The following is a 57,671-nucleotide window of genomic DNA, read 5'->3' as shown; positions in this document are numbered from 1 at the left end:
CCAATCGTTTGTTGCGCTGAAACTTTGCCGATTCCGGTGTTCCATCGAGCAGTTCTCGATAGGTTCGAACCGCGTCGCAATTGCTGACCACGGCATCGCTGCGAATCGTTTCGCCGCCGGCGGTGATCACTCCCGTCACCCGTCCATGATCGGTGGTGATCCGCATCACATCAACGCCCGTTCGCAACACCACGCCAAGCTCGATCGCCAATTTCGTCAGCGTCTCGGGAACCGCTCGGGTGCCTCCGATGGGATACCAAATCCCCTCGTCCGTTTGCATATGAGCGATCCCGCAAAGCACGGCGGGCGACGCATACGGATTCGAACCGACATACTGGGTAAAGTGGTCCATCATCTGAGCCACACGCCGGTCCGCAACGTGCGACCGCACCACGGACGCCACGCTTTTGCCCATCCGCAACGACAAGACATCCTTCATCACCGATGCCGAGAAGGCGCCGCCGACGTCCATCGTATCGCGGATTCCCCCGATCGACCGCCAGAAATAAAATCGGTCGGACACGCCATGCAACTGCTCGCTCAGTTTGCTGAACCGTCGATACCCGTTCGCATCGGCGGCGGAGCCGGTGAACTTGGCGATCGAGTCGGCCATCGTGTCGACATCGGCGACCAAGTCCAACACCGTCACGCCGGTGTCGTGGTCGCTTGGGGTCGCACCCGAGTCAAAGAAGCAGCGCCACTGTGGATCGAGCTTCACCAAGGTCAAGTAGTCGGTAAGACTGCGTCCGGCTTCGGCAAACACGCGTCGCAAGACACTGGGCAACGTCAAAATCGTCGGCCCCATGTCGAAACGGTAGCCTGCGGCCGATAACACAGCCGCTTTCCCGCCAAGCCAATCGTTCTTTTCAAGAAGCGTGACCGAGTGCCCCCGAGCCGCGAGGACACACGCCGACGCCAAGCCAGCCAATCCGCTGCCGACCACGATCACCTGCTGCGGTGACCTTGCTTGCCGGTCGCCGTCGGCAACCGAATCCCCCGATGCCATTCCTTGAACTCCTTCGCTTGAAGAACCTATCCGAAAAGGGGTCTGACCCTTTGTCGACCGACGTTTTTATTGCTCAAAAACTCGTTGTTTTCCAATGGATTCGCTACCGATACACTCACACCAACAGAGGGTCAGACCCCTTTTCGGATCGGTTCTAAAACAGGTTCCCCAAAATCAACGGACTAACCGCCGAAGGGGTCCGCGCCGTCGCCAGCGAACGGGTCCGCGCCGGGAGCACCAAACGGATCGCTGCCGGGAACCGCGAAGGGATCGTCACCGGCCGGCATGTCAAATCCCGGACTCGGATCCGTATCCATCTCCAATTCTTGCGTCTGTTCGTCTCCCGCTTCCTGTTGCACGGGTTCGTTGGAGGGTGCTTTGTCAAATCCTTCGCGGATTTCAGGAAGATCCGCCCCAATCGCATGCAAACACTGGATCGCCCCACTGCTGCCAACCAAATACAACCGATCCGTCATTTTGTTTCTCAGCAATCGCTCAGGGCGAACGCCCGTCAGCGTCTCAAGTCGCTTGCCCGTTTCCAGATCCAGCACCGCCATCGATCCGCTCATGGTGGTCACGTAGACTTTGTCACCGATCGTCCCCAACATTTCATCGACCCCTTGTGCAGGCATTTCCCATGTCACGCTTCCGTCAGTCTGGCTCAAGGAGTAGAGGCTGCCGTAAGTGGATCGAATCAGCAATTGGTCGTCGGCGATGAGGGCTTCGTCATAAAAGGGTTCGCCAAAGGGAGTCGACCAAAGAACTTGGCCCGATCGCGAGGCGAAGACGCCGTAGACTTGTCCCGCTTCGCTGCCAAAAAAGAAGCGTTCCCCATCGGCCGCTGCCACACGCCCGCTGACGATGCCATCGGTATTGAGCCGGAACAAAACGGATGGCTGACCGGCGGTCTCCATACAGTAGAAGAAACCTTGCCCGGTTCCCCAACCAATCTTCGAGGAACCCGGCGCTTTGGTGGGAAGGGCCAGCGCGCGGCCGGCAACCGTTTCACGGAACGGAACGTCATTGGGATCGGTCAACGAATAGCCCTCGATGCCACCGGTGATCGTGGGAAAGACCGAGACGTTTCCCGAGTGAATGGCACCGAAAATGGGCATATTCACCGTTTGGGTTTCCTCGATGATTTCGCCATTGGTGACGTCGATCTCGATCAAGTTGCCACCGTTGATCACCGTTGCATACGTTTCGCCAACACCAAGAGCCAAGTAGCCCAAGCGACGATCACCGACGCGGACCATCCATTTGGGTTCGCCCGTTTCGGCATCGCGAGATTCCAACGTGCCATCGTTCCCGAGGGTGTACAAGCGAACGCGTGGGACAATACGGGTTTCAATCTTGGCTTCGATCCCACGCCGCGTCAGCCTTCGGATTTCATTGTTGGCAATGCGTTCTGCCTCCTTGCGACCCACCGGTCTGCCATACGAATCGACCCGATCCGTTGGAATCCGCATCAACACATCCGAAAATTTTGCACCCTTCTTTGAATCGACCGTCTTGTCTTCGCTCGTCGAATCCGGCGTTTGCGTGGAATCGGCGCTGCTGGCGGGTGCCGCTGCTTCGGCTTGTGCCTCCCCCGCCGGAGCCGACACCCGGACCACCTCGACAAACTCATCTGGCGAAGTGGAATGGACGTAGATCTGCTGGTCCGCAATCGACTGAGCCCCAGCGGGAGCTTCGAGTTGCCGCCGCCAGGCAATTTCGAGTCCTAGCCGGGCGGCTTCGCGTTCGCTTAAGAACTCATCCGCCAAACCGACCGCGGGGAACGCAAGCGAACCGAACGCCAACGCAATTGCAGTGATTCCGGTCACCACAAGGCCAATCGATCGTTTGGATCGCAATCTTGAATCGGGCAGAGCAGGGTGGCAAAGCGACTTGTGCACAAAAACACCTAGTTTAGAAAACAAGCAGAACGGGGATTTGTTTGAACAGCTTCCTCGCATTCTAATCAATGGCGTTGCCGGATGGCGACTTGGGTAAAATTTACTGACCGATCGCTCGATTCACCCGGGCTACTCATGCCCGACCAGGACGACTACAACGAATTTAAGGGTCGTTCGACAAACGAAATACCAAAAAAGGAAAACGATGACCGGAAAACGTATCTTGATGCTGGTGGGGGACTTCGTCGAAGACTACGAGGCCATGGTACCGCTGCAGATCCTGATGACCTGCGGCCACGACGTCGCCACGGTCTGTCCTGGCAAGTCGGCTGGTGAAACCGTGGCAACCGCAATTCATGATTTCGAGGGGGATCAGACCTACTCCGAAAAGCCAGGCCATCGGTTCGCCATCACGGCCAATTTTGACTTGATTCAGCCCGCGGAATTCGATGCGTTGGTGATTCCTGGGGGGCGAGCGCCCGAATACTTGCGCTTGAACTCGAAAGTACTCGACTTGGTGCGTCACTTCTTCAGCGAGAATAAACCTGTCGCGGCCGTCTGCCACGGTCCCCAAATCTTAGCCGCCGCCGGCGTCCTCGCCGGGCGATCGTGCAGTTGCTATCCGGCGGTCAGCCCCGAGATCTCGCTCAGCGGTGGCACCTACGTGGCTCCCGCCGACACCATGGATTCCGCCCACGTCGACGGTAATTTGGTGACCGCCCCCGCATGGCCAGCGCACCCAGCTTGGATGCGGGCATTTATCGATCTGCTTGACGCCTAAGTCGGATGATTCGTTGGAGTGGTAGGCTTTAGCCGATTGCGTGCTGGATCCTTGCGCGATCCTGGGATCCTGCGTTACCCTGGATAGCGGATCCCATACTTCTTCATCTTTCTCCACAAGGTCGTTTTGTCGATGCCAAGCGCCTCGGCGGTACGACCGCGATGGCCTTGATGCTGGCTCAACATCCTCACGATCACATCGGACTCCGCAGCCGATAACGGCGCAGCCTTGCCCGGTGCGGTCACCGCATTCGTCAACAAATCCATCGGCAAATTGTCCACTTCGATTCGGTCACTGCGACACAACACCACCGCATGTTCAATGATGTTTTGCAGTTCGCGAACGTTGCCGGGATAGGGATAATCAGCCAACCGAGCCATCGCTTCGTCGGAGACCCCTTGCACCTGTTTTTGCTGTTCCAGATTGAACCGGTTCATGAAGTGGTGAATCAACAGCGGGATGTCTTCACTTCGCTCGGCCAGCGTCGGTAATTCGATTCGCACGACATTCAGCCGATAATACAAATCCTCACGGAATTTTCCGGTTGCGATTTGCTCCGCGAGTGTCTTGTTCGTCGCGGCAATCACTCGCACGTCCGTCGATGTGGTTTCGGTCGCTCCCAGCGGCTCGTACTCCCGCTGCTGCAACACACGCAGCAGGCGCACCTGAAGGGCGGTGGAGATGTCACCAATTTCGTCTAAGAACAATGTTCCCTTTTCCGCCAACGCGAATCGCCCCGGCTTGTCCTTGTCCGCTCCGGTAAACGCTCCCTTGCGATAGCCAAACAGTTCCGATTCCAACAGTGCGTCGGGCAACGCGCCGCAATTGACCGCGACAAACCTCTCGTCGGCTCGCCGCGAAAGGCTGTGGATCGCTTTGGCAATCAACTCTTTGCCCGTCCCCGTCGCACCCTGGACGAGCACCGATGTCTCGCTGGCTGCGATGTCCGGCAAAATATCCAAGATGCCCAGCATTGCATGGTTCTTGGTGATGATGTCGTATTGCGAGTAGCGCCCGTCGATCTCGCGACGCAAACTCTCGATCGCAGAAAGATCGCGAAACGTTTCCACTCCACCAAACGGTTTTCCATCCGCATCGCGCAACACCGATGTGCTGATGCTGATCGGCACCTTTTCACCGTCACGGTTCAAAATGTCAATCCGCCGATCGACCCATTGCCGGCCCGACTTCATCGAATCACGAAGCGCACAATTGCTTTGACAGATGTTCGCTTGAAAAACGTCGAAACACTTTTGACCAATCGCTTCGTCCCGAGAAACCCCCGTGATCTCCTCCGCAGCTCGATTGAACGACGTGATCCGCCAATCGCTGTCGACCGTAAACACACCGTCCGCGATCGAATTGAGAATCGTCTCGTTGGGGTCGGAGGTCTCGTTCGGATCAAATTGCCTGGACATCCCCCCATTGTCAGCGGGATTGCGATCCGTTTCCAGACGGGTTGCGCTGCAGACCCGCCTTTTTGGTGCTAGCGCTTCGCTCTCGAACCGTTTTTGACAACGCCCCTCTCCCCGCGAGCGCGGGGAGAGGGGAGCCAGAATCTCGAATGAAGCGGAAATTGCAAATTCACTCCAACTTGCCGCGCAGGCAGAATCCCCATCACTTCACGCCACAGGCAGCGTGTATTGCGTGATCGGATAGATTTCAAGCACTTCAATACCTGCTCGCCCCCCAGCAAGTGGCATTGGCCATTTACCCTCCGCGACTACAATCGGGCCGTCCCCGGGGACCTGCTCTTTGCTCACCCCCTTTTCCCACCTTTGACCCCTGCGAGAACACCCATGAAGATGAGAACCTCCTCCAAGCCAAGTCTGAATCGCCGCCATCTGCTGCAAGCCAGCGTCGCCTGTGCAGCAGGCATGGCGATTGGTCAACGTTTTGCCACAGCCGCAGAATCGGTCGCGGAACCCGGCATCGCGCTCCAGCTCTACTCGATCCGCGATGATTGTGCCAAGGATTTTGACGCCGCACTCGCTTGGTGCGCTGAAACGGGGTTCGATGCGGTTGAGTTCGCTGGTTACCACAGCTACAGCGGCAAGGCGGACGCGTTAAAGAAACGTTTGGATCAGCTGGGGTTGAAGGTCGCTGCGACGCACATCGGCACCGCCACGCTGATAGGCGACGCATTGACCCAGACGATCGATTTTCACCAAGCGATCGGCTGCAAGTACTTGGTCGTGCCCGGTGATGGACGCTTTAGCAAACCCGATGGCAGCAAGGAATTGGCCGAGATCTTCAACGTGGCCGCTGAGAATCTGAAGCCACACGGCATGAAATGCGGCTACCACAACCATACTCACGAGTTCGAGAAAGAGGGTGACAAGACCTATTGGGAGTTGTTTGCCGAGCGAACCGTCAAGGACGTCGTTCTGCAACAAGATGTCGGATGGACGACCGCCGCGCACGTCGATCCCGTCAAGATGATTCGCCAATACCCGGGACGCAGCCAAGTCATCCACTGCAAACCGACGGTGGTTGACGGCCAAGGCAAGGCGATTTTGGGCCAAGACACCGTCAAATGGGAACCGATTTTCGAGGCTTGCCTGGAAGTCGGCGACACCGAGTGGTACACGGTCGAACAAGAACGCTATCCCGACGGCAAATCCCCAATGGAATGCACGGCGCTGTCCCTGGCTGGTCTCAAAAAGATCCTCGGACGCAGCTAATGCGTTGGATTTCAGCGCAGACGATGACGCCCCGTCGAGATTTCACGGGGCGGCATCGACTTCGCGAACGGATTTCCGAAATGCTAGCAAGATCGATTCGCACGGCGGTGACGTGGATCGATGGGGTTGCTATTGCTCTTTGACTGTTGACGGGCTAATCACCTATTGAACTGAGTGCAATTCAATAGGTTCGTTTGATGGTTGATAAGATAATATGGAGTCCAATGGATGCTACGGGTAGAGGAGCCATCACGATCGGTGAAGGCGCAAGTTTCCAAGGCCGAATCGGGTAGCGACTCTTTGGCGTGTTTTTGCTTGGTACAGTTTGCTCGTGCGATTGTACTCGGGTCATTGGCTTATGCGGCATGGCGAAATGGTGCGATGCAATCCGATACGCTACTGCATCTGTCGGTTGCTCTTGGCTTAGCACTCTTCATCAGCCTGATCGCCCAGCCCAAGAACAGTGACGTTACCCCCATACCGCGCGTGCTCTTTTATGTCTCACTGGCGTGGATTCTTTACGCAGCCATTCAGATGATGCCGATTCCGTGGGGCGGTAGCCTGTTTTTTCACGGGCCGATCGATGCGCATGAGACATTTGTTGCTCCCGCCGCGGCAGAGCTTTCGAGTGCGATTAGCCGCTTATCCGATGCTGTGCTTCCCGAGATCGTTCCGCGGGCCACGGTCGCACTCGATGAGTCGCGGCGCGCATTAGTGCCGTTTCTCATTGGCCTCGCCTACGCATTTCTTACTTGGCGGTTGTTCCAAACGTCGCAAAGCCGTCGCGTGCTCCTGTGGGCCTTGGTCGCAAATTGCACGCTACTTTCGATGTGGGGAATCCTTCAACGGGCAGGCGGCAGCGTTGACATCCTACCCGGCATGGAACACCAAGTATCTAGTTTGCCTTTTTCAAGTTTTGTCTACAAGAATGCGGGGGCTGCTGCGATTTTGCCAGGAGCAGCGGCTGCGGTTCTACTCCTTGCGTTAAAGAGAGTCACGACGCGTTCTCACTACCGATACACACGATCGGAATCTTGGCTGACTCCTTATCGAGTAACCCTCATTTTGTGCTTTACCGTCATCGTGACAGGAATTGGCGTCTCCCTCTCTCGCGGAGCCTGGGCAGCCGCTTTGGTCTCTTGTGTGATTATTGCGATGGCTCATCGCCCATCCGTTTCCAAAAAGATGATCTCGATAGCAGTTGCAGTACCCGTTTGTTTTTTGACCATAAGCTGGATTGCTCAGGACGTGAACGATTCGGTCCAACAACGAGTGAGCGACTTGTCCTTGGACGTGATTTCGACAGATTCTCGTTGGGAGCATTGGAAGGACGGGTTACAGACGGCGAAGGCTCACTTTCCGAGCGGATCAGGTCTTGGAACCTATGGCTACGCAACGCTGCCATTTCAAGATCAGACTCACCCAACATGGTACCGCGAGGCTCATAACCAATTTTTAGAGATCGTGACCGAATCTGGAATCATTGGCCTCTCGCTATTAGCGATCTTGATGTTTTGGTTTGTGAAAACCTGTTTCGGAGCATTACGCAGTGAGCGATCAGGCAATACCGTTGCGTGGGCTTTATTCGGCATCGCGATCTTTTGTTTCGCGACCGTCCAGAGCCTTGCTGACTTTGTGCTGACGATCCCATCCAATCTCTTTCTTTACGCGATTTTGGTCAGTGTCGTTGCCGGGGAATTGATGAGCCATCGCGCGGCAAGCAGCCACTCTCTCGTGAAACGACCCCACGAGCATTCAACGTCGACCACCGGATTTGCTCAGTTCAAATCCCACCTGATTCGCTGGCGAGGACGATATTCATGGACGATCGCGAGCGCGGCATGTTTGATGTGGGCAGTGCTAATCGGTACGGATCAAGTGTTGACCCGCAGCGTGACTGATGAAACCAAAATCACAGAACTTGAAGACTCGGCACGCCCGGAGTCAACCGAGGACGTATTGCAACGACTCGACCAAGCCATCGCTGCAAACCCGTATAGCGCCCTGCTGTACGAGCGGCGAGCGGCGTGGCGCATTCTGCAGTATCGCTGCAACTTGGTGGATGAAGCGACACAGCGTGACCAGCCAATCGATTGGAATGCAACGGAACCGCTCAATATCCTCAATTTCATTGCAGCAGTTCCCGAGGCCTATCGGGCAGCCTTGTTAAACGAATTCGTTTCGGTTAAGCGATTGCGTGAACCTTTGGTTGCAACGATGAAGGACTTACGACAATCACTTGAACTCAATCCGCTGCGTCCCACGATACATTTTCGAGCGACAACGATCGCTTCGATCACCGGCATGCAAATGAATTCATGGCTGGATCGTTCGGCTCGTCTATCGAACAATGATGTGGACAAACTATTTCGCAACGGATTCGTCGCCTACATCGAACGTGACGACGTACGGATGGTGGACCAATGGACTCGGTCCCTGTCCATCGATCACCGCCACCTTGAAACAATTTTTAAACTTGCACAAACGCGACTTACGCCTATCCAGATCGCACAGGAACTCGCACTACCGACACGACCCGATTTATTGATACGTCTGGCACAACCGACCATGTCGCTGGATGGCACAGACGGTCCATCAGCAGATCCCGACTCATTGATCGATCCCGATTTGGCTCATCAGCTGATTGACCAATTGAATCACGCGTCAGAGGTTCCGGACGACTTGCGCTACTCGGTACTCGCTCAATTCTCTGAAGCACTTTCCGATAAACCGAGCGCGGCGAACTATTGGAAAAAGGCCGTCGCAGCAAAACCTCGACTCGCAAAATATCGCATTCGCTACACAGAAACACTGCTGTCGCTTGGACGGTACCAAGAAGCCGTTGACCAAGCCATCCTGGGGCGCAAGCTGCACCCTCAAGAGAATCGATTTGACCGCTTGACCGATGCAGCTCGAATGGGCATCACGAAACAGCAATAAGCTGATCATTCTGAGAAACGCTAAAGAAGTCACAAAGCGGACAACTATCCCAAGCAAGAAAATCTAAGGAAGGCAATAGCGCCTGAGCGGATCGGTCGAAACCTAACCTGAGTCAATCCACTGCCGTTTTCTCGTGCAGAATTGAAACTCACCTTCCCGATCGATCGCCGTTTTCTTGCTGAGTTCTCTATGCGTCCCCAATCTTCCGAACAGGCTGTCGGCAATCAGTCCATTGAACTCGATTTCATTGGATTATTTCGGAGGCGATGGCACCATCTTTTGATCGGCATTTGTGTCGGCATCGCGATCGGGCTCCTGTATTTCTACTCGACGACTCCCATGTATGAGTCGCGCATTGAAATACTCGTGGGCCAGCGATCAAGCGAAATGGCGAATAGTGGGACAATGAGTAATGCTCAAGCAAGTGGCGATACGATCCACGAAGACTTGCTCGCTACCCACATGCGTTTGTTTCTAAGTCGTAAGAACATCGCTAACGCGATTGAGACTGCCAACCTAAAGAAAATTGCTTCGATCGGTACGGTTCTCGCAGATGGTGGCAGTCCAATTGATTATATCGTCGAGCAAATGGAAGTAGGACGTGGCGGTGAGGGATCGGCCGAAAACGCCATGGTACTATCGGCCACCTACCGCGACCCCAACCCGGATGATGCGGCTACGATCCTGGCAGCCGTCTTCGCTTCCTACGAAGACTACGTCGAATCGCACTCAAAAAACACCAGTCGAGAAGCTGCAAACCTCATCGAAAAGGCACAAAATGATAATAAGAAAGAACTGGAATTAGCGGATATCGAATACCGCGAGTTCATAAAGAACGTGCCCGTGCTGCTTGAAGGAGATCAGGTTCGTGACCTTCACAAAAACCGACTTGACCAGTTGGAGAAAGAACTGGCCGAAGTGCGTTCGTCGCTAGCCGAAGCGAAATCACGGTTGATTGTCATCAGCTCCTATGCGGATCAAAGCAAGGAGTCGGGTGTTGACGATCTTGATAAGCTCGCACTGCTTAGTCAAAAGGAAGTCACACGACTGAAACTGTTTCTTGACATGACTCGTGGCGAAACCCAATCCGTTGCGTTTCAAGCAGATCAACCGCTGCGGGCCGAAGCGGCAAGAGCTCAGTACAACCGACTGCTCGACCTGTTACAGAAAGAACGCACCATGGTCGATGTCTACGGTGCAAACCATCCACTGGTTGAATCAACCCGGCAAGAGATCCAGGTCATCAAGCAGTTCATTGAACAGAATGCGCCCGCAGAAACTCAGGCTAACGAGAACAAACTCGACCCGAAAGGCATGTTGAGTACCTATACCCGACTACTCACGAATGATGTTGCGGAATACGAAATCCGAGAAAAGGTATTGGTTGAAACAAGCGACCAGGAGTTAATAGAAGCTAAGAAAGTGGAAAACGCATTTCTCGAGGGCAGCGCAAAGAAGGCGATACTCGTTCGCGCCCAAGCTCGCTACGACGAGGTCATTCGCCGATTGCAGGAACTGAATTTGGCCGGTTCTTACGCTGGGTTTTCCACCGACCTGCTCGCGAGCCCCGAGGCCGCAACCGTCCCATCGTGGCCCAGCTTACCGATCGCGATAGTTGTCGGCGCGATGTTGGGACTGTTCCTCGGTAGTGCATCGGCGTTAACGTCAGAAATACTCGATACGACTTTTCGTGACGTTGAGGATCTTGAGCGTGCACTCAATGCACCCGCAATCGCCCACGTGCCAAAATTCGATTTTCGCAAACTGCCAATGCCCGCACCAGGCGAGACGCCGCTGGCACCGTCGTTGGTAACCGAGCATTGCCCACGTTCGGCGGAAGCTGAGGTATACCGCGTGGCCCGAACTTCGCTGATGATCAAGTCTCGTGGACAAGGCACACAGGTTTTGATGATGTCCAGCCCGCACCCGGGCGATGGTAAATCAACCACGATCGCAAACCTGGCAATTTCGTTCGCCCAGACGGGCAAACGCGTCCTTCTCATCGACTCGGACTTACGGCGCCCCGTTGTAGCAGGGTTGTTCGGATTGGAAGGTCAACCCGGACTAGCGGATGTCTTGAATGGCCAATGCAGTTTGGCCCAATCGGTCACTCACAGCTCGGTCGAGAATCTGGACATCATGCCACACGGCACTGAAACATCGGTACCGGCTGAACTGCTTCAGTCGAACAAGATGAGTCTGTTAATTCAAGCGGCTCGCAAGGAATACGACATCGTCCTCATCGACGCACCACCTGTGTTGGCTGTTGCGGATCCCGCAATTGTCGCGCCTCTCGTGGACGGAGTCATCCTGACCGTTCGTGTTTGCAAAAACGGACGTAGAGCGGTCGAACGCGCAGGTCGGATATTGCGAGAAATTAATATCCAACCGCTCGCAATCGTCGTGAATGGTGTCAGCAATAACGCAAAAGCAACTTATGGCTACGGCGACTACCGCCAAGAAGAGTACGGGTACATAGGACAATATCACCGCCAATATGCAGCCCAAGAGCTGCCGGTATCCGAAATCATTCCTAAACAAAAACTGACGCATCGAGTCAACGCTCCTGTCTAGCAACGCTCAAAGGATCAGGCTGTCTTTTTCTGGGCGAAAGGTGTCGAGCAAAACAGAGAGTCACCGAAAATGCGGCAAGATCTGCCGCATCAGCAGATGAGCACCAATCCGCAAGTTTAGAGAAGGCGCAGTCAAGTTTGATTGTTTAGAAGGGCACCCCACATAAAAGTACGACAATTCAGTGATACAAAGACCTCCCCCAACGATTGACGTTACTGAGCAACGGAAACGGTTGTCTCTTTCGTCCGGTGTCTCGACTCTCGAGCCATCGCTTGCTGAAGACGCTGACCCCGATCTTGAATCGATTGTTGCCGAGCATACCGCAATCCAGCCCAGTCGCATGCTGCGTGCGGCGTACACATTCCAGTCCTTGCTGACGGGGACTCCGGTCTTTCTTGTGGACATTAGCACAAGTACTTTCTGCCTAATCTTCGCCTGCTTCCTAGCCAACTGGCATCAAGGACACCCCTTTAACCCAGGGATATGGAATCAAATACCGGTATTCTTGCTACTTCAGTCTGTTTTGTTCTCGCTGCATCAGCTCTACCCCGGCGCCGGGCTTAGTCCTGTAACCGAAATTCGTGGCTTGGTCCGATCAACGTTTATCAATCTCATTTGCCTCTCTTCCATCAATATCGTCTTGGGACAATTGCCGAGAATCGAGTTTTCTATTTTTGTCTTCGCGGGACTTTGTATTATCGTACTGATCCCAATGTGTCGCACCCTTACCCGCCGAATCCTTGCCCCGACCAAGTGGTGGGGAATGCGATTATTGTTGGTTGGCACGCAACAGGACTGCACACGCGCAATGCAGTTACTTAAGCGACGCGGTGTACCTGGATACAAGCCGATTGGTTTCACTTCGGAGTTGCACGAAAACGAGAATGGCGAGAGCATTGCCTATGGTCCGCTTGGACACAACGACGACGCCGCCCTGATTGGGAGGCAGACGCTCGCGCCCGTGGCTTGCCTGGTCTCACCCCGACAAACGTATGCATATCCAGATCGACTTCTTTTTCAGTTCCCTCGAATTGTTTGGTTGAATACGTTACCAGTCGATGATGCAACGGTTGACACCAGCGGATTACCGGGAGTCGTGACCCATGGTCAAACGACACCCTTCCTGCGATTTACCCCACGCCTGGTCAAACGAATCATTGACTTGACCATTTGCATTCCAATGCTTGTGGTGTTGGCAATCCCCATGACGTTGATCGCTCTAGCGATTCGGATTCTCTCACCCGGCCCCATTTTCTATGGTAGTGTCCGTGCTGGGCAACACGGAAAAACATTCCGCATGTGGAAGTTTCGCTCAATGATTCCGGATGCCGACAAGGTTTTACAGCAACGACTCGAGACCGATCCAATTGCCAAAGCAAAATGGATCGTGGATCACAAATTGAAAAATGACCCCCGAATCATTCCCGGCATCGGTTCGATCATGCGGCGATGGAGTCTGGACGAATTGCCACAGCTATGGAACGTACTGACGGGGGAGATGAGCTTAGTCGGGCCTCGCCCGGTTCCGGCCGAGGAAATTGTCCGCTACAAATCGAGCTACTATGAATACACCCAAATGTGGCCAGGAATTACTGGTTTGTGGCAAGTTTCTGGACGCAATGACACCTCGTTTACCACTCGGATTTTCCTTGTTCATCACTATGCCGTCAATTGGTCTCCATGGCTAGACGCCTGGATCCTCTTGCGAACGCCCGCAGCCGTACTCAGCAAACGAGGAGCCTATTGAGATGAATGTCGCACTCGCACATCATTGGTTGGCAAGCTACCGGGGAGGCGAAAAGGTATTAGAGCAGATCGCATCACTTTTTCCTCAGAGCGATATCTATACGCTGGTTCGCAACCTTCAGGTACATATCCCCGGTCTCGCCGGTCATCCTATCCACGAGAGCCCCTTAAACCTTCTTCCCTATGCATCACGCGCTCATCGTCACCTGCTTCCACTGCATCCCCTTGCGATCAAAATGCTTCGTGTGCACGATCACGTGGACGCATTGATCAGTAGTGACGCATCAATGATCAAAGGACTCTCGATACCAAAAAACGCGACGCATATTTGCTATTGCCATTCACCCCCTCGGTATCTTTGGGAACTCGGTGCGGAATACAAGAGAACATCCTTCGCAGCACGATTTGCATTGGACCGAGTTGCACCGATGCTGCGTCGATTCGATTGGGAGGCGGCACAACGTGTCACCCATTTCATTGCGAATTCGCAGTTTGTGGCCGACCGAATTCGCAAGTACTACGATCGCGACGCAGAAGTCATCCATCCTCCGGTCGCCGTTGACGACTTTTGTCCTACTCGAGAGCGAGAATCGTTTAGCTTAGTGATCTCGGAATTGGTCTCCTACAAGCGAATCGACATTGCCATCAAGGCATTTAACGAACTCGGCCAGCGTTTGGTTGTCATTGGAGATGGCCCTGAACGGAAAAAGCTGGAGACGCTTGCGAAACCGAACATCCAATTCCTGGGACGTCAGCCTTTTCCGGTGCTGAAGGAACACTTTGAAACTGCCGCCGCGTTTATCTTTCCAGGAATCGAAGACTTTGGCATTACACCCGTTGAAGCGCAAGCCGCGGGATGCCCTGTCGTCGCGTATCGAGCAGGCGGCGCATTGGAAACGGTGCTTGAAGGTCGCACCGGTGTTTTCTTTGATACCCAGAATCCTGAATCGCTGATGTCGACGCTCGAAGAATTACGTCCTGAAACAATCGCCGCACGTGACTGTCGAGAAAATGCGGAGACGTTTTCAGCCCAGATCTTTCGACAGCGATTGGCAAAATCGCTTGCAAAATTCAACTTGTCGGTGGCACCCCAAGCGGTCAGTAGCGATGAATGCGAAAAACCGACGTGGACGACGCCAATCGCCATTGGTTCTACAAGCGGAGCACAATGAAATTGTCTTTGCTATCCGTATTCGCAGTTGTAACGATCATTTGTCTTTTTGGATTCCCAAAGGCGGGTATCTATCTAGGTGATGTTCCGATCACGTTCGGCTACTTACTGTTAGGATTCTCTGCAACAATCCAACTGGTCCGCATTGCGATCTCGGGACGCAGATCCATTCGAGCGGACGAGGCCGGATTGGGAATTCTGTTCTTCTTGCTTGCGACAGTTGAACTCGCTGCCTTCGCAAAGTATGGGTATCATTCGAAGGGTGCCCTCGTTTCGATTGTTGCCAGCACGATCGTCGTACCCATTTTTGCCATACTCAGTGTCAATTTCTTCGTTGACATTTTAGGAACGCCACTATTCTTCCGTCTGTTACGGATTTCATTGGTCATCGTCTTTACCTTTGGCGTCATCTCGTTCTTTGTCTACAACACAACGGGAATCATCATCGGAGTCCCTTTCCTGACAACGACGGGTGGGGACATCTCGCTTGTAGCTGAGCGTCATAATCTTCGTGGCACGTTTATCAAGATGTTCTCGACCTACAACAACGGGAACATTCTTGGCGTCAACTTGTTGATCTGGGGGCCGATCGCAGCGATTGGTGCTGCAGCTTCACGATTCCAGTTCCGATCGATCTGCATCCTTTCTCTTTCACGAAGTGTTTGGATCGGTTTGGCAGCCTACGAATTGGTCAATTCCATCGTCCAGCGAAGGGCCAAAAACATCTTTTATGCAGGAGCATTTCTGCTGGTGCTGTTTACCATTGCTGTTGGCGTTTCCTGGATGATGGGCAGAGAACCGATTGCTTTCTTGTTGGATGCGAATCTAGGTGGACGTGTTTCGAATTTCGAAGACAACCTGCACGGCATGAAGACACAAAAGCTCGCCTGGACCAGCGAAAGCCTCTATGCAGCCGCCTATTTAACATTTGGTTGGTGCGGATCGCTGTTGATTACTTTGATATGGGCCATTCCGATTCTTCGCGGCGGTCGAAGCCCGATTCAAGTGCAAAGCCGAATCGCACTTACCATCTACATGTTGATCGCGGCATCCGAGGCAGCGTTCAACCTAATCCCCACTCAGGCTCTCTATTGGATGATTGCCGGTATTGCGATGGGAGCGACCGGGACGACATCAGAGACGTCATCCCAATCCGAAGACAGCCCATTGACAGCGGACAACCGAGTGGAAGGGTCAGCTCAAGACCAGGTCGAGTATCTTGGCCAAGGAAGACGATCTGCCTAGCGTTCAAAATCACGAAGAAGCATTCCTTGATCCAATCTTCGACAGGCAATCGTGATACAGATTGAGATGCTCACGGACGACTCGCTCTCTCGTGAATTCAGCAGCAACACGTTGCTTTCCATTTACGACCAATTGCTGGGTCCGTTCGGGTTCCGCAACGACCGCACGCAGTGCGGCAACGAAGGCCGCACCATTTCCACTCGGAGCAACCCGTCCCTCCATTCCATCACGGACAACTTCCGTACAACCATTGACGTCACTGATCACGACCGCCAATCCCATTGCCATGGCTTCGACCGGTGCAATCGGAAGTCCTTCCCAGAGGCTGGCCAACAGAAACGTTCCTGATTGCGCCATCAGTTTTAGGCCATTGGGTCGCGATTGAGTCCCGTGGAAAACCACGTTCTGAATGCCTTCTCGCTCGGCGCGCTGACGAACTTCGAACTCCATGTCGCCGCCTCCAATGAAATGAAAGACAAAGCCGTCTTGGGCTAAATCATTTGCGATATCCAAGACCAAGTGAGGATTTTTCGGGTAAGTCAAACGGCCGAGTACCGCTACTTGCTTTCGGTTCTGGTCTTCATTTGCAGAAACTGGCTGGTGACGTGGCATGTCAGACAATCGAATCCCATTCCGTATGACTTGGCTTGCGGAGCCGTCTCGGATGAATCCGAAATGCATCGCAACCTCCTTGTCACTTTGACTGACGTGGACCGTCTTGAATACCGACCGGCTGATACGACGCTCCGCTCGCTTTGCGAGAAAACGCAGAGGGAATCGCTTTGGCCGAAAATGGTAGCCACGGACGGTATAGATGGTTCGATCCAACTGGCCGCGGTCAGCCCCTCGCACCCACGCCAATGCGGCACGACCGCCATGAACATGAATGATGTCAGGATCGGCGTTATGGACGGCCGATCGGAGCTCGCGGACGATCCGAGTGTCCAACCGACTGCGAAAAAAATCGAGGCCGTCATGGGCTTTGGCCCCCAATCGCCTCGCCTCGTCAATCGCGTGCGATGCGGCTTGGCTGCACAGCATCACGGCGACCTGGTTGGCGATTAGATCTTCGGCCAAAGCAAGCACGTTGGTCGTGCCACCGCCGGGAGCGCCGTCTGCGACGATCTGCATGACCTTCATCGATCGCCTCTATCGGTTTGCATCTTGCCGGATCAACAGTTCGAATCACTCTCTTCAGCCACAGGGTCCACGATTTGGTCGACAAACCGGTCCCACGTGAATTGACGTCCATGTTGGCGAATCATTTCACCATCGAAAACAAGACTTCCGCTAAGAATTCGATCGAGTGCATCCGTCAACAAGTCCACATCAGCTGTTGGTAACAACACGCCGGAAACCTTGTCGGAAACAGCCTCTCCCGCACCTCCATTGTCAACACCAATACTTAGCACCCCCCGCGATGCAGCTTCCACAAACGAAATGCCGAAACCCTCAACCGTTTGATTCTCCAACAACCGATTCGGCATCACGTAAGCATTCAACAAATCGTAGTGGCTGACCAGCTCCGCTTCTGGAATACGTCCAGCCAGGATCACGCGATCCGCCAACTTGTATCGCGAGATCATTGCTTCGAGATGATCATACTGTGGGCCGACGCCACCAATCAAATAGCGAAGATTTGGATATTGAGGTGCGAGTCGTTGGACGGCATCAATGACAAGATCGTTCCCTTTTCGTTCATCGAGTCGACTGATCGTACCGACGATGAAATCGGTTGAAGCGAATCCGTATCGCTCACGAAGCCTTGCAATTTGACTGGGTTCACGGGGTTCGGAAAAGAACTTTTCGCCGACCCCACAGTACGCGATGTAGCTGCTCTTCCCATATTTCGAATGCAACTCATGATCGACGTACTTCGTGATGGTAAAGATTCGAGCTGCCCCATCCAGCGACTTTCGCAGCAGCCTATCGGTGAGTCGATTCTTCGAATAACGAATCAGCTCGGATCCATAAAGCAGGATGTCGTAGTTGATTGAACCGAGTTTTGTCATCAGGGGGAGCGGAAGTGCGTTCATGGGATCCACGACCAAAATGCGGTCGAAACACTGCTGGCGAATCCATCGACCAGCGGAGATCGGCCAGACCGATGTCAGGTAGGCCTTGCCGAGTAGCGTGGACTTCGGTTTCGAGTAGTACTTGATCTCGGCTTTCTCATCACCATAGTCGTTGACGCCGGTTCGATTGCGATTGGTGAGAACGGTTACTTGATGCCCGCGATCCGTCAGCCCGTCGGCCAACGCACCGGAAATCCTCGCAATGCCACCGATGGTCGGTCGGTGTTCGTCACTCATGATCAAATATTTCATGTCGATCCTACTTTACTGGTACGGAGTGCATTCGATCTCGAGCTCTTAGTGAAAAGAGTAAGCACCCTGTGGCCAACAGCATTGCTAGCAGTGTCTCACACCCGAGACTGGTCCAGATCGCTCCGTGCCAAGAATACAAAGGGATCACGATCAGTCCCACCACAATGTAGACGACGAGAACGACGATTTGCATGATCGTACGGAATGATTGGTGGTTGGTCGCGGTCAGAAAGTTGCCCAAGGTATAGTGGACCGCCTGAACGACGGGCAAGAGGAATCCGATTCGAAGCACGGCAACGGAGCCTTGAAAATCATCACCAAACAGAAGCGTCGCCCAAGGCGCGAACATGTAGATGAGTCCGGCCAAGCCAGCAGCCAAGACGAGGTTGATCAACAGGATCGAACGTGTAAATCGGGCACAATCGCCGCGACTGCACTCTGCGAGCTCAATTTGGCGCGGAAACGTGGCTTCCAAGATGGCCCGAATCGGTGTGAAGGATAAGGACAAGATTTTGTACCCGGCGGCATAGGTTCCCACGACCGAGGCAGTGGACCAGCGAGCCAAGAACAGCTTATCCATATCGGTGTAGACCGCTTTGCAGAAAACACCCGTTGCGAACGAACACGCGAGCTGGAAATCAGACTTCAAGCGTGCATAGGAAATCGGGGCGTTCGACGAACGGCGTGACAGTGAACGGAAGTAGCAAATCAGCAGCAACGACAGGCAAAGATCGAGCAAGATAATCAGCGTCACAAGCGATGTGTGACCGGTCAAGAACAGGCACAACGCGATCAGTGCTTTGGTCGCAGCGATTGAAATATTGATCAAGGAGGTTCGGCCGATTTCTCGGCGGGCTTGATGAACGCGAGCGATCACCATGCAGCAGCGGACCAGCACCAGTTCACTGATCGCGAGTCCGAACATCAAATACCAATCAAGCCATCGACTTGCATCGAGCATCCCTGAAACCGAGGCAAGGCAGACGGCAAGCCCGATGCCCATTCCGGTCGTGACGGCTAATGCATTTGAAGCCCACAATCCTGTGCTGTCACGGTCTTGGCTGACTCGAACCAAGGCAACTTCGGCGTATCCGATTCCTGCGATGGGCGAGATCACGTTGATCGCGGCGAGCGCCGCAGCGAATTGACCAAATCGCTCGGCCCCCAACATGCGAGTGAGGATCAGAAAATACCCCATCTGAAAGGCAAGCTGGGCCACGTAGCCAAAGGCCAGCGTGGCCGATGCCGTGAGGTGACCGCGAGACTGTTGGAGCTTGCGGACGAAATGATCGCGTCCAACGTGAAAGACTGACGTACGAGGCGGTAACTTCGGTCGACGCTGGGTCACTTGGTCGCTTCGATACGCATGTCACGGCCTGGATAATGAGTCTCCGTACGATGAGTGACCCTGACGGATGAAAACCCAATCGCCCGCAATTCCCGCTTCAGCTCTCGGGCGGACCAAACGTATCGATGAGTTTCAAAGTCAATGCGGTCCCATTGATTTCCGTAAAACTGGTTCTTCGCGACCTCTCTGCGTTTCTTAATCGGGTGAAAGAGCCAAAGAACGCAACGTGCAAAATCAGCAACCTCGATCACTAATCGGCCGCCAGGTTTGAGCATGCGATGCCAATCGGTCATCATATCAACGCACGCCCACCGCGTGAAATGATCGATCGTGTGATACGTTTGAATCTCATCCACCGTCGCGGCGTCTAATCCCAACGCGGTCATGTCCGCAAAGACATCCGCATTGCATCCATCCCTGGATGAATCCTCGATCTCGGGGTCATGCGGATGAAGATCCACATTGATGAATCCGGCTAGGCGAACGCCACCGCAACCAAGATGCAAACGCACAGGATTACCAGACATTCCTGCCACTGTTTTCTCTAGCTCGGTCGTATCGATCGCTTGCATTGGTTCCGTCCGGTTTCTTGATGGACCTGCCTCGACGCAGGTACCCGACTTGTCATCCGGTTGGACTATACGCGACATGACTTTCGTTAAGAAAGCCCAGTTCTTTACCTCATCCACAGAATTTGTGGGCAAGTCATTCGATGCTCGAGTGCCGAGGCCAAGTTCGATGACCCACAGATTCTGCGGAAGAGCCAATTTCCCGAAGAACCGAAAACATATTGCGGCGCAGACGGCAACCTCATCAGGCAACCTGCTGGTCTCTCGAAAACGTCTGATAGTCAAGCAGGGAAACGCCAGGAAGGCGTTTTTGATACGAGCTCATGAGTCATCCGGGCGATCGGTCACGAGCGATCGCCTCGACTCTAATAAGAATAATGTAGAGGGACCGAAATCGAGGGCGACACTTCGGTTTCCGAAACCCAACGATTGGATTGAACGTTGCGAGGCGTTCGAGAAATGGCCAGAGGTAACCCCGGGCCACGAGGCGCCGTAGCACTCTGCTGCCGGGGCGACCGTTCGCGGTCAACGACGTAGAACTCCATCCAGTGCCCCTTCACAACCGTCGTCAAGCGAATCGCGTGACCCGGCATCCGTTCGCTTTCCAAACGAGTCGCCAAACAGTCACGACAGGTAGCGAGCGCCAATTGGACCCCGTAATAACAGGACGAACGGGCCTCCACGATGGTCAGCGGATCTTCCCAACCCACAACAAGGTCCCGGAACCGACCTTGGGTTGCTTTTCCAACGGCCGCTTCTAATTGATTGAGCCAGCGGTTTCGCTGACTCCAATCATCACAACATTGAAAGGGAATTTGGTCCGAAAGCATCAATTCCGTCCTTGATCATCGAATTCTTACCCGAGACGACGCGCGTCTGCTATCCGAATCAATCATCTCAAAAAGATGCAAGCAGACAAGCTCTCCCCCCAATCGGGTTCAATCGCAGAAAAGGGAATAAACCGATGGGACGTCCGCAAGCGTCCTACTTCTTACGATGGCGAATCTTCGCACGCATTCGTCGTTTTTTTCGCCCGATTTTTCGCCGACCTTTGCCAGTTCGCTTCGTACCCACCTAGTTCGTTCTCCAAATAGAATTTTTTTCAGCCGGCCGCTGACCACAAGGGCTGCAACGTGAGGCTATGACGAATTTGAAAGTAATTTTGCTGTAATTTCCCCTGGAATGTAGCAGACGAAGTGAAACTCACCAAGCCCTTCACAAAAGCGGGGAACCCTTCCCAACAGGTCGCGACACTTAAAAAAAGCTGGGGTCGTTGTCGTGGCTGTAGACCGCCAATACCGTTTCAAACGTTTCGGCCTTGATTTTGAATTCGGGCTGCGAATCAGTATATCGGTTGCAGTGATCAACGAGCACTCGGTACAGAAAACGGAACAAATGTCGAGGGACCCGCAGCGACTGGAATGCCGACAACAAACGCTGATAGCTGACGTCCTCCTCAAACAAATCCTTCGGCTCCGGCGATCGGCCTTCCGACGCACAGGCCATCATTCGAGCCCGCGCCAAGTCGTAAAGTGCCTCGCCCGTCCACTGGAACGCCGGAATCACATTCTGTTTGTCCAAACGAGCTCGTTCGTGGAATTCCCGCGTTTCACGCTCGATTTCACGATGCAACTCCTGCGGAAGCATCATTTTGAATCCCATCCCAGGATGCTTCAACAGTTTGTTATCGAGCAGTGGCCAAACAAATTTCTGCATTCGCTCGGGCTTGCCACCGGTCATATGTGGCTCGTCGACCCGATCCATCAACACGATGATGCCCGCATAGCCGAGCCGACGCAGAATCCCTTGGAACTTGTTCAATAACTCGTAGCGGTCATCCGTTCGGTCATATCGCGGCAACGGTTGGCTCGCCAACTCCGACGGCGGGATTTCCTGCAGCGTCCGTCGCATCGAGCTGGTTTCACGCTTTCCCACTCGCATATGCTTGTGAATCCCGATCGCCGCGAATTGACACTTGACCAGACGAAGCAAATAGGGTGCCCATCCGATCAACAGCAGAATCGGCAACAGCCACAACAGCGCCAAACTGCGAGTCTCGCCTTCCGCCACAGGCCGCGAAAAAATCCAGCCGACGAACAGCACACTCAGCACCGACCAACCGATCGCCGCGAAGAGCGGTACCTTGGTGACCCAATTGTTGAAGTGCAATTGTTTTCGTAATGAGTCCCATCGCGACGAAAAGGTCGAATCGGTCGATTGGTCGTAGCAGGCCGCCAGCAGCAACAGATCACGCGCGGCGGTTCGATCGAGGAATCGCACCGATGCGTCCTCGAGCCGATCCTTCTTGCCCTTCGAATCCGTTTGCAAAATCCGATCGACCAAGTCGGTGACGCCGATACAAAGAATCGAATCCACGTGATCCCACAACCGCCAGGCATCCAGAACTTTCTCGGGCTTCTTGCTAATCCGGCGTGGCAATCGCTCGCTAAAATGGTCCAAGAAGGGGTTGAAATCGTCGTAGTGGATCACATAGACGCGGTCATCGACGTGATCGCGGTTGTATTGAGTCAAATGGCGATCAATCTGCAACCGCATGGCGGTTTTACCCGACCCTTTGGGCCCAAAAATGATTGATGTCGACGGCTCGCTCGGGTCTCCGTAGACCTTGTCCCAAATCGGATGGTAAGCGTTGCGGATACAATGCTCTTTAAATACCGGATCGGTCTGAGCGTCTTCCTCGGCAAAGGGGTTGCGAAGGATTCCATGGTGTTCGAGAAAGCTTTGGATATTCATGCGTTTGCTTCAAAGGGAGCGAACCCTTTCTTCATCCCGCGCTGACAAAGAAATTGAACAGGCTTGCAAAACTACTTGTGGATACTCTTGATCATCGCGATGAAGGCATCACGATTTTGCTTGATCGTTTCCGCTGGGCCAACCATTTTGACAAAGTACTTTTTTCCGTCGGGATGGACGACAATGGCTCCGAGCATCGCATGGTTTGTTCGCTCAACCACCTTGCCACCCGAGAACGGCCCACCCCCCATGCGTTCTTGAAACTGGCCGCTCAATTCCGCCACATGCACCTGCCACTTGCCGAGATTCATTGCCTCGACCTTTTGGTCTTCGGCAGCGCCGCCGGAAAATTGCCCCTTCCAACGCTCGAGATTGGCGTCGACATCCCCACCCGCTGCCATAAAGGTCAGCCGAGCCGTTAAGGATTCGTCCGAATCGGCAACGTCGCGGTTTGGCTTGACCGCAAACTCGTGCTCGATGATGCGTGATTTGGCAGGCGTGGACTTAAACTCCGCTGGAACGATGATTTCGGCTTCGCCAAAAACGCTTACCTTGGTCGGCTTTGCGGCGGAAGCATCCTCAGCAAAGGCCGCAGCTGCGAAGAGGAGACAGCCGCCGAGTGCGACGGAAAAAGCGAGCAACCAGGATTTGATCGAGCGAATGGCCATATTGGGACTCCAGAACCAGAAAAGATGCTTCACAAACGTACTTTAGTGCATTGCTTGCGCAACGGGTATCGGGCTCGAGATGAGCTGGCATGGGGGCCGTGAAAAAATCGAGCGTTAGCGGCTCATGACCCAGACGAGCAATCCGACCAGTGTGACGGCGAGGATCGACAACACGGTAATCCCGCAGACTCGGCGAAAGGACCGTGTTCGCCGCCGAGATCCAACCTTTGCATCCCCGCTCAGTGTTGCAGCAGCAGCCTCGCCCGAAGAAACCGGCTCCTCCCAGCTTTCGTTGACGCTTGCCTCCACCCGATCACTCGGCCGCGTCTTGACGGGGTTCCCCAACGAGGATCTCTTTCCGGGGGACGCTGCGGCTCCGGGGGGCGCTGCGGCTCCGGGGGGCGCTGCGGCTCCGGGGGGCGCTGCGGCTCCGGGGGGCACTGCGGCTGCCGTGGGCAATCGCGATCCCGCTGGCGACCGACCATTCCCTTGAGGCAAAACCTCGGCGGCCTCGCGCCACTGCGCCCAACCGTCTCGCCAAACCAACGAGGTGGCTGCGACGCGTCCCTCGCCAATCCACTGCTGAAAGACCTCTTCGCTGGCGGGTCCATACTGCCCACCGCTCGGTGGACGGACATACCAAGTCGACGTTCCATCAAAAACCGCAGCCGTCATTTCCGCTGCGTCCCGACTCCCTCGCTTCGCTTCTTGATCCTCGGCGGCCGGCTGTGAAAGCCCTTGCCCGGCGTTGTCGTACGGTGGGTCGACCTGCGACGGGTCCTCGACGGGCGATGGGTCCTCGACGGGCAATGACTTGGCACTGTCTTGGGCAGGAATGCGAAAACGCGACGAACAGGCTGGGCAAACTCCACGTTTCCCCGCCAATTCTTGCTTAATATTCAGTTTCTTGTCACAGACGTGACAGGCGAACCGAATGCCCATAGATTACCAAGCCTCTGTCCAAACCAACTCCAATGCACGCCCCACGCTGTGGGCACCGGCCCTTGATCATAACGAATTTGGAAACGAGCGTCAGACAGGTTACGGATGAATCATCCACCACACGCGATGTAAGATCAACGGCTCGTTGAGCTCGGCTTGTTGCATTTCGTCAACCGTATCGGCGACCTTCTCGGGGACCTCTTCCCAGGACGCCAGATAAGCGAGGTGTCGAACTTTCTCGTCGATCGAATCCACCGAATCGAGCCAAGCCACTGGCGGCTCTTCGGCCGTCGTCGGAAACAGTTCAACGGCTAGAGGCCGCGTCGGACGCCCGAGCGGCGACGAATCACGCCGCTGAGGATTGTCAGCGATGGCTTGGGCCAACAAGTCAGACTGTTGCCCCACCGAGTCCAAACTCACTCCGGTCGAACGCCTTGCAAACGCCACTTTCTTCGAAAGGGGCAACGAAGCGTGTAGCGACGAAGCCGCCGCGAACGCATCGATCAAGTTGTTCGCGGCGTCGATCTCTCGTTGTCGTGCCGTCGCAACGAGCTCACGCTGAAGCACCTGCGGCACCGTCAACCCGGCCGACGGCGACGTGACGATGAGCGACAAGGTTCGCCCGATATCGAAGTCCGAGGCGATCAAGTCCTCAACCAACTGCCGCTGCAAAACCAACAGCTCGTCGGTTTGCGGCGCCGTGGACAGGTCAGCAACCGACCCAAACAGGGCTCGACCATGCACCATCCGCCAGATGGAATTCACCGTGCCTCGGGCAAGTGCAGGGGAATCGACCAACTGCAATCCCCATTGACGGACATTGGTCGCGGCAGCGACTTGTGCAGGTTCCGCTTGCGGGCCGTCTAGCCATGCTGCGGGAACACCCACCGATGCTATCCGTCGCCGTCGATCGAAGGAATCGTAAAAGACCGGCTTGTCCGACACCGGCTCCGCCGACACCGACTGAATCGATCGACCTTTCCCTCGCGTGATACTACGATCGATGAGTCCCGAGAAGGACCAATAATCGTCCTGCTTTCCCTGGCGTTCAAGCAAAGAATCATGGCACCGAATACAACGCGTGTCGACATTCATGGTCACCGACGCTAAACGGCGAGCCATGTCGTGATTCCCGCCCCGACCATTGGCACGGTACCATGCCAACGAACGATCGCTCTGACCGCCAACCCAATCGGCCATCAACGCGTCAAACGAACCGGCAGAACCAAAACATCGCGACAAGCCATCGATCAATCGAAGTTGTTCCGGCGGGCTCAGTTTATCAAATCCACCTTCGGTCACCACGGTCAAGTATCGCCGCGACACCTCGCGGGCCGTGATCGGATTGGCCAAAAAAGACTCAAAGGCTTTCGCAGACCCAAGTGCCAATTCGGGAACATCCATTGCCAACACCTCCGACAATCGCTGCGACGTTTCACGCAGACTCGCCGGAGCTGTCGGCTCGACACCCACCGACGCCCAGTAACGCCGCAAATCCGTATCGACTCGCGAGGAGACCAACATGATCGGCGAAGCTGCTCGTTGCGAGCCAACCGATCGAGACCGATCGACGCTTTGTCGTGAATCGTCGCGTACCCGATCTGGCGAGGGTTCGCTGATGCCGTGAAGTCGTTCGAGATCGGGTTGGGCATTCCCCTCATGAACGAGGCCCTCTTGAACAAGCGGCATGCCACCGGCAGGCTCGGGGGTCATCTCCGTCGCCGCTCCCTCCGCAACCGCATCCACCACGGCCAACGCTTGCTCGGCCAGATCGCTCGACTGGGCCAGATCGCTCGACTGGGCCAGATCGCTCGACTGGGCCAGATCGCTCGACTGGGCCAGATCGCTCGACTGGGCCAGATCGCTCGACTGGGCCAGATCGCTTGGCTCGGCCAGATCGCTTGCCACCTGCACACCCGCTGCGCTGGACGAGTGATCGGCCAGCGTTCCTGTTCCATCCCCCCCTTCAACCACTAGCGGGGGGGCGAAGCCTTCCTCACGAAGCTCCTCATCACCGCGAAACAGAACCGCAATCCGATTGAGGTTGCCTGGAAGGTCACGGGCTAGCCAGATCAACGCCATGACCGATGCGGCAACCGCGGCTGCCCCGGCGAGACCGACGACCAAAGTTCGCCAATCACTTCGACGTCGTCGTCGCCCCTTGACCGCCACATGAGCACCACCGAGGGGGTTCGCGTCCGAAAGTGGCGGTTGAGACGCAACGGGGTCGCGCTGAGATGGCGACTCGTGATGCCACCGGGTCAAGATCTGGCGAGACAAATCGGGGGGGACTTTGCCATGGATTTCCGAGAGAAACGCCTCGAGCGCTTGTTCGTCGATAGGGTTTTTGTCTGGTTTCATGGTACGTCTTTCTCGTCTTGCAATCTTTGCTCGACACACTCGCGAAGCTGCTGCTTCGCCCGCTGCATCAGATTTCGTGCCCCGTGATCTGTAATTTCCAGCGCATTGGCAATCTCAATCCGGCTCGACTCATTTTGATAACGCATTCGTAGTGCCAATTGTGCTCGCTCGGTCAACAATTCCAAGCAAAATCGAAGCGAATCGACCGCGACGTCACCGTTGAGGTCTTTGCCAGCCCAGCGGTCCCAAACATAATCCGCGTCAGACAAGTCGGGAACCGAGTGCATTCGGCCCAGCTTTCGATGCCGGGAAACCAGCAAATTATGGGCAGTCCGGCGCAAATAGCCCGACGTGGCCGCATCGTTGTGCTCAATAAAATTATCGCGGCGGAGCACCCTGAGGAATGTCTCTTGAGTCAAATCATCCGCCGTCGATGCGTCGCACCCAAGCATACGCAGGTATCGCCAAACCCCTCGCTGGTGGCGGCGAATCAACTCCTCGGCCGTGTGTTCTGCGTCATTTCGACGCAGCAGAGCGGCATTCGGTTCCGTCGCCTCTGCGGCAGCTTGATCGGAGGGAGCACGACCAGCGCCGGCCCCACCTTCTCGATCCGCTGCCCCCCCCAAACCAGAACCGGGAACCCTCACCGGCTGGGCTACCAAGTCGCGATCCGATCCATGCGATTTCGACACAAACAACCCACTGGCTTCATGGCTGGGCAAGAAGGTGAGGAAACCTGCTAGCCGACCAATTCCCGAATGATCTTCCCACCGCCGGCAATTTTCATCGGCCGGCCGTTCTTACTGGTGAACGTCGTTTCGGTCGAAATCCCAAGCCCCTTGATCACGGTGGTCATCAAGTCCTCACTACTGAACGGCTCGGTTTCGACTGCCGACCCGTCACGGCTCGTTTCACCGACCGCCAAACCGCCCTTGATGTCTGCTCCGCCGACAACGCAAGACCAAGCGCGAGCAAAATGATCGCGTCCCGCTTGGGCGTTGATGTTGGGGGTCCGACCAAACTCCCCCATCCAGATTACCACAGTATCCTGCAACAAACCACGTTGGTCCAGATCTTCGATCAATGCGCTCATCGCTTTGTCCAAAATCGGCAGCTTGTTATCTCTCAGCGTTGCGTGGATTCCGGCGTGGTTGTCCCACCCACCGAGGTCGACCTCGATGAACGGCACTCCCGCTTCCACCAATCGGCGGGCCAACAAGCACCCCTGTCCGAATCCGCCGGTTCCATAGCGTTCCTTGACCTCGTCCGGCTCCTCATCCACCTTGAATGCCTTCATCTGGTCACTGGTCATCAAATCAAACGTTTTCCGCAGCACTTTGGCATGCTCCGCCGCCGGCAAATCCCGCGTCCTGCTGGTAAACCCCTGTTCGATCAGGTTCAGCGCGGCCATCCGTTGCAGCAAACGAGAATCGTCCAGGTTCATCTCCAAGTTCCGAATCCGCCCGTTGCTGGTGACCGAAAAGGGCGCCCAAGCCATCCCCAAGAAGCCTGGGCCCGTGCTAGCGCCACCGATCGAAACGAATGGCGGGATCTGAAGCTCGGGTCTCTGGCTGGTCAATTCGTGCGAGATCACCGCCCCGTAGCTGGGGTGCTCAATGTTAGGGTTGGGGACGAAGCCGGTGTGCATGTAATAGCGACCGCGGTTATGGTCGGCCTCACGAGTCGACATGCTGCGAACAACCGACATGTGCTTCATCTGCTGGGCCATCAAAGGCAAGTGTTCACAGATCTGCATCCCGCCGGTCGTCGAGATCGGCTGAAACGGCCCCCCCGTCGGAGCCCCTGGCTTCAAATCCCATAAATCGATCGTTGCGGGTCCGCCCCCCATCCACAGCATGATCGCCGAACGACGCTTCTTTTTGAGTTCCTCCGCGTGGGCGTAAATCGATGATCCCATCGACAACGACGCCGCATAGGCCGCCGAGGAACCAGCCAAGTGACTCATGAAATGACGACGCGTCATGCCCGAGGGAGTTTGCCAGAAACGGTTCATGTTGGTTTTACCTTTGTGTCAGCTGAGACAAGCACGGTTGCATTTGGGTCAATGCTGCATGATGAATTCATTGCTATTGAGGAGCGCCCACCAGATGTCTTGAAGCATCTCTTTTTCATTGTTGCTGCGAGCGCTGTACAACTTCGTGGCGACATTCACTTCGCTTCGCGTCGGCCGCCGAGCCACCGCGACCCTAAACAACGACGTCAACCGATCTCGCGGCGAACGCCCTGTCTTGGACAACCGATCCAAAAAACTGCCCGTCTTGATGCTTGTCGCGTTGTTTGTCAGATCACCGTTGAACAACATCAAGGCTTGAGGAATCGAACCGTTAAACGTTGTCGCCTCGTCCCCCTCATCGGTGCCAAATGCAACGACAAATTGCTTCATCCATTCTCGTCGTTGCTGCTGCTGCTCTTCATAGCTGCCCACCGCCCCCGCACCCGTGGCGGTCACCAACGATTGATACAACTGCTCCGCACTCATTTGTCGTAAGTAGAACCTCGAGAACTTTGGCATCTCCCCCATCGATGGATCATCAATCTCGTTCGCTTCACTGAGCACCGCCGACAATTGGTAGGGCCGACTGAGAGTGATCCACGTGATCAATTGCTTCAAATCGTAACTATGTTTGCGCAGCTCGAGGCCGAGATCCTCCAACAGGTCCGGATGGGACGCAGGGTTGTGCGGGCCAAGGTCATCGATCGGTTTGGTGAACCCCAACCCCAAAAAATGGGCCCACATGCGATTGACGATCATCTTATCCAAGAACTCGCTTTGCATCATCAAATGCCCCAGCTCCGTCCGGCGGTTGCTGTCGCTCAAGTAACCACTCTTGCCAATCTCCGTGCCATCAGTAAACACAGGATAAGCCACTCGCGTCAGCCCGTTGCGTAGCTCATAAAACACCAACGCATCGGCCGGATCATCAGCCTCGCCCGCAAAATCCTCGTTGACCAATTCGGCGTGGTCGATGTCGCGAGTCCCATCGACAAACCGCCGTAGCGATCGGGTCTGCCGAAAGAACGAATTGAACTCCCAAAACTTCTGCTGTTTCCATTGGTTGAAGGGGTGGTTGTGACATTGAGTGCATTGGACTTGTTGACCTAAGAAAATCCGCGACGTACTGCTCGTCGCCAATACCGCTTTCTCATCATTCACCTTGTCGGCCAAAAAATTAACCGCTCCGTTGAAGTTGCTTGTTCCCGGCTCGGTGGCTCCCTCCGCCGTCACCAACTCAAAAACCATTTGGTTGTAGGGCTTGTTGATCGCAAACGAATCCCGCAAGTACTTTTGCATGCCATCACGACTGGTCAGCGATCGACGATCCGTACCGCCGCTGCGACCGATCAGAATGTTGGTCCAGATCGTTCCCCAATGACCCGCGTATTCTTCGGTATAGCGGTCCTCATAGAGCAACCTCTCCACTAACTTGCCACGCTTCTGCGCGCCACGCGTGTCCAGGAACGCTTCCATTTCATCGAGCGTCGGGATGCGGCCAAGGATGTCCAAATAGACGCGTCGACACCAAAGCGCATCATCCACCTCTGCGGCAGGACGAATCTCGTAGTCGCGCCATCCCTGCTCGATCGCATCGTTGATCCTCGCCACCTGCTCGGGAACCGCGTCGACTGCGAGCACCCCCTGCGCCCCCTCCAAAACGATGAAGGAGCTGCATACGAGCAGGTAAATGCGCAGCGCGAGGCTCATAAGCATGGATCTCGACAAAATTCCGAGGGCGATTCAGACAAGTCGCAGTGGGCGAAGCAGACAATGCTGCTAGAAATAGAACGCGAGGGTGCGACAATTTGTACCCAGCAACCTACGCTCCATTCTATTTGTCTCGGCCACACCACACACACTGGAATTCCAGCGGAAGGACCAGCGAACCCAAAAAAACGATGAAAAGGTAGCAATCAAGCCGATTCGGTGGACCGGGCATCAACCGAATGCCTGAGTGGATCTGCCGTCAAGTGCCAGAGAGCCCGGTGCCAGCGTTCTTCGCTACCACAACTCCGACTCGACCAGGTCCCATTTCCCGGTATCGGTTTCCGACTCCCACAAGCTGCACATAGGTTCACGCTGCAGTGCACTTTGAATGATCGACGCAATCGGTTCGGGGGCGACAATGGCCACCACCTCATCGCGGCTTTTCTTGGCAACCTTTCGGACCGATTTGAGCACCCGAAGTCGAGCATCCCGAATCGACTCGCCTCCTGGAGGACACAGATCGTCAGGCGATTCTTGACCGGTCCGGTAAACGCGTGGCTGGTTCTTGCGCATCTCTTCGATCAGCTTTCCATGCCACAATCCGTGGTCGATGTTCTTAAACGCATCGATCACCTTGATTCGCACATCGCGCCCCTTTGCCAACCGCTCGGCCGTTTCGCGAGCCGATTCGCAGGGAGCGACGAAGATGGTTTTCAGTCGAAAATCGGCTAACTCGGCCGCCATGATGTCAACTTGCACACGACCTCGATCGCTCATCGGCATGTCCAACGAACCCTTGATTCGCTGTTCATCATCAAAAGGGGTCGCACCGGGACGAATCACCAGCACACGCGACATCACAGGCATGCGTAACATCACTTGACCCTCGCTTGTGGAGTTGCATCCGCCGACCGAACGGCTTGATCGAGTTCACCCAATGCAGCGGAATAATCGTCTCGACCGATAAGCGCCGAACCCACGACGAACAAATCGCAACCGGCCTGTCGCGCCGGACCAATCGTTTCGGCATTGATGCCACCGTCGATCTGCAGCAACAGTCCAGGATGGTTGTCGCGCAGCAACGTCAATTTGTCTAACGACACCGAATCAAATGGCTGGCCACCGAAACCCGCTTTCACACTCATCACCAAAACCATGTCAACAAAGGACAAACAGCCATCCAGATCCGACAACGGCGTCTCAGGGTCAAGTGCCACACCGACACCCACCCCCAATTTCCGAAATTCCTTTGCGGTGTACGTCGCATCCTCGACCGCCTCGACGTGGAACGTCAACAGATCCGCCCCCGCGTCAACCATCGCTGGCGCATAGCGCAGGGGGTCGCTAATCATCAAGTGAACGTCCAGAGGCAACTCGGTGTGCCGGCGCAACCCCGCAACGATCGGCATGCCGAAGGTTAAATTGGGGACGAAATGACCATCCATCACATCGACGTGGAGAGCCCGAGCACCCGCGCTGGTCAATCGCGCCAGCTCGGATTTCATATCGCCAAAATCGCACGACAACACGCTCGGCAAAATCGCCGGTGTCATTTTTCTGATCAGATCGAGCTTCGCTCGGGTCATCCCTTGTTCTCACATCGAGTCAAACATACCGATCGCCGCACGCTGTTGTGGCGATCCCCGTGTGCATCCATCCGCGAACGCAACCGTCATGTTGAATTGATCCCAACAGGTTGATCGCCTCCACCACGTTCTGTCAATTCGCAATTCTTGCCCCCCACCACCCGTTCGGCGGGCTATGTCCCGAACGGCGCGTGAAACTCTCGCAATTCTTCAACCGAGAAACTCGATAAAGGGAAACAAAGCACCATAGAAAGTTTCACAAAACCGCTGCCTCTATCGCTTGGACGCCCCCCCAAATGACGATCCCGTGGCAATCCGAGACCAGACCCGAGAAAATGCTAGCAACGGGGGTTGAGCCGTCGCGGCACCATCATTTGGGCATGTGATGCTTTCGAATCCAGTCGGCAGCATCATCCAACGTGATACTTAGATCGCGGACGGTGTATCCAAGTTCCGCGATCGCGCGGTTACTGCTGTGAAAATGGAACATGCTACTCATCCGGACGCCCGCGCTGTTCAGGTCCCTTTCGACCTGACTCCATCGAGTCCACAAGTCACCCGCTTTTCCTGCAACCCAAAGCGCCGCTGGCCCCGTCCGTATGACCGGACCGCGTCGTCCCATCCGCTCGGCCATTTGTTTCCAAAGTTCGAAATAGGTGACGTTATGACCGCCGAGAATGAACGCGCGTCCGTTGTCGCCACCTCGTTCGATTGCCGCAATCGTTCCCGCCGCGACATCACGAACATCACAAGCACAACAACCGCCTCGCGGTGCAAAGGGTCGCCAAACGCGGCTCACCTCAACGATCATCCGCCCGCTACTTGGTTTCCAATCCCATGGCCCAAGCATGAACCCAGGGTGCACAATCGCCGCCCGCAAGCCGCGCTGAACCCCTTTAGCCACTTCGTCGACACCGGCACGTTTGCTGACGACGTAGCTACAGGGCACCTGCTGAGTTGCTCGAGTGATGGGGGTTGTTTCGTCGGACGGCTGGTCCCGCGAACCAATCGCAACCGCATCAACCGTTCCGACATGAACCATCTTTCTGTCATGCGCTAAACAGGCCTCGACGATCTTTCGCGTACCGTCGCGATTGACGCGCATCGATTCATCCATCCGAGTCCATCCGAGATGGATGATGCCTGCAGCATGGATCACGGCATCGGCCACGGAAACCGCTCGCTCGATCCCATCGGCATCAAACAAGTCACCGTTGATTCGCTCTGTAGCGAGGCCATCGAAGACGCCCTTGTCGACCTTGCTGCGCACGATCGTGAGGGTGTGATGCCCCGCCTGTTCAAGTTGGCGCAGAATCGCGTTGCCGAGTAAACCGGTACCGCCAGTAACAAAGACACGCATAACAAAAGGCTCATCCGACGGAAGCGCGCGGAACCCAGGCTCGAGGTTTTTTGGAGGTATGGCTCCGGTGTCCAATGATCTCTTAGAAAAGAGTGCCCGACGGACGGTCGTCCGCCTGGAACCGGTAGCACCCTTGGCGCACCGTCGACCGGGATATCCCTTGTCAAGTTGCACCTCTGCAGAGCTCGACTCCGTTTCTCCCGGCAACTGCACTATAACAAGTGAAAATAGCTCCTGCCAGCAATGATGGGACACCGGAGAGATGCCTCGAAAACCTCCTGCGCACGCTTCCGCCGGATGAGCCAATCGGGCTCATCCGACGGAAGCGCGCGGAACCCAGACTCGAGGTTTTTTGGAGGTATGGCTCCGGTGTCCAATGATGTCTTAGAAAAGAGTCCCCGACGGACGGTCGTCCGCCGGGAACCGGTAGCACCCTTGGCGCACCATCGACCGGGATATCCCTTGTCAAGTTGCACCTCTGCAGAGCTCCACTCCGTTTCTCCCGGAAACTGCACGATAACCAGTGAAAATAGCTCCTGCCAGCAATGATGGGACACCGGAGAGATGCCTCGAAAACCTCCTGCGCACGCTTCCGCCGGATGAGCCTGAAATCGCACCGGAAACGTCGGCGGTCGCCACCCCAGCGCAGGTCTAACCAAACATCATCAATCGCTGCACACGATGGTTGTTGCTGTCGAGCACATGGATGCGGTCACGCGAATCGACGACGACTGCCCATGGATCGTAAAGCTGGCCGGGTTGAAAACCGGGTCCTCCCCAAAAAGCGATCCATTTGCCGTCGGCACTGAGTCGCTGGAGCCGCTGGTTGCCGTATTCGCAAACGATGATTGTTCCGTCAGCCGCAAAGGCCAAGTCGTACGGATAGTGGAACTCACCACGCCCGCTCCCTTCACGGCCAATCACGTCAATCAATTCGGGGGTCTGCTTGGAAATGTCAAACCGCTGAATTCGGTGGTTGCCGGCGTCGGCCACCCAGATGATATCACCCTGAATCGCCAAGCTTTGCGGGCGGACAAATTGTTCCGGCTCGCTTCCAGAGCTCCCCCATTGCGCCAAAAAGGCTCCGTCGGGGTCAAACTTTTGGATCCGGTCGGAGTCGCCGTATTCACCGATGTAAAAGCAGCCACGAGCGTCACAAACCACATCGGTCACAAATGCGAACTGGCCCGCTGCGAATCCAGGCGTTCCACCAATTTGTTCGCCTTCGTGCAAAGCACCATCAAGCGAATAGCTCAGCATTCGGTAGTAATGCGTGTCGGCAACGAGCAAACGGTCCGGCCGACCGTCGGCGGCTCGACGAATCGTCATCCCCGTGGGCCGCCCGTTTTCGGTCTGTGGCGTCTTCCAATTCCTCAAGAAGTTTCCGTCGCCATCAAACACTTGGATCCGGCCGGTGGTATCGACAATAAACAAATGATCGTCCGCGTCGATTGCCATGGCGCGCGGCTTGATAAATCGCCCATCGCTGAATCCGTATCGCCCCCAAACCGACTCGGGCTCGGAACGATTCCGAGCCGCAAGGCATCCGGAAAGAAGCGTGGTTGACAACGCCACGGACCCGCCGATCCATTGCCGCCGCGACAGCGGGGTGTACAAAATTGTCATTTTGGCCGACTTGTGAAACGCTTCAAAAAAACCGTACAATTGGGGGATCTGGGAGCAACTGAATTCATGCTGAAAACCTTAGACCTTCAAACGGCCGACGATTCACGAGATATCGTGCATCGTACCGTGCAAGCGTTGGTTGAAGGCCAAGTCGTCGGCGTTCCCACGGAGACGACTTATGCATTGGCAGCGAATGCCTTGTCCGAGTCTGCGGTGTCTCGATTATACGAGATCACGAGCGCAAGTGAGAAGCTCTGCACGATGGAGGTTTCGATTCGCAGTCGTGAAGCGGCTGGTGATTTCATCAGCTCGGGTTCCAGCACCGCACGGCGGTTGATCTACCGTTGTTGGCCGGGGCCGATGACGCTCTGTGTGAAGGATGAGCCGTCGTGTTCCGCATTGTCCCAGCTACCACCGTCCGTACGCAGCTTGGTTGTCGGTGAGAACCAAAGCGTTGGGTATCGCGTCGTGGACCATGATATTTTGGACCATATTCATCGTTATTTGTCCGCTCCGCTGGTTTTGGCGACCTGTGGGGGGGCAACCGGCGACGACATCGCTTCGGATGCCGATTTTTTGGCCCAGCACTTCCGCGAATCGATGCCACTGCTGCTCGATGACGGCCCAACTCGCTATGGTGGTGTCACGACGGTTGTCCACGTCGACGGCAACCGATGGAAATTGTTACGAGAAGGCGTGATCGAGCGTGCAGCCATGAACCAATTCGTTAAGCCGGTGATCGCGTTGGTTTGCACGGGAAACACGTGCCGCAGCCCAATGGCCGAAACTTTGCTAAGAGAGCAGTTGCGGAAACACACGGGATGCGAAGACGCTGTCCGTGTTCTATCGGCTGGCGTGGCGGCAGGATGCGGAGCGGGTGCCAGCCCCCAAGCGGTTGCCGTGATGGGCAAACGAGGGCTTGACTTGACCGGACACAGCAGCCGACCGCTTGACGAGTCCGTCATGCATGTCGCGGATTTGGTGTTGACGATGACGCGAGGCCATCGCGCGGCGATCCTTGCGGCTTGGCCCGACATGCACGACCGCGTGTTCACGCTCCGTCGCGACGGAGGTGACATCGCCGATCCGGTCGGGATGGCGGTGGAGGTCTATCAAGCTTGTGCGGACCAGATCGATTGCGAACTCGAAAAATGGATGGATTCGCTTGAGGATGACTTTTTTCCTCGCAACGAATCGAACCGGTAAGGATAAAGGGTGACATAATGCTGAAAGTTTGCATCGCAAGTGACCACCGAGGTGTGCATATCAAAGGTCGGCTCGTCCAAGCGTTAGCGGCGGCGGGTTACGACGTGACCGACGAGGGAACCAATAGCGAAGGCGCGGTGGATTACCCCGACTACGCTAAGCGAGTTGCCAAGAAGGTCAGCAGCGGCGAAGCGGACCGTGGAATTTTGATCTGCGGCACCGGCATCGGCATGGCCATCACCGCCAACAAATTCGCGGGCGTGCGAGCGGCGTCGTGTTATGGCGAAGTGATGGTCGAGATGAGTCGTCGACACAACGACGTCAACGTACTTTGTCTGCCGGGAGATATGATTGGGGATCGTCCGATCGACGACTTGGTTTTGCTTTGGATGCGAACCGATTTTGACGGCGGCCGACATGGAAATCGTGTCAGTAAGATTTGCGAAATTGAGAAGGCGAACTTAATTTCCGACGAAACGACGCAGCGAACCGGGTCGCAGCACGGATGATGTGGTCGACGTTGATTGGGCATGCGCAAATCGAACGCTGGTTTGCCACTGCAATCGCAAAGGGACGCCTCGGCGGTAGCTTTCTGTTTGTCGGACAACCCGGCATTGGAAAACGGACTGCCGCCAACCTGCTCGCTCAAACCTTGCTGTGTGAAACGAAGGATCCCGCGCAGATGTCGCCCTGTGGACACTGCCAAGCCTGTGTCCAAAACGTCGCGGGCTCGCATCCGGATGTGACGCGTGTCGGAAAACCCAGCGACAAAACCATGATCCCGCTCGAGTTGTTGATCGGACCGCCGGACGCTCGAATGCAGGCAGGTTTTTGTCGCGAGGTGCGAATGAAGCCGATGCAGGGATCACGGCGAATCGGCATCATCGAGGACGCGGACTTTCTAAACGAAGAAGGCGCCAATTGCCTGTTAAAGACGCTCGAAGAACCGCCGGCCAATGCCGTAATCCTGCTGATCGGGACCAGCGAGCAACGGCAATTGCCGACGATACGCTCGCGTTGCCAAGTGATTCGTTTCCAGCCGTTGAATTCCACCGATTCGGCTAAACTGCTTCGCAACGTGCATGGCGTGGAGGCATCCGATGACCAAATCAGCGAAGCGGTCGAGGTGGCCGGTGGCGATATGCATGTCGCTTTGCGTTTGCTTCGCGGCGAAGCGGATCAACTTCGCGATGCGCTGCGTTCGCAATTCGAAGCTCCCCATCCGGATCCCGTCCGGATCGGACGAATCCTCAATACGCATGTTGAACAAGCGGGAAAGGATGCTGCGGCACGACGCGCTGCGATGCGTGACATGTTCTCCTTTGCGGTCCAGTTTTTCCGCCGGCAAGTACGCCAGGTTGCCGGCGATCGCGTCACGGTGTCGCGTGCCCTGAAGCGTCTCGATCGATCCGTTCGCGCACTTCGCGAAGTCGACCGAAGCGCTAACCAAGCGACGCTGATCGAATGCTACGCTGCCGACATCGCTTCAGCGACCACCGCTGACCGCGGCGAGATTGGCTAGCGGAGCGGGAAATCTTCGATCTCGCCGTACAACGGCATGTAACGATAGTAGACTTCTAGGATCATTGCCGCCATTGCGGTCGAGTAGACGCGACCGCCAACATCGCCGTACTTGTCCTCAAAATGCCAGCTACCTCGTTCGTGCCCGCTGACGGCCTGCATCCGGACCAAATGATCACGCAACCGCGTCTGCCATGGGTCCCAAAGGTGGTGCCGAGCATGGTGCAGTGCCAGCGTCCCGTAGTAGTTGTGGTAGAGATTGTTCACCGTCGGTCCACGTTTCGCGAGTTTGTTCAAAGCCTCTTCCATCGCCGGTTCGTAGGGTGAATGGCCGAGATACAACATCAGCGTCAAACCAATGGCAGTCGTGGTGGGCTCGGGAGTCGGCTTGCGATAGCCAAACTCCATTTTGCCAGGCGGTGCCATCGAAAGGGCAAAACGGTGAGCGGCCGGTAAGGTCTCGTAGGGAAGTTGGATCTTATTACGGCGAGCCGCAACAAGTGACAAGACTTGCCAAGTCGTGATCGTTGTGTCACCCGGTTGCCCAGGAGCATACCCCCACGACCCACGCGGATGTTGTGCGCGTGTCGTGAACAAACTGCCCAGCGTGGTGATTTCTCTTAAGTCCGAATCCCCTTGTTCGCGTCCTTCGCGGCACGACATCGACAGCGCCTCGGCGACGGCCAAAAGTGCAATTCCGTGACCGTACATGCTGCCTTGTTGCCAATCCAATCCCGCCTCGGACTGTGCCCCGGCCGACCGCAGATAGTAGAGGCCATCGCGGACCACCGTGTCATACTTGCCTTCGTCTTGCGTGTAACCCGCGCCGAGAAACGCCAGCAGTGCCAGACCGGTCGCTCCGGTGGCGGGGGCCGGAGTGTCGCCCACTTCTCGGCTATTGCGACACCGCCCGCCGCATGGATCGAGTTCCAAATTGAACGACCACGATCCGTCTCGGCGTTGGTGGTTGGCCAGCCATGCAAGCGCCATTTCAACGGCCGCTTCACTTTCAGCCGTCGCGCCATACCTTTGCCCTAACCGCTCGCGGCCCTCGGGCGTGCGCCCCCCGAGTCCACCACCGGTTGGCAACTGCAGCGATGCCGACCGACTGGAATTCGCTGTGGATTGAATCGATCGAAGGCCTTCCGCATCCGGCGCCGACTCAGCCTCGGACAGGTGCTCAAGAGGCGAACGGACCGTCGTTGGCTTGTCCGCCGCAATCACCACATTCTCAGGCCGCTCGGCAAGCGACAAGGCCACGGAAACGTCGGTGGCCAGCTCGGCCGGTCGCTGTTGCAAGACGACCATCGGCTCTGCCGGAGCTCGCGTGGCATGAATCCTCAACGAACGGGACGAGGCAACCCGCAACGTCAACAGGGCCAACATGATCAACAGCCCCGTATGAACAATCGTGCTGAACAAAAATGCCATCAGCGTCGAGTCACGATCTCGTGAGGATCGGACCGGTTTTTCAGGTCGAGGCGATGATTCCGATGGCAACGATTCGGTGACGCTCGCCTCCGAGCGGCGGCGCCGCGACGATTCGGAAGCGTCGGATCCAGAACCATCCGCCACCGCGATCCATGGCGACACAGCGGTTTTTGAATCAGTCGTGCCGGTCATCTCGGTTTCGCTGGCCATCGTGAAAGGATCTTCCCTCTCGAATATAGCTCGCGACTACCGGGACCATCCCACGAATCTTTCGCCCATTTGGGTGCCCTAGAATTCGGCAATCTGGTAGGCGCGAGAACGGAACAAGAAATCGATCAAATTTCCCTCGTGGGGCTGTAACCAGTTGAGGCGGTTGGTGGGGATGGGACCAACATTCAGCCGATCAATTTCCGTGCAACTGCCTGCCGCGTCGATCCAGGGTTGATCACGCGTCAGAACGGTTCCCACCAACGTCGGTCCAATCCGCCGCAACATCTCGGATTGAGGACAGGCGACCACGGAAACGAATGGGAACATGTATTCTTTGGAGGCAACTTGGCGATCTGGCGAATCCGCATGAACCACCATCGGACGTAGATACGCACAGTGATCTCGCTCGATGAGCTTTTCGCCAAACTCGGCGGTCAGATCGGTGACTCCGGATTCGGCCAAGTCTTGTTGCACCATGGCGTACGTTCCGGTCGCCATGGCGGGAACGGTGAACGCAGCCAATTGAGCCTCGGGATCGCTCGGAGGACGAACATCGACGGGCCCGATGCGTCGAGCGATTGCCTCACCGATTTCCTTCGTGTGCCGGCTCGCCCAAATTCCTGAGCAATTGATGCAGCTCCGGCCCGAGTTGCTAAGCACGCTCTCGACCATCAGGTCCAGATAGTTTTCCCAATCATCGACAACATCATCACCGAGCAGGATTTTTGAAAATCCAGGACCATGCGCTTGGACGTTGGGGTTGCCCGCATGCTGCGCGACCGTTTGCGCACTACCGAAAATCATGCTGCGCGACGTTTTTGCCATGATTGCACCGCCGACATCATGATCTCCGGGGTACAATGAAAACGCTTCGGCGGGAATGCCTGCTTCGATAAAAGCGGAAACCATCCGGTAGGGCGTCCACGGTTCTTGCGAACCCGGCTTGAGGACCAAGCCGATCTGCAGCGGCACCGCTGGAAGCCAGAGCGTATGCACACCCGGCGAATTGTTGGGCAACACCGCCCCCAGGACTGGCGTTTGTGCTTGGTAGCTAACGATCACGCCTCGCCCTTCTTCGCCGTAGCCTTTCGAAAAGATCGAAAGCTCCAATCCTCGCGTCAAACAATCGAGAATCTGATCAATATTGCTTAAAACAAAGCTGTTTTTGGCCATGTTGGACCGGCACATGTGCTCGGGCAACCCAGTGCTGGCAGACTGCTGATGTACAAAGTCGTCGACCCCCTGGACCGAGTCGCCGACTTTCAAATCGCCTTTCTCGAACAGCTCGGCCGCATGTTTACAGCGACGAATCAGCTCGCTGGGGGAAAGCTGTAGCAACGCTTGCCGAGCTTTTTCGGCGTGCCGGATGTCTCGACCAACAATGCCGCCGCCAACCGTACCGATTCGTGCAATGGGTTGACCGGTATCAAAGTGGACGACGTCTTTGAAGTCCAACGATTCGTAGGGCTTGCCCCAACGCAATGGGCTAAGTGTGATCATGAGGTTCGAACGCTTGAAGTGAGGAAACGAGGAAAGGACCATATTTTGGAACGATTGGGAAACCAAGTGTACAAGGTTTGAGAAGCCGGAAACGTACTGTCCAGCGGTCTGTCACACCTTCATTTGAGGGTTGCCGCGAATTGGTAGAGCGGACTTCCAGTCCGTTTTTTTAAGACCGGCAGGACGGACTGGAAGTCCGTCCTACCCCGCTTCTTAGCTGAGACAAACCACACTAATAAACCCCAACCGTCGTGGCACTGGCGAGTTCATGGAACGGCCGCACGCCGCTGACCCCATCCCAAGGGTACAGATCAAACGGTGCTTCTCGTTCGCCCTCATCCCGCTCCATGAATCCTGGGACAAAGAACTCGTCGGTCAACGTGTACAACTTGACTCGACCGGTTTCTCCGTAAGCAACGACCGAATTGTAGTCATCAAACTGAACGACTTCGGTTGCCGCACGAGGCTGCGGTGCATAGTAGGAGATTTTGTAACCGTCCTCCGCACGGATCGGTTTGCTGCATGCGAGCCCCATCAACGTGTTGCCATAAGTTGGTGTCATGTAGACCCCACTCTCCTCGGGCGATCCTCCAAACAACTCCTCGACACAGAAACGTGTCCACTGGGGTGTGAACTCCGTCCCGCCCGAGAAGATTCCGGTGATGCCAACTTCCGCAATACTGGTGCCACGCTCTTCGAGCGCCTCACCAAGTGATTCGAGCAACTTTGGTGTCGCGAAGACACATTTAACGTCATGGCCGGCTGTCAGAATCGTGACCGCCTGTTCAATGCAATGCTTCTTGTATTCCTCCAAGTGCTCCATCCATCCCTTCTTGATCAACTTGACCACCCAGCGAGGGTCCAAATCGATGCAGAAACAAATGCCGTCCCGATGCTGAGCCAAATGCTCCACCGCCAACCGCAATCGCCTGGGACCACTCGGCCCCAACATCAACCAATTCGAACCCTTTGGAAAGTAAGCTTCTGGGAGCGTCTCACTGAAAAGCTCGTAATCCTTCCAGTGATCTTCGATCACCATTCGGCTCTTTGGAATTCCCGTCGTCCCACCCGTTTCAAAAACATAGACGGGCTTGCCCGCGTGGCCCTTGGGGACCCAGCGCCGAATCGGACCGCCTCGCAACCATTCGTCCTCAAACAGGGGAAACTTTTTCAAATCCGCGAAGGATTTGACCTCCGTGAGCGGATCAAAATTCAATTCTTGCTTTTTCTCTAGCCAAAACGGGCTTCCGGTATCATCGCTGAAGTGCCAATGCACTGTACGCAAGGTGTGTTCGTTCAAAACGTCGAGTGCCTCAGCGGCCTGCTTTGCTACAAGTTCGTCCATTGGGGTATCCATGAGGGGCGTTGGAATCGAGTCGGGGCGGTGCGAACGGCCAAGCAACGGTGAGGAGGAATCCAGCTTCGGAAGATCCATCAGGCTCGACCATCAACCTGACCAGCATAGTATCATCATTCGTAAAGAGCGAAATCGGGTAATGGCTGGTTGATCGAATTCGATCGGACAACGCATGCGGATAACCGTTGCCGTTGGGACTAGCGGCCCCCAGGGTGCGCCGCTGCGCGTCGACCCTGGGCTCTGGAATTTATTTACCGAACGTCCCTTTCAACAAAAAACAGACTACGCACGTTGGAGTCGTAGGCTTTAGCCGATTCAGCAAGGATCCAGCACGCAATCGGCTAAAGCCTACCACTCCAACGAATCATCCGGGCTAAGCTTTTGGAAAAAGCACAGCGTCCGCTCACGACTCCACTCGCCGTTGATTCGGACACAACGAAAAAAGCCACCGCATATATCGGTGGCTTTCTCTTCTTTTTTATCGTTCCGCGGGCATCAAATGCCGCGGATTACCGTGTCGGACACGTTGCTCTAAGGCGAAGCAGGTGTTGCAGGGGTCGGGGGAATGATGATCGTAGGATTGTCATCATTATTCGTCGTTGCAGCGATGATTCCTCCGATTGCGGCCAAACCAATCAAGCCACCCATGTCTCCACCACCGAAACCGCCACCGCCACCACCGTAGCCGCCGCCACCGCCGTAGCCGCCGCCGCCGCCACCGTACGCGCCACCAGCCAGCGGATCACCGAAACCACCTGCGTAAGGATCGATACCAACGACACCTTCTTGGCATCCGCAGCCGTCCATGATCACTTCGCCGCCGCAGCAACCGTCGGCGACCACCGGGGCCTGCTCGATAACCACCTCTTCAACGCACTGGACCACTTCTGGCATCGGAGCGACTTGCATTTCGAAGCAAGTGCAGCAGTTTTTGCGGCGATGCTTGAACAAGCCAATCAGCTGCTTTCCGTTTTCGGAGGAAGGATTCGATTCGGCATCTGTCAAATCCGCTTCGCTGACCAATTCAAAACCAGCCAAGCCAACGCCACCGGAACCAATGGCCATCAGGGCATACTCGCCAGCAGGGATACTGGAAACCCGGAAATTTCCTTCTTGGTCGGTCACGGTGCGAGCGATCATCTCACCGTCCTTGACGATAAAGATGTTCGTCAAATTCGCTCCAGCCAAGTCGTTGTCTTGAGTACCGGCCAAGTGGATCACACCCTTCAACCCACCTTCGCTTTGCAAGACGCGGAAATGCTGATCGCTACAAACTCGCTTTGCGATTTCGCCATACTGAGCGTCGGGAAGTCGTGATACTGACTCACTCGCGGTTGGGGGCAAGTAGCGAATCATCGCGGTCTTGACCATGGTGTAATCCACGTTCGCAGCCGCGATTTCAACTTCGCTTGGAAATTCCGATGCGCCATCCGATGCCGCGTTGATGACGTGCATGGCACAACAAGCGAACACGTTCTCGGCTTTCGCGGTCAAAGAGTAAACGCCAGGCAAGACGTTTTCGATTCGAAATTCACCCAACTCATTCGTTTGGCCGTGAATCGCTTTTCCATCGCCGCTAAGCAATGCGATCTTCGCATTCGCGATCGCTTTCGCCTCGCCGTTGACCGAGGGAAGAATCACTCGACCTACCAGCGTATCCGCATCGCTTGGGCAGACCCATTGGCTGAGGGTCAAGGGAGTGAGCGTTCCCGCGGGTTGCACAGTATTCGAATCTGCCGCGCGAGCTGAAGAGAAGGAAACTGCGAAAAGCATGAATCCTGCTACTAAAAGTCTCATTGTTGTAACCTTGTTGTGTAATAAATTCTGTTCGAGACGTGTCTTACCAGTTGGCCGGTGACCTACAAACCGTCGTCCCCAGGCCAGGAAGTGAAAGTTCGGACATTTCAACTCAGGGGACTTGGGTAAGTTTGCAATTGCAATATTAAGTGACGACGATCCAAAACTCAAGCGTCTAAACCATAAATTTGGTGTGATCGTCATCTTAAGAGGGCATTAGGCATGTCTGCCCCCCACGGGACAGGGTCCGCCGCAAGTCGCCAAGGACCGTTTTTCCCGGTTTTTCACATGAAATTCCCGAGTCAAACCCATCGGTTTCAGAACGCAGCTTATGCCACGGTTGTACTCTGTTTTCCTGACAGTTTCCCCTTGTTTGCTGACAGTTTCCGCTGGATTCCCCTCCGTGGAGCTCCGTTTCGGGAAGTTCCGATCAGGCCGTTGCCAATTTTGACCCGAATTGTTAGCCTTTTCCGTTCCGAATCTCGGAGAGGTCCTCGGATTCCGGCGATACGCTGTGAAGACGGGATTGCGCTTCTCCCTCCCTGGTTGCCTTTCACTCTTTCCCCCCTTTTTTGCCGGCTATTGCCAACGTGATTGCCCCGAATCGTGCTTCCCAGCTGCCTGACGACCAGCGAATCGTGATCACCGGCGTCGGCTTGACGGCGCCGAATGGCAACGATTGGGCTTCCTACCGAGACGCGTTGCTTAATCGGCAAAGTGGCGTCCAACCTTATGAGATCCGCTACTTCGGGAAGACGTTAGCGGGGATCTGTGACTTCGACGCCAAACGCTATCAGTCCAAGAAGGACATCCGCCGCGGTACGCGGGCCGGAAGTGTCGGCGTCTATGCGGCCAACGAAGCAATCGCCCACAGCGGACTGGATTGGCAGAATGTCGATCGGTCTCGCGTGGGGATTTACGTCGGCGTGACCGAACATGGGAACGTCGAAACGGAAAATGAGATCTACATCATCAAAGGGTTCGACTACGACACCAGTTGTTGGTCGCATCACCACAACCCTCGCACCGTCGCGAACAATCCCGCAGGCGAAATCGCCTTGAACCTGGGGGTTACCGGGCCACATTATACCATCGGTGCTGCATGTGCCGCAGGGAACGCAGGGCTGATCCAAGGGGCTCAGATGCTTCGCCTTGACGAATGCGACGTAGCGATCGCGGGCGGAACAAGCGAGAGCATTCATACATTCGGGATCTTCGCGAGCTTCAATAGCCAGAACGCGCTCGCGACCCATGAAGATCCGACACGTGCGTCGCGGCCGTTCGACATGCAGCGAAGCGGCATCGTGGTGGCCGAAGGAGGCTGTTTGTACACGCTCGAACGACTCCGTGACGCCAAAGCACGTGGTGCCGAAATCTACGGCGAGCTGGTCGGGTACGCAATCAATACCGACGCAACGGATTTTGTGTTGCCGAATCCAGAGCGACAATCGCAATGCGTCCGCATGGCGCTCAAGCGAGCCGGTTTGGAGCCCGATCAAATCGATGTGGTCAGCACCCATGCGACGGGTACCAGTAGTGGCGACACGCAGGAATGCAAGGCGCTACGTGACGTGTTCGGCGGATCGACGTCGGTTCGGATCAACAATACAAAAAGCTACATTGGACACGCGATGGGCGCAGCCGGAGCGCTTGAATTGGCGGGGAACCTGCCGTCGTTCAAGGATCGTGTCGTCCACCCCACGATCAACGTCGACGAACTGGATCCCGATTGCGCCCTCGACGGCTTGGTGCTGAATGAGCCCCAACAGGTATCGCAAGTCGACTACATCCTTAACAATTCGTTTGGCATGTTGGGGATCAATTCGGTCGTGATCATCGGCCGTCTTTAAGCCCTCTTTTTTCTGAACTCGACGATTGAGATGTGCGGAACAAACGACCGCCGAAATCGTTTCCTTTTGATACCTTGAGTTAACTGAGCAAATGACGCCTGCTGAAATTCGTGAAGAGATTATCGACATCCTCGAAGACATCTCGCCCGATGAAGATATGGAAAACCTTGATGACGAAAAATCCTTTCGTGACCAACTGGAACTCGACAGCATGGATTTCTTGGACATTGTGATGGAGCTGCGGAAGCGACACCGCGTCCAGATCCCCGAGGAAGACTACGGAAATCTCGCCAGTATGAATTCGACAGTTTCCTACCTGGAACCTAAGATGAAGGACATCGTGAAATCCTAGCGGCATTCTTAGGTCAACCTTTTGTACGACACCATCATCATTGGCGCAGGAATGAGTGGGTTGGCCGCAGGCATCCGGCTGGCCCATTTTGACCAACGGGTCTGTGTTCTCGAACGCCACTACACGATTGGCGGACTCAATTCGTTCTACCGACTCGGTGGACGCGATTATGATGTCGGTTTGCATGCGATGACCAACTTCGCCACCAAAGGGACCAAGAAGGGACCACTGGCGAAGTTGATTCGGCAACTCCGTTTCCGTTGGGAAGATTTCAAGTTAGCCGAGCAAAATGGGTCGTCCATTCGTTTTCCAGACGTCTCGCTCGATTTCGACAACGACTTTTCGCTGCTTCAGCAAGAGGTCGCCGAAAAGTTTCCCGACCAAATCGACGGCTTCCAAAGTCTCTGTGCTGCGTTGTTGGATTACAGCGACATGGACGGCAACGACCCCAGCTTCATGCACTCGGCTCGTGAAGTCATGGCGACGCACCTGACCGATCCCTTGCTCATCGAGATGTTGCTGTGCCCGTTGATGTGGTATGGAAACGCGAGAGAAAACGACATGGACTTTGGTCAATTTTCGATCATGTTCCGTGCCTGCTATCTGGAAGGCTTTGGACGCCCCTTCAAAGGGGTGCGTATCATCCTGAAGAACCTGGTGCGAAAATTTCGCGGCCTCGGTGGCGAACTCAAACTGCGAAGTGGCGTTTCCCGAATTCATGTAGAAGCGGGGCGCGCGGTCGGCGTGGTCCTCGACGATGGAACGGAGATCCAAGGCAAACGTGTGCTTTCCTCGGCCGGCAATCTCGAGACGCTTCGGCTGTGTGATGACATCAGCGAAGTCGATGTGGCCCGAGCCGGGAAGTTGTCCTTCATTGAGTCGATTTCGGTCCTCGACAAGATGCCCAAAGAGATTGGGTTTGACCAGACGATCGTGTTCTACAACGACAGCAAAACATTTCATTGGCAACGCCCCGAAAATTCACTCTGCGATGCACGAACGGGCGTCATTTGTTCGCCCAACAACTACGCCTTTGATGCCGAAGAAGGGGAACTGCCCGATGGCGTCGTACGAATCACGACGCTCGCGAACCATGATCGGTGGTGCGGTTTACCCGAGTCGAGGTACGAAGCCGAAAAAGTGATCCAGTACGATGCAGCGGTCGAATCGGCCGTTCGCTTCATGCCCGATTTTCGCCGACATGTGATCGATACCGACGTCTTTACGCCGAAGACCATTCGCCGCTTTACTTGGCACGACAACGGAGCGGTCTACGGAGCGCCCGACAAACAACTCGATGGCACCACGCACTTGCCGAACCTCTTTCTGTGTGGAACCGATCAAGGGTTCGTCGGCATCGTCGGTGCCATTCTCAGCGGAATCAGCATGGCGAACCGACACTGCTTGCAACCCTGAGGGGCCCCCGCATTGCGTGTCATCCCGACGCCGTCGGTACCAAGGCGTCAGTTGCCAAAAACACCAGAATCGTCATCCGATTCCTCGGATTCAATGCGACTGCGTGCCAAGGTCATGAAAATGCTGCGTTCGAGCGACTCGGCCGTGGCATGTCCCTTCGGCAAGTAATCGTTTGCTCCCGCTTCGATGCACCGAGCACAGTACTCGGGGTCGGTGATTCCGGTCATCACGACGAGCGGGGTGGTGGAGCAGAACAGGCGGAAGCGTTTAATCGTCTCCACACCAGCACTATCGGGGAGGTTCAAATCCAGCAAAACCAAGTCAACCTTGGCGCTGTCGTTACCGTTCTGCATGATGCGATGACAGTCGCCAAGCGTGGTCGCTTCGGCGATCCGTAGCGATCGATTGACTCGGCCGAGCATGCGTCTTGCCGCGGCCCGATCGTCGTGATTGTCCTCGACGATCAACACATGGATCGCTCCTTTCCCTTGCTCCTGCCCACCGAGTAGCGATTCTAAAGCAGGAATTACAGACGTCATCGATTCGATTCGATGATCAGGATGATGATCACACAACAGGTCAATCAGCTTTGCCACCTCCTCGCGAACCCCCAACTTTCGCGAACTGAGGAACCGTCGTTTGGAAACAAGGTTCGTGATCTGCTGCCCCACCGTTTTACCAATGACTCGCGTCTGACCGGTGAGCAAAAAGAACAAAGTCGCACCCAGGGAATAAATGTCCGCACGCTCATCGACGTCGTTCTCGTGCAACGCTTGTTCGGGCGACATGAACTCGATGGTTCCGACAAGGTGGTGAGGATTCGTCCTGTATTCTCTGTCTTGATCATCGAGCCCCATGTTTCGGGCCAAACCTAAGTCCGTGATTTTCACAACCCCGTCCGCAGTCACAAGAATGTTACCTGGCTTGACATCACGATGGATCAACCCCTTGGCGTGAGCGTGTTGTAACCCGCGTGCAATCTGAACCGCGTAGTTCAGCGCCGTCGACTCCGGCAGGGGACCATTTCGTTTTACGATTTGGTGTAAATCGCTTCCTGATACATATTCCATCTCGATATAGAACCGAGATCGTATGCGTCCCGAATCGTACGCGACGACAATGTTCTTGTGTGCAAGTTGCTTGGCAATCTCCGTCTCACGCTGTGCGCGACAAATCGCTTTCTCGTTGGCTGCCATCAGCTTCAACGCGACCGTCTCGCCACGCTCCATGTTCATTGCACGGTAGACGGTACTCATGCCACCGCGGCCAATCATCTCCGCGAGCGAGTATTTATCGAAACGAAGCTGATCCTCGCGTCCCCAGTGCAGATGCATTGCTTGGAACTCGGTCAACAAGCCTGCATTGACCACACGTTCCATGGACACGGAGGTATCGGATCGCTTGGTGATAAAGCGCTGCACGCGATCGATCTGCTTTGGCAAAAAAGCCTTACTGTGTTTCATCCGCTCGAGCAAATCTCGCCCAGCAATTTCCGAGACTCGTAGATGCCCGAGGGGATCGCGATCACTATCGACGCTGATCGTTGCCGCCGCGTCGTCTTCGAACGGCAAAGGCAGTTCCCCCATTAAATGCGAGGGATGTAGGTCCACGTTAACGTATTCCTGATACTCTCGTCGCCACACCAACATGGCACCGGTGATGACCGCCATTTGATCCAATCCCTCGATCAGCGTCGCGGAATTCTGTAGCATCAAGGTCGAAACCGACCCCATCACGACCGCCAAGGCGACCAGCTTTGCCATCAACGGTGAAAGAAAACGGGACGCTCCCCAAAGCGACAACAACACGAACGCAGCACCCGCGGTCGTACCGGAAAACCACTGAATCACCACCGCCGCCACGACTGCCGTCGTGACGACCAAGCAGATCAACCATCGATAGATGCGTTCTCGAGACAAAGAACTGGCCGCTTGTGGACGGGGTTCCAATTAGTACGTCAGAGGGCCCTGCCTCAAATTCTAACGCCTCGCGGCCCATGATCCAAGCGTTTGGTAGCGTGAATCGCGAGATTGTAGTGGATTCTGGATGATCGGGACGATCTCCCCTTGTCCTGGCGTGAAAATGATACAATCGCCGTGTGCCACTTTTCCCATCCCTTCTCATCATGCCGCAAACGCCAAACATGCCAGATGCGAAACGGAATTCGTCCCCGGCGTCGGTCCAACCGCTGCTGCGAAGTCGGTTGTTACCTCGCATCTCGTTTCGGTTCGTCTTTGCCTTGACGACCTTTGCTGCGATCGTCGCCTCAGTCGCGCGGGTCGCTGGTGATGGCGGCGCCTTGGCGAAAGCGACGATCGTTGCACTGATCTATCCCGCAGTTTGTTTGTGCACTTCGGTCGTGTTGTTCTTGTTTGCTTGGGCCATTACGACACTTTGGTTCAAAGCCGATGACCAGGACACCTTGCACGGTAACCCCTTTGCCGAAGGCCAATTGCCGCCACAAATCTTGCCGCCGCGGGAGAAGGGCGTATGAAACGACGACCATCTGGGGCAGCTGCCGCGACCTTTCTTGCCGCGTGGAGCATCGTTTTGATGGGGGCCCCGCAGGTTGCCGCTCAGTCGGTACCCGACGATTCGCTGCTCGCGCCGATTCAACCCGTAACGCTGATTCCGACGACCAAGACCAATCGGGTTGGTTTCACCGCGACGATTGCCGCCGGCCGCATTCAAGTCGCCGGTTCCGTGCCCGTCAAAATCGTGGTTCGTTCAACCAGTACGTTTACGGCCGATCGCCAATTGGTGTTCCGCTTCACATCGGACCCTCTGGGGCAATCGCCGCCGAGCAATGGGTTGCGAGTGGATGTGCCGGTGGAGCTTTCTCAGGGCACGCGAATGACCTCGGTGACGCGGTACCTTCCGAAGTGGTCGGTGGGATTGGACTACAGGGTGACCGTTCGCGAGCAAGGGCAAGTGCTAGCCGGTTGTGAAGCGAGTGTTTCGGGACCAGCGGTTCGCAATTCACAAGTGATCACCACGAAATGGCTTGACGCCGAGTACGAGTTCAACTGGGTCTTGGTTTTGGATTCCGAACGGGTTGACGTAGCGAAGCTTCCCGACATTCGCGCGCTGCTCCACGTGCGCCGCGATACTTTTTTTGTCAACGAAACCCGTGCCCCGCGAGAGGAGTTGACGTATTGGAAGTTGTTGCTTGAAAGCGAGGCATTTCGTGGAGCGTTTTCTGTAGCCGGACAGTCCGAATTGCCGACCGACTGGCGTGGGTATCAGGCCTTGGACGTCATCATTCTCAGCCAAGCTTCCTTACAGGCTACTAAACGAAACGGGCGTTACAGCGCAATCCGCGACTGGGTGCTCGCGGGTGGATCGATCGTGCTTTACGACGCCGATTCGCTGCAAACGTTCGTCGATTCGTTGCAGCTAGTATCGGAACCCAGCGAGTGGATTGCCAGCGCGAAACGTGAGGTGATCAACGACCGGATAAGGCAAATCAAGGGGCTGCGGACAGACGTGGCACGACAAAGATCGGAATTGAGCAAGTACATCGCCAACGACCCGAACATGGATCCGACGATTGCCTTTGGCTTGTACACGGGCATGTCAGCGCCGAATCAACCGAACGATCGAAGTCCCGAAGAACAGATCGCTTGGCTCGATGCCCAGCTCGCCAAGCTGACGGAAATCTTGAATCGAACCGGCAAACAGTGGGACGAATCGATGTGGGTCCGCCCTCTTGGCACGGGCTTTGCCATCGGCTTTCCAAGCTCGGACTCAGCGCCGTTCCCGGGAGTCATGCAATGGAAAATTGTCGACCAGCTGCTTGATTTTCGATCTTCACCGATGCTGCGTCGAGGCGCCGACCCGATCCTTGGTGACAATCGGTTTCGCCGTTGGATGATTCCGGGAGTCGCCCAGCCGCCGGTCTACACGTTCATCGGTCTGTTGACCTTGTTCGTCATCCTTGTCGGCCCGGTTGCCTATCGCAGCACGTCCCGCCGAGGGCGAAGCTATTTGATGTTCTTGATTGCGCCGGTGCTTGCCATTGTTACCACCGTTGCAATGTTTGCCTACGGCATCGTGGCGGATGGCTTTGATACGATCGCCCGAGTGCGTCAGTTGACGTGGATTGATGGAGCGACGGGAGACGCCAGCGAACGGGTTCAGGCGACCTACTTTGCTGGGGTTCGACCGGCCGACGGAATGACCTTCCCTGCGTCGGCAGAAGTTGTCCGTTATCCCGATGGATTGTCAGGTGATTGGGAGGATTTGAACAAGCGGCCCCCCGAAACGTTGGGGACGGTAACGATCACCAACGAAGCACAGGTGTTCGACAAAGCGTTTTTACCATCGCGGCAACAACGCCAATTTGTCACGCACCGCCCGCGCGCCGCGGTGGGCAGTTTGCAGTTAACCCTCGAAGCGGCCGACACCGATGTTCAGGTGGGCTTTGTGCGAAATGATTCGATCTATGAACTTCGCCGCTTGGTGGTGCGTGGCAATGATGGAAAATACTGGACCAGTGAACGGGTTGCAGCCGGATCCTCGCGAACACCGGTCTACCCCCTTGCATCCAAAGATGCATCCGAAGCGATCGCGAAGATGTACAACGAGTTCCGAGCCATCGGGGAAGATAGTCGCCGCCGCTCTTCTCGATCGTACCGTAAGTCCACGCGAGATCTGATCAAGGTCGTGAACGAAGGCTTGTCGTCGCAAACCCGTTCGACATCGTTTGTCAACGAAGGGTCGTTCGAGCAATGGCTAGGGCGGGCACTGCAAATCGAGGGGCAATTGCCGCATTCCCATTTTGTCGCGATGAGCGACGTGACCCAGGATGCCGTTGCGGTTGAATCGGCGCGAGTCGTCGACAGCGTGCACTACGTTTTCGGGACACTTCCATGAGCGGCGACTGTATCGAACTGAGACGTCTGCATCGTTTCTTTGGGAAAACCAAAGCGGTCGATGACATTTCCTTTTCGGTGCCGCGAGGCCATGTGTTTGGCTACATCGGACCCAACGGCGCTGGCAAAACAACCTCGATGCGAATTTTGGCGACATTGGACCTGCCCAGTTACGGGGACGCCTACATCGATGGTTTTTCGGTCGTGAACGATCCCGAGTTGGTCCGCCGCCGGTTGGGGTTCATGCCCGATGCGTTTGGGACCTATCGCGACGTCAATTGCAGCGAGTACCTCGACTTCTTTGCTCGTGCGAATGGCTTGGTCGGACGCCAACGAACTCAACGCCTCGCGTGGGTGCTTGATTTCACCGGGACTCGAGGCTTGGCCGACAAACCGATCCGCGGACTCAGCAAAGGGATGAAGCAGCGGCTCTGCCTCGGCCGCGCGTTGATTCACGACCCCGCCGTGATGATTCTCGACGAGCCGGCTGCGGGGTTGGACCCGCGAGCCCGAATCGACCTGCGTAAAATGATCCGTGAACTTGCCGATGGCGGCAAAACGATTCTCATCAGCAGCCATATTTTGACCGAACTCGCAGAGATGTGTGACTCGGTCGGCATCATCGAACAAGGGCATTTATTGGCCACCGGCAGTGTCGACGGGATCCAACGTCAACGGGCGCAACAGCGTGAATTGACGATCCGTTTCCTGGACCGCATCGACCAAGCGGCTGCCCAATTGCAAACTCGACCGGGCGTCGGCAAGCCGATCATGGACGGTCATTGGCTGCGATTCGAATTCGAGGGCGAGGCGGAGGAACAGGCCGACCTGGTCGCATGGATTGTCGGTCAAGGATTCCGAGTCACCGAAGTCGTGTCGCACAAGAAAAGTCTCGAGGACGTCTTCCTCCAAGTCACCGAGGGGCTGGTCCAATGAGCGAAGCAGTCCATATGCCGGCACCGGCTCAAGACGCAGGGCCCCGCGCTGCATCGACGTGGTGGCAGCGAATCGATCAGTGGTCCGAACGCGCGGGCGATCACCTCAATCCGATCTTGGTCAAAGAGACTCGGCAAGCACTCAAGAGCCGGCAATTCGTCGTCACCTTTTCGGTCTTGCTGTTTGCCGCGTTGGCTTGGACGGTGGCCGGAAGCTTATCGCAAATGCCCCAAATCTATACCACACCCTCGGCAAGCCGGCTGCTGATCGGCTACTACATCGTGCTGGCCATTCCGATGTTGCTAGTCGTTCCCTTGGCCGCGTACCGATCGCTTGAAGGGGAAATTGATGACGGAACGTTGGAGCTATTGTCGATCACCGCACTCAGCCCATGGCAGATTGTGCTGGGGAAGTTGGCTAGCGCCTCGTTGCAAATGATGTTGTACTTTGTGGCCCTGTTCCCCTGCATGGCCTATGCCTACACGCTTCGCGGCGTCGATTTGCCTACGACGTTGTTGATTGTCGCCATCTTGGTGGTGTCGGCTCTGGTGTTGACCGTGGTCGCTCTGTTTCTCGCACCGCTGGCGAGAAGCCGGACCGGGCGAATCATCACGCTGCTGTTGTTGGTGGGCATCTTGGTGATCGCCGAATATGGCATCGGCGCGATGGTGATTGGCATGATCGTCTACGGAATTCCTTTTGCGATGCCGCTGGTGTTTTTCTTGGTGATGACGACGTTGCTCGTTTCGCTTTCGCTCAGCCACCTATTGCTTGCGGCAACCGCAGCCCAATTGACGCCTGAAAGTGAGAACCGATCCACCCACCTGCGGATTTCGATGATGGTTGTCACGATGACTTTGATCGGCATCGCCACCTACGCGACCGAATCGATGCCAAGAAACGACGCCTCGACCGTGTTGAGCCTGGTCGGTGCTGCACTGCTGGTTTTCTGGGTCGTTTGTGGCAGCCTGATGGTGGCGGAGTCCTCCGTGACGACACCGCGGATTCGTCGCGAGTTGCCGCAGAGCTTTTTCGCGCGCGTGATGTTGACCTGGGTCACCCCAGGCCCCGCGACGGGCTTGGTCTTTGCAACCGTGAACATCCTCGTCGTCACGGCATTTACCCTATTTACGATCCGCAACACTCTGTCGCCAACGTGGTCGTTCGCCGGCGGGCAATTGCAAGCGCTGACTCGGCTTTCCGTCTTGTTGGCAGCCTACTTGATCGGCTTTTTGATCGCGGTCCGCTGGCTGATTGCGGTCGTACGCATTCGAAACAACCCAAGAGTTGAGATTGGCGTTGCAGGTTTGATTGCCGTGCTGGTGCTGTCCTCGCTGATCCCCTATTCGATCGGCATGCATCTGAACGATTACCGACCCTTTGCCTACTCCCGATGGCAAATCACCAATTGGGTCTGGACCTTAGGTGAAGCGGCCCCGAGCGGCGCTGTCGACTGGACGGAGATCGGCATCGTTGTCGCCGCCGTGGTCATCGCCTTGATCGGATGCCTGTTGACCATGCCCCGAATCGTCTTGCCTCGTCGCACGGCGACCCCCGAAAAGGTCCAACAAGAACTTGAGACAGCCTAGCCCGCTGGCAAGACTTCGTCGGATAACGGATGTCGCGCCGGCGGGGCGGAACTTCATGCAGACGGACCAACACCCCTCGGCTCGCTATTTGCCAATACAGAACCGGCTAAACACGCGGTCCAAAATGTCGTCGGTGTAAACGGCTCCTGTCACTTCGCCGACACAATCGGCTGCGATCCGCATCTCCGCAGCAACCCATTCATGCCCCTCACGGCGGCTCACCAAGTCGATCGCGGCGGCAACCGCCTGTTCTGCCTGCAACAACGATTGGCCGCACCGTGCCGCAGTCCCGATCACGGAACCTGATTCCTCCGCATCGTAGGATTCCAAGAACTCAACGACGCGACTCTTGAGCACTTCGAGGCCTTCGCCCGTGACAACACTCGTGTAAATCCAGTCGCCGCAAGCCTTTGCGGGATCCACCAAATCGGCCTTGGTCGCAACCCATAGATCCAATGCATGTCGCTTCCCTCGAACGGCATGCGAGCGAAGAGACTCACGCATCGATTCCAACTCAGCGATCGATCGACACTGCGAAGCATCCACGCACCACAATCGCACATCGGCCGACTCTGCAGCCTGGACCGCGTGATGCTGTGATGCCAACGAAATGGCCGCTAACTCATCCTCATGACGCTGAAGCTCCACGCTTCCCGCTGCTGCGGACTCGTTTCCCGCTGCTGCGGACTCGATTCCCGCGGTGTCCACCAATCGAATCGGATGACTCCCAAAGTGGGTTTCGACAACGATCGCGTCTCGCGTGGTCCCCGCAACATCGGCCACGATCGCAACCGCCTGTTTCGAGAGTGCGTTGATCAAACGGCTCTTGCCCGCGTTCGGATTGCCGCGAAGCACAAGGGTCGGTCGCGAATCACTGCGGATACGGCTGCCCATCCGTTGACGCGTCGCTGCGAGCTGATGCCGACAATCGGACAGACGTTCAAGCAACCTTCGGTCGCTAATGAACTCGATGTCCTCGTCAACGAAATCGAGCCCTGCTTCCACATCGGCGATCAAGTTGAGGATCGTGGCACGGGTTTTCTCGAGTGGCCGCGATAGATTTCCCGCTAATTGGCGAAGCGCCTGGTCCAGCGATCCGCGATGCTCGGCCTCGATCACCCCCAACACCGCCTCGGCCTGGGTGAGATCCAACCGACCCGCGATGAACGCTCGCATCGTGAACTCGCCCGGCCGCGCCGCGCGAGCACCCGCCGCCGTCAACATGCTAACCAAGGCCTGCAGCACCGGTAGCGATCCATAGGTATGGATCTCCGCACTCGGTTGACCGGTGTAGCTCTGGCTGCGGGGCCACAACAAGACGGCTGAATCCACCACTCCAATTGGGGGTCCCACGTCAATCGCATACTCCGCTGCGCTGGCCCGCCGCAAACTCGCGAAACCCAAGCCCAAGGATTCGAGCACCGACAGCACTTGCACGCCCGACAAGCGGACAATCCCGCGCTCGGCTGGCTCCGTCGGTGAAGCGATGGCAACAATGGTCTCTTCAAAATCGAGCATCGCCGTAAACCGAAAGCGGGACGGATTGTCAACAGGAAGCGAGCATTGTAGCGGTACCGCCGAATCGATCCGAGCCGCCAACCAAAACGATCACGCAACGTTCTGGCTCCCTTCTGCCCGCGTGAGCGGGCAGAAGGGTCGGGGGTGAGGGGCTTTCCGCACACCGATTGCGGACCGACTTTTTGGTTCGATCACGCTGCTGCCACCCCCTCATCCCCAGCCCTTCTCTCCCGAAAAGAGGTCGTCCGGTTTTTAAGTTGTGACTAACTCAGTGTTTCGGTATCCAACCACCCCTGCCCGCGCAGAGGTCGTGCAGTTTTTTAATTTGTTGATTGAAAAAGACTTACAAGATTTACCTCTCCCTCTGGGCTCGTTGTACCGCGCATCTCGGGTGGTGTCTAATACATCTGCGGGGAAGGTGACGAGATTTCGCTCTGGACTTTCGACAAACCGCTGCGAATGATAGTTGCCTTGCGTTTCGCGCTGGTGCTGCGAACATGGGAAAGCCTGTTGCACGGAGGTGCGGTTCATGGGTGCGGTGGCTCTCGGACTCCTCGGTCAAAAAACCGGCTCATCCGACCGAAGCGCGCGGAACCCAGACTCAAGGTTTTTTGGAGGTATGGCTCCGGTGTCCAATGATCTCTTAGAAAAGAGTCCCCGACGGTCGGTCGTCCGCAGGGAACCAGTAGCACCCTTGGCGCACCGTCGACCGGGATATCCCTTGTCAAGTTGCACCTCTGCAGAGCTCGACTCCGTTTCTACCGGCAACTGCACGATAACAAGTGAAAATAGCTCCTGCCAGCA

General features: G+C 55.8%; 43 protein-coding genes (1 of these 43 running past the window's edge). 17 read left to right on the top strand and 26 right to left on the bottom strand.

What is annotated here, in order from left to right; genetic code table 11:
• On the bottom strand, positions 1-1,006 hold the 5' portion of the coding sequence (locus tag Poly41_RS09630; protein WP_146525903.1) for a phytoene desaturase family protein. It extends 608 nt beyond the left edge of the window; 1,006 of the gene's 1,614 nt are visible here — the first part of the coding sequence; its start codon is at positions 1,004-1,006; the stop codon falls past the left edge of the window.
• 182 nt (positions 1,007-1,188) lie between these two features.
• A complete protein-coding gene (locus Poly41_RS09625; protein ID WP_197231191.1) occupies positions 1,189-2,862 on the bottom strand; it encodes an outer membrane protein assembly factor BamB family protein in 1,674 nt (557 codons plus the stop codon).
• A gap of 247 nt (positions 2,863-3,109) precedes the next feature.
• Here Poly41_RS09625 and Poly41_RS09620 point away from each other — a divergent pair, with 247 nt between their 5' ends.
• Complete coding sequence (locus Poly41_RS09620; protein ID WP_146525899.1) at positions 3,110-3,685, top strand: DJ-1/PfpI family protein; 576 nt, start codon at positions 3,110-3,112, stop codon at positions 3,683-3,685.
• Between the two features lie 74 nt (positions 3,686-3,759).
• Here Poly41_RS09620 and Poly41_RS09615 read toward each other — a convergent pair whose 3' ends face one another.
• Together Poly41_RS09615 and Poly41_RS33890 are read right to left on the bottom strand one after the other, a co-directional pair.
• The gene (locus Poly41_RS09615; protein WP_146525897.1) at positions 3,760-5,103 is read right to left on the bottom strand and encodes a sigma-54 interaction domain-containing protein; all 1,344 of its coding nucleotides are present in this window, start codon (positions 5,101-5,103) and stop codon (positions 3,760-3,762) included.
• 204 nt (positions 5,104-5,307) lie between these two features.
• Positions 5,308-5,448, bottom strand: coding sequence for a hypothetical protein (locus Poly41_RS33890; protein ID WP_197231190.1), 141 nt, complete (start codon positions 5,446-5,448; stop codon positions 5,308-5,310).
• 36 nt (positions 5,449-5,484) lie between these two features.
• Here Poly41_RS33890 and Poly41_RS09610 point away from each other — a divergent pair, with 36 nt between their 5' ends.
• From Poly41_RS09610 to Poly41_RS09585, 6 genes are all read left to right on the top strand, one after another.
• Positions 5,485-6,369: a sugar phosphate isomerase/epimerase family protein gene (locus tag Poly41_RS09610; RefSeq protein WP_146525895.1), complete on the top strand. Its 885-nt coding sequence runs from the start codon at positions 5,485-5,487 to the stop codon at positions 6,367-6,369.
• 228 nt (positions 6,370-6,597) lie between these two features.
• Positions 6,598-9,309 (top strand): O-antigen ligase family protein, encoded by a 2,712-nt coding sequence (locus Poly41_RS09605; RefSeq protein WP_146525892.1) that lies wholly within the window; start codon positions 6,598-6,600, stop codon positions 9,307-9,309.
• 189 nt (positions 9,310-9,498) lie between these two features.
• Positions 9,499-11,883, top strand: coding sequence for a polysaccharide biosynthesis tyrosine autokinase (locus tag Poly41_RS09600; RefSeq protein ID WP_146525890.1), 2,385 nt, complete (start codon positions 9,499-9,501; stop codon positions 11,881-11,883).
• Between the two features lie 181 nt (positions 11,884-12,064).
• A complete protein-coding gene (locus Poly41_RS09595) occupies positions 12,065-13,630 on the top strand; it encodes an exopolysaccharide biosynthesis polyprenyl glycosylphosphotransferase (RefSeq protein ID WP_146525888.1) in 1,566 nt (521 codons plus the stop codon).
• Between the two features lies 1 nt (position 13,631).
• The gene (locus tag Poly41_RS09590; RefSeq protein WP_146525887.1) at positions 13,632-14,801 is read left to right on the top strand and encodes a glycosyltransferase; all 1,170 of its coding nucleotides are present in this window, start codon (positions 13,632-13,634) and stop codon (positions 14,799-14,801) included.
• Positions 14,798-16,045 (top strand): hypothetical protein, encoded by a 1,248-nt coding sequence (locus Poly41_RS09585; protein WP_146525885.1) that lies wholly within the window; start codon positions 14,798-14,800, stop codon positions 16,043-16,045. Before Poly41_RS09590 ends, Poly41_RS09585 begins: the two co-directional genes overlap by 4 nt.
• A gap of 9 nt (positions 16,046-16,054) precedes the next feature.
• Here the strand turns inward: Poly41_RS09585 and Poly41_RS09580 are convergent, their stop codons facing one another.
• From Poly41_RS09580 to Poly41_RS09505, 16 genes are all read right to left on the bottom strand, one after another.
• On the bottom strand, positions 16,055-17,185 hold the full coding sequence (locus tag Poly41_RS09580; RefSeq protein WP_146525883.1) for a glycosyltransferase family 4 protein: 1,131 nt from the start codon (positions 17,183-17,185) through the stop codon (positions 16,055-16,057).
• A 32-nt stretch (positions 17,186-17,217) separates the two neighbouring features.
• Complete coding sequence (locus Poly41_RS09575; protein WP_146525881.1) at positions 17,218-18,372, bottom strand: glycosyltransferase family 4 protein; 1,155 nt, start codon at positions 18,370-18,372, stop codon at positions 17,218-17,220.
• Positions 18,373-18,379: 7 nt separating this feature from the next.
• The gene (locus Poly41_RS09570; protein WP_146525879.1) at positions 18,380-19,720 is read right to left on the bottom strand and encodes a lipopolysaccharide biosynthesis protein; all 1,341 of its coding nucleotides are present in this window, start codon (positions 19,718-19,720) and stop codon (positions 18,380-18,382) included.
• Positions 19,717-20,370: a class I SAM-dependent methyltransferase gene (locus Poly41_RS09565; protein WP_146525877.1), complete on the bottom strand. Its 654-nt coding sequence runs from the start codon at positions 20,368-20,370 to the stop codon at positions 19,717-19,719. Before Poly41_RS09565 ends, Poly41_RS09570 begins: the two co-directional genes overlap by 4 nt.
• A gap of 284 nt (positions 20,371-20,654) precedes the next feature.
• Complete coding sequence (locus tag Poly41_RS09560) at positions 20,655-21,119, bottom strand: hypothetical protein (RefSeq protein WP_146525876.1); 465 nt, start codon at positions 21,117-21,119, stop codon at positions 20,655-20,657.
• Positions 21,120-21,543: 424 nt separating this feature from the next.
• Positions 21,544-23,043, bottom strand: coding sequence for a hypothetical protein (locus Poly41_RS09555; protein ID WP_146525874.1), 1,500 nt, complete (start codon positions 23,041-23,043; stop codon positions 21,544-21,546).
• Between the two features lie 71 nt (positions 23,044-23,114).
• The gene (locus tag Poly41_RS09550) at positions 23,115-23,711 is read right to left on the bottom strand and encodes a hypothetical protein (protein ID WP_231615555.1); all 597 of its coding nucleotides are present in this window, start codon (positions 23,709-23,711) and stop codon (positions 23,115-23,117) included.
• A 114-nt stretch (positions 23,712-23,825) separates the two neighbouring features.
• The gene (locus Poly41_RS09545) at positions 23,826-24,653 is read right to left on the bottom strand and encodes a DUF4339 domain-containing protein (protein ID WP_146525872.1); all 828 of its coding nucleotides are present in this window, start codon (positions 24,651-24,653) and stop codon (positions 23,826-23,828) included.
• A gap of 99 nt (positions 24,654-24,752) precedes the next feature.
• Positions 24,753-27,014: a hypothetical protein gene (locus Poly41_RS34805; RefSeq protein WP_231615554.1), complete on the bottom strand. Its 2,262-nt coding sequence runs from the start codon at positions 27,012-27,014 to the stop codon at positions 24,753-24,755.
• On the bottom strand, positions 27,011-27,736 hold the full coding sequence (locus Poly41_RS09535) for a sigma-70 family RNA polymerase sigma factor (RefSeq protein ID WP_231615553.1): 726 nt from the start codon (positions 27,734-27,736) through the stop codon (positions 27,011-27,013). The genes Poly41_RS34805 and Poly41_RS09535 overlap by 4 nt, the downstream gene beginning before the upstream one ends.
• A 17-nt stretch (positions 27,737-27,753) precedes the next feature.
• Positions 27,754-29,028, bottom strand: a complete 1,275-nt coding sequence (locus Poly41_RS09530; protein WP_231615552.1) for a DUF1501 domain-containing protein — start codon at positions 29,026-29,028, stop codon at positions 27,754-27,756.
• Positions 29,029-29,076: 48 nt separating this feature from the next.
• Positions 29,077-30,738 (bottom strand): DUF1549 domain-containing protein, encoded by a 1,662-nt coding sequence (locus Poly41_RS09525; protein WP_146526497.1) that lies wholly within the window; start codon positions 30,736-30,738, stop codon positions 29,077-29,079.
• 294 nt (positions 30,739-31,032) lie between these two features.
• Complete coding sequence (locus Poly41_RS09520) at positions 31,033-31,614, bottom strand: histidine phosphatase family protein (RefSeq protein ID WP_146525870.1); 582 nt, start codon at positions 31,612-31,614, stop codon at positions 31,033-31,035.
• A complete protein-coding gene (gene rpe / locus Poly41_RS09515; RefSeq protein WP_146525868.1) occupies positions 31,614-32,324 on the bottom strand; it encodes a ribulose-phosphate 3-epimerase in 711 nt (236 codons plus the stop codon). Before rpe ends, Poly41_RS09520 begins: the two co-directional genes overlap by 1 nt.
• A gap of 370 nt (positions 32,325-32,694) precedes the next feature.
• The gene (locus tag Poly41_RS09510; RefSeq protein WP_146525866.1) at positions 32,695-33,684 is read right to left on the bottom strand and encodes an NAD-dependent epimerase/dehydratase family protein; all 990 of its coding nucleotides are present in this window, start codon (positions 33,682-33,684) and stop codon (positions 32,695-32,697) included.
• Positions 33,685-34,335: 651 nt separating this feature from the next.
• Positions 34,336-35,310: an NHL repeat-containing protein gene (locus Poly41_RS09505; RefSeq protein ID WP_146525864.1), complete on the bottom strand. Its 975-nt coding sequence runs from the start codon at positions 35,308-35,310 to the stop codon at positions 34,336-34,338.
• A gap of 66 nt (positions 35,311-35,376) precedes the next feature.
• Between Poly41_RS09505 and Poly41_RS09500 the strand changes: the two genes are divergently transcribed.
• Genes Poly41_RS09500 through Poly41_RS09490 form a run of 3 tightly spaced genes read left to right on the top strand, consistent with a single transcriptional unit; the run spans position 35,377 to position 38,038 of the window.
• Complete coding sequence (locus Poly41_RS09500) at positions 35,377-36,516, top strand: arsenate reductase/protein-tyrosine-phosphatase family protein (protein ID WP_146525862.1); 1,140 nt, start codon at positions 35,377-35,379, stop codon at positions 36,514-36,516.
• 17 nt (positions 36,517-36,533) lie between these two features.
• A complete protein-coding gene (gene rpiB / locus Poly41_RS09495) occupies positions 36,534-37,025 on the top strand; it encodes a ribose 5-phosphate isomerase B (RefSeq protein ID WP_197231188.1) in 492 nt (163 codons plus the stop codon).
• Positions 37,022-38,038 (top strand): DNA polymerase III subunit, encoded by a 1,017-nt coding sequence (locus tag Poly41_RS09490; protein WP_146525858.1) that lies wholly within the window; start codon positions 37,022-37,024, stop codon positions 38,036-38,038. The genes rpiB and Poly41_RS09490 overlap by 4 nt, the downstream gene beginning before the upstream one ends.
• On the opposite strand, the gene Poly41_RS09485 is transcribed toward Poly41_RS09490, so the two are convergent.
• The 4 genes from Poly41_RS09485 to Poly41_RS09470 all read right to left on the bottom strand — a co-directional run bounded on the left by Poly41_RS09485 (position 38,035) and on the right by Poly41_RS09470 (position 44,332).
• Positions 38,035-39,678, bottom strand: a complete 1,644-nt coding sequence (locus Poly41_RS09485) for a prenyltransferase/squalene oxidase repeat-containing protein (RefSeq protein WP_146525856.1) — start codon at positions 39,676-39,678, stop codon at positions 38,035-38,037. The genes Poly41_RS09490 and Poly41_RS09485 overlap by 4 nt on opposite strands.
• Before the next feature lie 78 nt (positions 39,679-39,756).
• A complete protein-coding gene (locus Poly41_RS09480; protein ID WP_146525854.1) occupies positions 39,757-41,178 on the bottom strand; it encodes an aldehyde dehydrogenase family protein in 1,422 nt (473 codons plus the stop codon).
• Positions 41,179-41,410: 232 nt separating this feature from the next.
• Positions 41,411-42,523 carry a phenylacetate--CoA ligase family protein gene (locus tag Poly41_RS09475; RefSeq protein ID WP_231615551.1) on the bottom strand — a complete coding sequence of 371 codons (1,113 nt, stop codon included), beginning with the start codon at positions 42,521-42,523 and terminating at the stop codon, positions 41,411-41,413.
• Positions 42,524-43,066: 543 nt separating this feature from the next.
• Positions 43,067-44,332 carry a peptidase associated/transthyretin-like domain-containing protein gene (locus tag Poly41_RS09470; protein ID WP_146525850.1) on the bottom strand — a complete coding sequence of 422 codons (1,266 nt, stop codon included), beginning with the start codon at positions 44,330-44,332 and terminating at the stop codon, positions 43,067-43,069.
• A 590-nt stretch (positions 44,333-44,922) separates the two neighbouring features.
• Here Poly41_RS09470 and Poly41_RS09465 point away from each other — a divergent pair.
• The 3 genes from Poly41_RS09465 (at position 44,923) to Poly41_RS09455 (ending at position 47,950) form a co-directional block, all read left to right on the top strand.
• Positions 44,923-46,182 carry a beta-ketoacyl-[acyl-carrier-protein] synthase family protein gene (locus Poly41_RS09465; RefSeq protein WP_146525848.1) on the top strand — a complete coding sequence of 420 codons (1,260 nt, stop codon included), beginning with the start codon at positions 44,923-44,925 and terminating at the stop codon, positions 46,180-46,182.
• A 91-nt stretch (positions 46,183-46,273) separates the two neighbouring features.
• On the top strand, positions 46,274-46,534 hold the full coding sequence (locus Poly41_RS09460) for an acyl carrier protein (RefSeq protein ID WP_146525847.1): 261 nt from the start codon (positions 46,274-46,276) through the stop codon (positions 46,532-46,534).
• 21 nt (positions 46,535-46,555) lie between these two features.
• On the top strand, positions 46,556-47,950 hold the full coding sequence (locus Poly41_RS09455; RefSeq protein ID WP_146525845.1) for a phytoene desaturase family protein: 1,395 nt from the start codon (positions 46,556-46,558) through the stop codon (positions 47,948-47,950).
• Between the two features lie 47 nt (positions 47,951-47,997).
• On the opposite strand, the gene Poly41_RS09450 is transcribed toward Poly41_RS09455, so the two are convergent.
• Positions 47,998-49,869: a protein kinase domain-containing protein gene (locus Poly41_RS09450; RefSeq protein WP_146525843.1), complete on the bottom strand. Its 1,872-nt coding sequence runs from the start codon at positions 49,867-49,869 to the stop codon at positions 47,998-48,000.
• Between the two features lie 206 nt (positions 49,870-50,075).
• Between Poly41_RS09450 and Poly41_RS09445 the strand changes: the two genes are divergently transcribed.
• The 4 genes from Poly41_RS09445 to Poly41_RS09430 are packed head-to-tail and all read left to right on the top strand — an operon-like array spanning position 50,076 to position 55,349.
• A complete protein-coding gene (locus Poly41_RS09445; RefSeq protein WP_146525842.1) occupies positions 50,076-50,444 on the top strand; it encodes a hypothetical protein in 369 nt (122 codons plus the stop codon).
• Positions 50,441-52,825, top strand: a complete 2,385-nt coding sequence (locus tag Poly41_RS09440) for a hypothetical protein (protein WP_146525840.1) — start codon at positions 50,441-50,443, stop codon at positions 52,823-52,825. The genes Poly41_RS09445 and Poly41_RS09440 overlap by 4 nt, the downstream gene beginning before the upstream one ends.
• The gene (locus Poly41_RS09435; RefSeq protein WP_146525838.1) at positions 52,822-53,760 is read left to right on the top strand and encodes an ABC transporter ATP-binding protein; all 939 of its coding nucleotides are present in this window, start codon (positions 52,822-52,824) and stop codon (positions 53,758-53,760) included. Before Poly41_RS09440 ends, Poly41_RS09435 begins: the two co-directional genes overlap by 4 nt.
• A complete protein-coding gene (locus tag Poly41_RS09430) occupies positions 53,757-55,349 on the top strand; it encodes an ABC transporter permease (RefSeq protein WP_231615549.1) in 1,593 nt (530 codons plus the stop codon). Before Poly41_RS09435 ends, Poly41_RS09430 begins: the two co-directional genes overlap by 4 nt.
• An 84-nt stretch (positions 55,350-55,433) precedes the next feature.
• Here the strand turns inward: Poly41_RS09430 and Poly41_RS09425 are convergent, their stop codons facing one another.
• Positions 55,434-56,867: a tRNA modification GTPase gene (locus Poly41_RS09425; protein ID WP_146525836.1), complete on the bottom strand. Its 1,434-nt coding sequence runs from the start codon at positions 56,865-56,867 to the stop codon at positions 55,434-55,436.
• Positions 56,868-57,671 lie beyond the last annotated feature (804 nt).

It is taken from the genome of Novipirellula artificiosorum (assembly GCF_007860135.1).
GTDB lineage: Bacteria > Planctomycetota > Planctomycetia > Pirellulales > Pirellulaceae > Novipirellula_A > Novipirellula_A artificiosorum.
The sequence above is the reverse complement of the archived record's forward strand: the minus strand, read 5'-3'. Positions and strand labels throughout refer to the sequence as shown.

What these genes read in the sequence shown, in the direction of transcription:
- Poly41_RS09475 (WP_231615551.1), bottom strand. Translation starts at nt 42,523, where the DNA reads ATGGACGAACTTGTAGCAAAGCAGGCCGCTGAGGCACTCGACGTTTTG.
- Poly41_RS09615 (WP_146525897.1), bottom strand. Translation starts at nt 5,103, where the DNA reads ATGTCCAGGCAATTTGATCCGAACGAGACCTCCGACCCCAACGAGACG.
- rpiB (WP_197231188.1), top strand. Translation starts at nt 36,534, where the DNA reads ATGCTGAAAGTTTGCATCGCAAGTGACCACCGAGGTGTGCATATCAAA.
- Poly41_RS34805 (WP_231615554.1), bottom strand. Translation starts at nt 27,014, where the DNA reads ATGAAACCAGACAAAAACCCTATCGACGAACAAGCGCTCGAGGCGTTT.
- Poly41_RS09490 (WP_146525858.1), top strand. Translation starts at nt 37,022, where the DNA reads ATGATGTGGTCGACGTTGATTGGGCATGCGCAAATCGAACGCTGGTTT.
- Poly41_RS09425 (WP_146525836.1), bottom strand. Translation starts at nt 56,867, where the DNA reads ATGCTCGATTTTGAAGAGACCATTGTTGCCATCGCTTCACCGACGGAG.
- Poly41_RS09440 (WP_146525840.1), top strand. Translation starts at nt 50,441, where the DNA reads ATGAAACGACGACCATCTGGGGCAGCTGCCGCGACCTTTCTTGCCGCG.
- Poly41_RS09500 (WP_146525862.1), top strand. Translation starts at nt 35,377, where the DNA reads ATGCTGAAAACCTTAGACCTTCAAACGGCCGACGATTCACGAGATATC.
- Poly41_RS09430 (WP_231615549.1), top strand. Translation starts at nt 53,757, where the DNA reads ATGAGCGAAGCAGTCCATATGCCGGCACCGGCTCAAGACGCAGGGCCC.
- Poly41_RS09480 (WP_146525854.1), bottom strand. Translation starts at nt 41,178, where the DNA reads ATGATCACACTTAGCCCATTGCGTTGGGGCAAGCCCTACGAATCGTTG.
- Poly41_RS09575 (WP_146525881.1), bottom strand. Translation starts at nt 18,372, where the DNA reads ATGAAATATTTGATCATGAGTGACGAACACCGACCGACCATCGGTGGC.
- Poly41_RS09530 (WP_231615552.1), bottom strand. Translation starts at nt 29,028, where the DNA reads ATGAACCGTTTCTGGCAAACTCCCTCGGGCATGACGCGTCGTCATTTC.
- Poly41_RS09600 (WP_146525890.1), top strand. Translation starts at nt 9,499, where the DNA reads ATGCGTCCCCAATCTTCCGAACAGGCTGTCGGCAATCAGTCCATTGAA.
- Poly41_RS09550 (WP_231615555.1), bottom strand. Translation starts at nt 23,711, where the DNA reads ATGGCCATTCGCTCGATCAAATCCTGGTTGCTCGCTTTTTCCGTCGCA.
- Poly41_RS09555 (WP_146525874.1), bottom strand. Translation starts at nt 23,043, where the DNA reads ATGAATATCCAAAGCTTTCTCGAACACCATGGAATCCTTCGCAACCCC.
- Poly41_RS09445 (WP_146525842.1), top strand. Translation starts at nt 50,076, where the DNA reads ATGCCGCAAACGCCAAACATGCCAGATGCGAAACGGAATTCGTCCCCG.
- Poly41_RS09610 (WP_146525895.1), top strand. Translation starts at nt 5,485, where the DNA reads ATGAAGATGAGAACCTCCTCCAAGCCAAGTCTGAATCGCCGCCATCTG.
- Poly41_RS09510 (WP_146525866.1), bottom strand. Translation starts at nt 33,684, where the DNA reads ATGCGTGTCTTTGTTACTGGCGGTACCGGTTTACTCGGCAACGCGATT.
- Poly41_RS09525 (WP_146526497.1), bottom strand. Translation starts at nt 30,738, where the DNA reads ATGAGCCTCGCGCTGCGCATTTACCTGCTCGTATGCAGCTCCTTCATC.
- Poly41_RS09560 (WP_146525876.1), bottom strand. Translation starts at nt 21,119, where the DNA reads ATGCTTTCGGACCAAATTCCCTTTCAATGTTGTGATGATTGGAGTCAG.
- Poly41_RS09620 (WP_146525899.1), top strand. Translation starts at nt 3,110, where the DNA reads ATGACCGGAAAACGTATCTTGATGCTGGTGGGGGACTTCGTCGAAGAC.
- rpe (WP_146525868.1), bottom strand. Translation starts at nt 32,324, where the DNA reads ATGACCCGAGCGAAGCTCGATCTGATCAGAAAAATGACACCGGCGATT.
- Poly41_RS09545 (WP_146525872.1), bottom strand. Translation starts at nt 24,653, where the DNA reads ATGGGCATTCGGTTCGCCTGTCACGTCTGTGACAAGAAACTGAATATT.
- Poly41_RS09590 (WP_146525887.1), top strand. Translation starts at nt 13,632, where the DNA reads ATGAATGTCGCACTCGCACATCATTGGTTGGCAAGCTACCGGGGAGGC.
- Poly41_RS09605 (WP_146525892.1), top strand. Translation starts at nt 6,598, where the DNA reads ATGCTACGGGTAGAGGAGCCATCACGATCGGTGAAGGCGCAAGTTTCC.
- Poly41_RS09435 (WP_146525838.1), top strand. Translation starts at nt 52,822, where the DNA reads ATGAGCGGCGACTGTATCGAACTGAGACGTCTGCATCGTTTCTTTGGG.
- Poly41_RS09565 (WP_146525877.1), bottom strand. Translation starts at nt 20,370, where the DNA reads ATGTCGCGTATAGTCCAACCGGATGACAAGTCGGGTACCTGCGTCGAG.
- Poly41_RS09460 (WP_146525847.1), top strand. Translation starts at nt 46,274, where the DNA reads ATGACGCCTGCTGAAATTCGTGAAGAGATTATCGACATCCTCGAAGAC.
- Poly41_RS09520 (WP_146525870.1), bottom strand. Translation starts at nt 31,614, where the DNA reads ATGTTACGCATGCCTGTGATGTCGCGTGTGCTGGTGATTCGTCCCGGT.
- Poly41_RS09505 (WP_146525864.1), bottom strand. Translation starts at nt 35,310, where the DNA reads ATGACAATTTTGTACACCCCGCTGTCGCGGCGGCAATGGATCGGCGGG.
- Poly41_RS09470 (WP_146525850.1), bottom strand. Translation starts at nt 44,332, where the DNA reads ATGAGACTTTTAGTAGCAGGATTCATGCTTTTCGCAGTTTCCTTCTCT.
- Poly41_RS09485 (WP_146525856.1), bottom strand. Translation starts at nt 39,678, where the DNA reads ATGGCCAGCGAAACCGAGATGACCGGCACGACTGATTCAAAAACCGCT.
- Poly41_RS09580 (WP_146525883.1), bottom strand. Translation starts at nt 17,185, where the DNA reads ATGAAGGTCATGCAGATCGTCGCAGACGGCGCTCCCGGCGGTGGCACG.
- Poly41_RS09585 (WP_146525885.1), top strand. Translation starts at nt 14,798, where the DNA reads ATGAAATTGTCTTTGCTATCCGTATTCGCAGTTGTAACGATCATTTGT.